A 45,814-nucleotide genomic window follows, 5' to 3' on the forward strand; every position below is an offset into this window, starting at 1 on the left:
CCGCCGGTTGAGCAGCCGACGAGCGGAGCGAGGGGGCGTGTCGAAGCCCTGTTCGCCGGCTTCACCCGCATCCGGCTGCTCAACATCCGGGAGATACGCACCCACCGGCTGCGTCTGTTCACCTCGCTGGCGGTGGTGATCGTCTCGTCGGCGCTGCTCATCGCGGTCCTGGGAACGTTCGGTTCGACCTCGGAGTCGGTGCGCGCGTTCAACAATGCGATCTCCGGTTCGGCCGATCTGGAGGTCGCGGCGATCGCCGACAGCGGCGTCGATCAGTCGTTGGCCGGGCAGATCCGCCGCGACGTCGACGGTGCGAAAGCCGTGGTGCCGATGATCCGCGGGTCGGTCGTCGTCGACGGGTCGGCGATCCCGCTCATCGGCTCGGACCAACGTGTCACCTCCCTGTCGGGGAGTCTGCGATCCGCGGTCCAATCGGAGAGCTCCGGGTCGATCGACTTCGACCGACTGCGCAACGGTGTCTTCGTAGGTCCGGGCCTCGGCCTCGACGTGGGGCAGAAGCTGACGGTCAACGGCATCGACGTCGAAGTGCTGGAGGTCGTCGACAACGAGCAGGCCGCCGGACTCAACAACGGCCGCTTCCTGTTCGCCTACCTCGATCTCGCGCAGCGACTCGTCGGGTTGGAAGGGCGGCTCGATTCGATCCTCATCGTCACCGAACCCGGCGTCGACGTCGGGTCGGTGCGCAAGCAGATCGAGGGGATCGTCGACGGTCGTGCGGTGGTCGTCGACCCGGACTTCCGCGCCAAACAGGCCGAGGTCGCGAGTTCGGTGACGCGTGATGCGACGCTGCTCGTCTCGCTGGTGTCGCTGGTGATCGCGGCGTTCCTGGTCTTCAACACGATGAACATGGCGGTGGCGTCGCGGCGCGGTTCCCTCGCCATGATCCGGGCGTTGGGCGCCAGACGATCCCACCTCGTCGGTGACATGCTGGGCGAGGCCGCGCTGATGGGTCTGGTCGGCGGCGTGATCGGAATCCCGCTCGGAATCCTCGCCGGCCGGGCGGTGATCGCGAGTCTGCCCGACCCACCGCCCGACACGGTGGGCACGGTCATCAACTATCACCTCCCGGGGTACGCGCCGGTGGTCGCGGTGCTCGCGTGTGTGATCGCCTGTGTCGCCGCGACATCGCTGGCCGCGCGGTCGGTGTTTTCGGTGTCGCCGGTGGAGGCGATGGCTCCCGTGGAGGTGTCCGACGCGTCGAAACGCCACGGGCCGGTCGTCGTGATCGCCGGGATTCTCGGGGTGGTGGGGCTGATCGCGTCGTGGGTGATCGTCGCGACGGTGCCCGGCCGCCCCGCGATCCTGGCCGGTGTCGTCTATCTCGTGGGCGCCCTGCTGGTGTGCTTCGCGTTGTCGAACCCGTTGACGTGGCTGGTCGTTCGGGTCGCCCGTTGGTTCCGCGGACCGGGTCAGCTCGCGTCGGTCAACACCGAGCGCGCGCCGCGTCGGGCATGGGCGACACTCATGACCGTGGCCGTCGCGATCGCGGTGGGCATGGGAACGTCGGGCGCGCTGGACAACTTGGTGTCGTCGATGTCGAAATCGCTCGACGGACTGGGCGACCCGGACTTCTACGTGTCGTCGTCCTCGGCGGCGAGCCTGCCGCTCGGTCCGATCCTGCCGCCGTCGATCCGCGGCGAGGCCGCGAAGGTGCCGGGCGTCACCGAGGTCGTCGGCGGTCAGTGGGCCGCGGTCAACATCGGCGAGAGTCGAGCGAATGTGCAGGGCCTGGAACCGGGTTCGCGTGCACCTTTCATGCGAAAGGCGACGCCGGAGTCGGTCGAGCAAGTGCTCGCCGGGAACGGCATCCTGTTGTCGAATGTGCTCGCGCGCGTGCTCGATGTGGGTGTCGGGGACACGGTGACGCTGGCGACGCCGACCGGCCCGCATGACGTCGTCGTCCGGGACACCGTCGACTACGTGTCGGTGGACTCCGGTGTCGCCGCGTTGTCGCAGAAACAGCTGGGGGAGTGGTTCGGACGCGAGGGCGACACCTACCTGCAGGTGATCACCGCACCCGACGCCGACCCCGAGCAGGTGCAGAAGTCGCTCGAAGCGCTGGTCGCGGAGGTTCCGACCACCGGCAACAAACCCATCAGCGTCTACACCGGTGCGGAAGCGCTCGCCGCCACGCAGGCGACCGTCCAGCAGGCGGGTTCGTTCACGGTGGCCATCCAGTGGATCGTCGCCGGCGCCGCGGCCATCGCGCTGCTGAACACCCTGCTGCTGTCGGTGATCGAGCGCCGTCGTGAGTTGGGTGTGCTCCGTGCGATGGGAGCGTCCCGAAAGTTCATCTCGCGCATGGTGCTTGCCGAGGCCGCCGCGGTCGCCGTCGTCGGCGCCCTGGTCGGGGTGATCCTCGGCGCGATGATGCACCTGCTGAGCGACCGAATCCTCAGCGTCACAACATCCTTGACCGTGATCTATTCGCCGCGGCCATCGGCGGCGATGTTCGTCGCGATCGCGGTGGCGTTGTGCCTGGTGGGCGCGTTCCTGCCGGCTGTGCGCGCAGCGCGGATGAACATCAGCGAGTCGATCCTGAACGAGTAGCCGCAGGCGGCCCAATTTTTTCTCGAGGCAGTTTGATCCGGTCGGCGGATCAAACTGCCTCGACTTTTTTCTCAGATGGGGGCGGGCGTCGACCGGTCCTGTCAATAATTCTTGACAACGTGGCGATGTCAACATAACCTGACAACATGCACGACGACCAAAAGACCGAAAAGCCGGACGACGCCCAGGGTGCTGACCTCGCAGGAGATGCCGCGAGCAGCGACCCAGCGAAGGGCCTGGCAGCGGTTCGGGCGCTGCGCACGCTGGCCGACCGACTCGAAGAAGTGCAGGTCGCCAACGCTCGCGCCAATGGCTGGAGCTGGCAATCGATCGCAGAAGTACTGCAGATCAGCCGGCAGGCCGTGCATCAGAAGCACTCACAACGTGAGGTCCGCGAGGGCGGACCCGAAGGAGACAAAGATGTTTGAACGAATCACTCGTGATGACAAGATGCTGCTGGCCTTCGCCACGCAGGAGGCCGCCGACCTCGGACATCGGCAACTGGGCAACGATCATCTGATCCTGGGCATGCTCTGCAACGCCCGGAGCCCGCTGTTCTCGATCCTGGCCGATCAGGGGCTGACCCTCGCCACGGCGCGAGAAGTGGTGCGCAAGTACCACGACGAGCATGCCGACCAGGCCGACGCGGCCGACACCGACGACGAGTCGGCAGCCCGGCGTTACGAGGAGGACCGAGAAGCTCTGCGGGGCATCGGGATCGACCTCGACAAGGTGCGGGAAGCCGTCCGCGGGCGCTTCGGTGAGGACCTGTCCGACGGCTGGGGCGAACGCCCCGGACGTGGGCCGGGCCGACGCGGAGGTCCCGACGGGGGTCGTGGACGCGGCCGAGGACGTCGGCACGGACACGGTCACGGACCGCACCGTGCTCGCGGACCCCGCCCCGATTGCGGGCCGGAAGGTTTCGGCCCGGGATTCGGTCCCGAGGGCCCGGGTGGCTTCGGCCCCGGCGGTTTCGGGCCCGGACCGTTCGGTCCCGGCGGACCCTTCGGCCCCGGTGGCGAGGGCCCCTGGGAGCCGGGTCGTGGTCGTCGGGGTCCGCGCGGACGGGGTAACCGTCCTCGGTTCGCCCCGGACACCCGCGCGGTGTTCGCCCGAGCAGTCGAGATCGCACGCGAACGCGGCGACCGGCGGCTACGCGCCGAGTACCTGCTGCTCGGCATCCTCGACGCCGCCGACGACGCGTCGAAGACCCTGATCGAATCGGCCACCACCGCAGATGAACTCAAGGCCGCCGTCTGGGCGAGCCTGCCCGAGGTCGACGCCGAGGTGTGAACCCACAAATGACGACCCCGCCCCCGGAATCCGATTCCGGGGGCGGGGTTGTCGTCATTTCTAAGAGGTCAGCGTCAACGCGACCGCGGTGACGACCGCCCATGCGAGCATCGCCTTGCCGGTCGTCCCGATCGACGGGATGAGCGCCGGCCCCTGCGCCCCGGTGCGGACCGGCGTGTACGCCTGCCACAGCAGCGGGAAGGTCAACAGCCCGACGAGTGCCCACGGGGTCGCGAAGGCCAGCGCCACGCTCATCACGAGCGGGGTCATGAGCAGGACAGCGAACAGGATTCGGGTGCGGGCGTCGCCGAGTCGAACGGCGAGGGTGATCTTGCCGCTCTCGGTATCGGTGGGGATGTCGCGCAGGTTGTTGACGACCAGCACGCTGCACGAGACGGCGCCCACGCCCACGGCACAGGCGAGGCCGACCAGGTCGATGCGGTCCGACACCACGAACTGGGTACCGAGTACCGCGACCAGTCCGAAGAACACGAACACCGCGACCTCGCCCCAGCCCGCATAACCGTAGGGCCGCTTGCCGCCGGTGTAGAACCAGGCACCCGCGATGCAGACCGCGCCCACCACGACCAGCCACCAGGCGGTGGCGATCGCCAGCACGAGACCGCACACCGCGCCGATGCCGAAGCAGATGAATGCTGCCGCCTTCACCGAACCCGGCGACGCCACGCCCGAGCCGACGAGGCGCAGCGGGCCGACACGGTCATCGTCGGTGCCGCGCACACCGTCGGAGTAGTCGTTCGCGAAGTTCACGCCGATGATGAATGCCATCGCCACGGCCAGCGCGAGCACGGCCTTCCACCACGAGATCCCGCCGTGATGAAGCGCCGCTCCGACGCCGGCCACGACGGGCGCCACGGCGTTGGGGAGAGTCCTCGGGCGTGCGCCCTGAATCCACTGCGATGCGGTTGCCACGGATCGATCCTGCCACGCCGCCGGATAGCGGCCGACCGCCCCTGCAGATGTCGCGCATCGTTGCGCCGTGCGGCACGATCCGCGACATCTACACGCGGACACAATCGGCCGGAACCGCACCTACCTGCGAATACGTCTAATCGAAGTGCGTACCCTACCCAAGCTGCGCGCCCTCGCCCTCGAACACGACGGTGTCATCACCGCCGCCGACGCACGTGAGCACGGACTCGATCGCTCGGCGGTGCGGCGACGAGTGACCGCAGGTGAATGGGTCGCGGTCCGCCCTCGGCTGTATCGGCTGGCGGATCACCCCGTCACCGCCCGCACCACCGCCCGCATCGCAACACTGTCGGTCGGGCCGTCGTCGATCCTGTCGGGACTGGCGGCGGCCTGGTGGCACGGCATCGTCGACGACCCGCCCGAGACGATCACCGTCACCGCTCCCCGCGGACGGCACGGCCCACCGATCAAGGGCGTACGGATACTCAACCGGTCCCTCGACGACGCCGATGTCCTCATCCGAGGGGACCTGCGGGTCACCGGGATTGCGTTGTCCGCGCTCGAAGGAGCTGTCGAACAGGGGGCCGGGGTGATCGACTCGGCGCTGCAACAGCGTCGGATCAGCGTCGAACGACTGGAAGAGGCGTACCGGCGCCGGCACCGCTGTGTCGGCGCGGCGGAGATGGGTCCGATGATCGAGTTGCTGAAGTCGGGTGCACGGTCGGCCGCGGAGCGTCTCGCGGTGACGATCCTTGACGACGCGGCGATCGGTGGCTGGGTCGCCAACCATCCCAGCTGCGGGTACGAGATCGACCTCGCGTTCACCGCGCAGATGGTGGCGGTGGAACTCGACGGCTTCGCCTTCCATCGGGACGCCGACACGTTCCAGAGCGACCGCACCCGACGGAACGCACTGATCGCGGCCGGCTGGACGGTTCTCAACTTCACCTGGACCGACCTGACGGAGAGGGCCGGCTACGTCACGTCGACGATCCGTCAAGCGATCAGCGTCGCCGCCTGAAACCAGATGTCGCGAAACGTGTTGTGGTCCGACACGATCCGCGACATCTACGAAGAGAAGCGTCGACGCAGCTCGCGGCGGTCGGGCTTACCCGGGCCCCGCAGCGGCATTTCGTCGATCTCGAGAACCTCGCGCGGCGCCGCATACCGGCCGAGGCGCTCGGCGACCGAACCTCGAATCCGGTTGGCGTCGAGCTGTTCTCCGCGTCGTGCGACGACGACTGCGACGACCTTCTCGCCGAGCCGGTCGTCGGGAAGTCCGACGACGACACATTCGGCGACCGCCGGGTCCTCGACGACGACCGCCTCGACCACCTGCGGCACGACGGTGAGCCCGCCGGTGGAGATCGCCTCGTCGGCGCGGCCGACGATCGACAGCACACCGTTGGCGTCGAGGTGGCCGAGGTCGTCGGTGCGGAACCAGCCGGCCTCGGCGAAAGCGGGATGATCGGGAAGGTTGCGGTACCCGTGTGCCACAATCGGGCCGCCGAGGACGACGCGTCCCACACCGTCCGGCGACGGCTCGTCGATGCGGATGGAGACGCCGTCGAGCGGGATGCCGTCGTAGACACAACCGCCGGCGGTCTCGCTCATCCCGTAGGTGCGGACGATGGGGAGCCCCTCGTCGACGGCCCGGCGCAACAGGGGAGCAGGGGTCGCCGCACCGCCGACGAGGAGTCCGTCGGCGGCTCGCAACGCGGTGGTCGCGCGCGGGGAGTCGAGGACCTTGATCAGCTGCGTCGGTACGAGTGACGTGTAGCGCCGGGGCCCGTCCAACCGGTCGAGCGCGTCGGCGAACTCGTCGGCGTCGAAGCCGGCGGCCAGATCGAGGACGGTGGGGGTGTGTCCGGATGCGAAGGCCCGCAACAGGACCTGGAGGCCGGCGATGTGATGCGGAGCGAGAGCCAGGAGCCAGTTACCGGGTCCGCCGAGGCGTTCCGCGGTGGCCCGCGCCGATGCGGTCAGCGTCGACGGGGTGTGTTGCGCACCTTTCGGGACGCCGGTCGAACCCGACGTGGAGACCACGAGCGAGACCTCGTCGGCGATCGGCTCACCCACCGACAGCGCCTCGGTCAGAAGTGCTGTCTCACGGGCGTCGTCGGGGGTGGGGACGACCGCGATCGAACCGTCGAGCACGGCGAGCAGCTCGTCGCGTCGGTCCACGACCTCCGGCCGAGTGGGAAGGGACAGAGCACGCAGTGTTCTCAGGACTCGGCCCGATTCGCGTCGTTCGGGTCGGGGCCGTCGAACGGCCAGCCCGACGATTCCAGGTGACGACGCACGCGGGCGATGTCGTCCTCGTGCGGCAGCTCACGGGTGACCTTGGTGATGGCCACGGCCGCGTCGATCTGCGAGATCGGCTCGGGAGGCGGCGGCGACTGGCGGATCAGCCGCGACGACACCTCCTGCACCTCGTCCTCGCTGAGCTGACGGCGCAGGAGGGCGACGAGTGGGATGTAGTCGCCCTGCGGCACGCCGTCGGGATATCCGGTGCGCAGCCATTCGATGATGCGGTAGAGCAACTGTGGGCGGTCCACTCCTCACCCCCTTTCTTTGACGGGACGCAGGTGCGTCCGGCGTGGTGCGGTCACGCTGATGCGTAGCCACTCAGCGTGATTGTAGGTTTCGATACGACGCCGCCGGTCCTTGGTGTCTGCGGGGCGCGAGATCAGGCCCGGCTGGACACCAGTGGCCAGCCGACCGCGGCGAGACGTCCGGCGACCTGGTTGACCTCCTCGGCCGTCGGGGGTTCGCTGGTGACCCGCTTGATGGCGTCGCGGATCTGCTGCTCGGTCACCGGTTCCCGGGGGCCGTACTCCTTGACCAGTTGCATCGCGACGGCGGTGACCTGCTCGTCGGTCAGGACACGCGTGAGAAGCGCCATCAGGGGCGGGAAGTCGGTGCGCGAGACACCTTGGGGGTAGCCCTTGCGAATCCAGTTGATCACGGATTCGAAGAGCGGCGTTTCACTGCTCATGGTTGATCGCGTCTCCGGCTCTTACCTATCTGGAACAGCTGTTTACCCAGGTAGGGGTCACTTGTAACCAAACGGGAAGAGCTTGATGCCGGTGTGGAAGTAGAGGGTCTGTCGGGTGATCCACAGGATCGCGGTGATGATGACCAGTGCGACGACGGCGAAGATCGCGTAGCTCAGCACGCGCATCACCGGGTTGCCCTTGACGACCGAACCGTCGACGATCTCGTCGGCACCCTGCTCGTGCACCCGGAGGCCGACCGCGAACAGTGCGGGGAGACCGGCGCCGAAGATCAGGCCGACGACCAGCACCTTGGCGATCGCTTCGACGATGTCCATCTCAGCTGGGTCCTCTCGTGTGCTCGTGTTGTGGTCGGCTCGTGACGATCAGACGGACCGTGCGGTGTCCGGGGTGGCCCCGGCATCGGTCGGCAGCACCGAACCGGTGGTGTCGTCCCACTCGTCGTTGACGTTGCCGGCGTCGATCTTGTTCTGCTGTGCGCGCCGGTACATGTACGTCGACGCCGCGACGAGGAGGCCGAAGATCGCCACTGCGCCTGCGACGTTGCCGAGTAGGTGGGCGATGTAGAACGACGCCGCGCCGACGAGTCCGGCGGCGGGGAGAGTGGTGAGCCACGCCACGGCCATTCGGCCGGCGACACCCCAGCGAACCTGTGCGCCGCGCTTGCCGACGCCGGAGCCGAGGATCGAACCGGTGGCGACCTGCGTGGTGGACAGCGCCATCCCGGCTGCGCTGGAGGTGAGGATGATCGCCGCGGACGAGGCCTCGGCGGCCATACCCTGCGGAGAGCTGATCTCCACCAGGCCTTTGCCGAGGGTGCGGATGATTCGCCAGCCGCCCAGGTAGGTGCCTACCGCGATGGCGGCGGCACAGCTCGCGACGATCCACAGGGGGAGTCCGTGACTGACGGTCGAGGCGTCGAGATGGCCGGTGACGATCAGGGCCATCGCGATGACGCCCATGGTCTTCTGTGCGTCGCCGGTGCCGTGGGCGAGCGAGACCAGTGAGGCGCTGGCGATCTGGCCGTATCGGAAACCCTGTTCCTTGCGGCTCTCGGCGAGGTGACGGGTGATCGTGAAGACGAGCCAGGTTCCGCAGGCGGCGACGACGCAGGCGATCACCGGGGCGAGGAGCGCGGGCACGATGATCTTGCCGAACACCCCGTGCCAGTTCACGCCGGAGAGTCCGATGGCGGCGATCCCGGAACCGATGAGCCCGCCGAACAAGGCGTGCGAGGAACTCGACGGCAGGCCGAAGAGCCAGGTGAAGAGGTTCCAGAGGATGCCGCCGATGAGTCCGGCGAAGATGATCAGCAATGCGGTCGTCGGGGTGATGCCTGCGACGATCTCGCCGGCGTCGGCGCCGGAGGTCTGCTGGATGTTCAGGACTTCTTTGGTGATGGTGGCGGCGACTTCAACAGAGAGGAATGCGCCGACGAGGTTGAGGATGGCGGAGAGCCCGACCGCGACTTTCGGTTTCAGAGCGCCGGTGGCGATCGACGTTGCCATGGCGTTGCCGGTGTCGTGGAAGCCGTTGGTGAAATCGAAGCCGAGGGCCGTGATCACCAACAGCACCAGGATCAGCATTTCGCCGCTCATGGTTTTCATGATGAGGGCTGGGCTTCGAATTTCCTAAACGTCTCGGCACGGTTTCGTGGGATTTGCTCGTCTCTTCGGCGTGTCGCACACGTTTTCGCAGTTCAGGGCCGGTGTGTCATCCGTCGCTTTCCGGGGCGATCGAACGCTCGGCCAACCATGGTGAAACCGACGGTCGCTGTGGAAGAATCCGACGCCATGACATCGATGAAGCTGGGCATGCCGATCAACTACGCGGGCGACTTCCGCGAGACCATCAACAACCTCGCCGACTTCGAGGCTGCGGGTGTCGAGCGGATCGCGGTGCCGGAGGCCTACAGCTTCGACGCGGTCTCCCAGCTCGGCTTCATCGCCGCGAAGACCGAGAAGATGGAACTGCAGACCGCGATCCTGCCCATGTACTCGCGCACCCCCACCAACCTCGCGATGACCGCCGCCGGTCTGGACTACATCAGCGGCGGCCGTGCGGTGCTCGGCATCGGGGCTTCGGGACCGCAGGTCATCGAGGGCTTCCACGGCGTCAAGTACGACTACCCGTTGGGCCGCGCCCGTGAGCACGCGGAGATCTGCCGTATGGTCTGGCGCCGCGAGAAGCTGAACTACCAGGGCAAGCACTACACCCTCCCGCTCGACGAGGAGCACGGCGGTTCGGGACTCGGCAAGTCGCTGAAGATCATCAACCACCCGGTCCGCGACAACATCCCGCTGCTGCTGGCCGCCATCGGCCCCAAGAACATCGAGCTGGCCGCGGAGATGTTCGACGAGCTGCAGCCGATCCTGTTCCACCCGGAGCAGATCGACGCCGCCTTCGGTGAGTCCCTGGCCGCCGGTAAGGCCAAGCGCGACCCGTCGCTCGGCGAGCTGGGCATCGTGGTGCAGGCGACCGCGCGGGTCTCCGACGACGCCGAGCAGATCAACAACGCCAAAGAACTCGTCCGTCACCACGCCGCGCTGTACATCGGCGGCATGGGTGCCCGCGGCAAGAACTTCTACAACCAGCTCGCCATCCGGTACGGATACGTCGAGGAGGCGAAGCTCATCCAGGACCTCTACCTCGACGGCAAAAAGGTCGAGGCCGCCGCGGCGGTTCCCGAGGACCTCGTGAATGCCATGTCGCTGATCGGTTCCAAGTCGGAGGTCGCCGAGCGCGTCGCCGCGTTCCGTGCGGCGGGCGTCACCTGCATCTTGGCCTCGCCCACCGCGCCGACCCACTCTGAGCGGGTGGCCGAGGTCGAGGCGCTGCGCGACATCTTCAACGGCTGATCGCCTCTTCCCGCGGGGGATCTCAGTCAACCCGGTACGGCGGCCTTTCCGAGGCCGCCGTACCGGTATGCATGGACCGCACCCCGGCGACAGGGGTGACGGGTTGCGCGGGTATCCGCAGAGTCTCCGGTGGGGGTCTCCAATTCTGTTGCGCGCCAGGCTGATACGTCCACACCGTAGGCGCGGTCGTCACAAACCTTGCGTGTGAGCGCGGTGGGCGTCGCATATCGCGATCGGGTGCATCCGCAGATGGTGAATCAGTCGAACGAGCGAGCTTTTTCTGCTCGACGCCGACCTGGTGCGAAAAGAGGGTGCCCCTATTCTCGAGGCGAATGCGAATCGCCGGGGCGGCGCATTCCGCACCGCGCGGTGGAATCGCTCTCGAGTCGGGGGCCCGTTCCGGTTGACCATTGAGACGTCGACCAGGTCGGTGTCCTTCGAGCGGATGACAGGCTTATGCCCGAGTTTCGCATCAGTTCGCGGCGAATCCGAGAAAGTGAATTCGGGGAGGCCGTGAATTCCCTTCCCGTTGCCCACCTGATTGCCGGCGGGGCGATTCGAGGGCATTCACGGGCCGCCCATTCGATAGCCGGTGCCCCCGAGTTGTGGGGCTCCGACCCGTCCCATAGTCTCTTGGTATCCGCGCGGCGCTGAACGGTATTCGCGCAGCACACGCCGGTGTGACAGTCGTCATAAAAGGCGGTCGTACGCTCGGACGATGCCACCGGCGGCAGCGATCGGCGACGATGTCCCGGGGTCAGCGGCTGCTGGAGAAAACGGTGCCGACGGAATCCGATGTGCCGCGTGGATGCGGCCGGTTCTGGCGTACAGGTGACAGCAGTCGGACGTGACGAGGACGGCGCATGGTGAGTGGTGAGGCAGGGCGTTGAATTCCACCGTGTCGAATTCCGGCAAGTCGAATCCGCCGGCGGAGAATCCGATGTCGGCGGGAGTTCATCCCGAAGAATCCGATCACGCCGTTTCTTTCTCGCGCCTTGCCTCCCCTTTCGGGAAATCGGGTCCCGCTGATTTGTTGTCGCGGATTCGTGAGTGCGGAAATTCGGTGGCGGGGACGCACCGTCGGTCGGGGGGATCAGACGGTCGGCACGCCACATGAGCTCGTGGTCCCACGGACCGGGTGAGCGCCTGGCGGGTCGACCATGAGTCACCCGATCCCGCCTCCCGGGACTCCCGCTGCCGGAACCGCTCGACGGTTCCGGCTCAACGCCGCGCAGCGCGCCCTGTGGTTCACGCAGCAGGCAGCGCCCGAGGTGCCGATCAACATCGCGCAATACGTCGAGATCGACGGGCCGATCGACGTCGAACTCTTCCTCCGGGTGACGAGCGAGGTGGTGCGTCGGGCCCAGTTCACGCAGATCCGTTTCGAGGACACCGACGACGGACTGGTGGGCGTCTACGATCCCTCGCTGCATTACTGGGCCGACGTCATCGATCTCCGGGATCGCCCCGACCCACACGCGGCCGCCGAGGCGATCATGCGCGAGGACTGCGCCCGGCCACTGGATCCGCGCGTCGACCGCACCGCGCGCGGCTGCCTGTTCCGGCTCGGGGACGAGAAGTTCTACGTCTACAACCGCGGGCATCACATGCTCTCCGACGGTGTGGGTGGCAAGGACCGCATGGTCGAGGCCCTCGCGGCGTACCACGCCGCGGTCACCGGGAACGCGCTCCCGCCCGCCAAACCGGTGGATCTCGATCTGCCCGCACGTGCCGACGACGAGTATCGCGCGTCGCGACGTTTCGAGACAGACCGTGCCCACTGGCGACAGGCCATGGCCGGGGTGGGAATCCCCGCGTCCCTAGCGCATCGGCGCGGAGAACCCGAAGCCGTCTCGCGGCGAGTCGTCGCACCGGTGGACACCGGCACGATGGACCTTCTCCGGCGCGCGGCCGAAGAGCGTTCGACGATCCTGCCGAACATCATCGTCGCCGCGTTCTCGGCCTACCTGGCCCGGGCCGCCGCAGACGGCGACGAGGTGATCTTCCAGTTCCCGGTCGCCGCCCGAACCACCGCGGCGCTCCGCTCGACCCCGATGCCGGTCGCCAACGTCGTTCCTCTGCGCACCGGCGTGGCGGGAGGGGCGTCGGTCACCGAGGCGCTGACCACCACGCAGACGGCGCTTCTCGGCGCGCTGCGACACCAGCGCTACCGCGGCGAGGACATCTGGGCCGACGTCGCCGCCGACGAGACCAGCGGGCGAGTGCGCCGGACCGCGGCACAGGAACGTTCGGGACCGATGCTCAATCTGATGCTCTTCCAACGGGAATTCCCCTGCGGCGAGGCGCGCGGCACCTTCCACGTCGTCACGGTCGGTCCGGCCGAGGACCTGTCGGTCAACATCTTCCCGGTCGCCGGCGAGCAGCGGGACTCGGTGCTCATGGTCGGGGTCGAGGCCAACCCGAACCGATACGACGACGCCGAGGTCGCCGAGCATCATCGACAGTTCCTCGCGATGCTGCGGACGTTCGCCGACGCGCTGCTACACGCTCCGGACACCCGCATCGACGATCTCCCGCTGGCGAATCCGGTTGCCGTGGTCAACGGCCCGGCCGTGACGTCCCGTCCGGAGACGGTCCCCGAGGCGCTCGCGTCAGCGGTTGCGCGCCATGCACATTCGCCGGTCATCGACGGGTCGCGTGTCCCTGAACTCTCGTTCGGAGCATTGCACCGGCGCGCCCTCGACCTCGCCGCGCGGCTCCGTACCGCCGGTGCGGTTCCCGGCACGACGGTGGCCGTTTCGCTGCCGCCGGGCGCAGACCTGCTCATCGCGTGGTGGGCGGTCGCGGTGAGCGGGGCGGCCATCCTGCTGCTCGACCCGCACACTCCAGGAGACGGCTTCTCGGACCTGATGGAGACCACGCGTCCGGTCCTCGTCATCGCCGGGCCCGAGGGCGCGGCCGCGTCGATTCCCGGTCCGCGTGTTCTGACCCTCGCCGAACTGGACCACCTGGAGGCGTCCGCGGTGCCGGCGCCCCGTCCCGCACCGGGTGACATCGCCTGCCGTCTCGCGATCACCGACAACGGCTCCGGCCCGGGTACACTCGCGGTGCCCCAGCGCGCGTTCGCCGCTCTGCTCGCGAATGGCGTGTTCGACGCTGCGGCAACCGATCTCGAGTACGGCCGTTTGTTCTTCGGTGCGCCCGCGGCGTCCTCGGCGGCCCATCTGGAGATCATCGCCGCGGCCGCGCACGGCCTCCGGCTCGTGGTGCCCGGCCCCGGCACCGCAGCCGTCACGCATGTGATCGCCACACCGGGAGATGTACCCGGACTCGGAGCGCAGGGGCCGATGACCTCGCTCCTGGTCGCCGGCGGGGACATCGCACCGGCGGCGCTGGTCCGTCTCGCCTTCGGTCGCGAGGTGTCCGCGCCGTACTGCCCGCGCGGTGCATTCGGCCCGGTGACGTCGAGCCGCCGGATCGGCCGCGACGCAGCCGTCGATCACCGACTGCCCAGTGGCGCTCCGCGTCCGGCCACCGGGATCGCGATCCTGGACAGGCTGCTACGGCCGGTCCCGGTGGGGGTCGCGGGTGACGTCTACGTCAGCGGGCCGCAGGTGGCGACGTCCATCGCCGGCGACCCGGTCCGTACCGCATCGGCCTTCGTGGCGTGTCCCTGGGAGCCGGGCGTCACCATGCTCCACACCGGGGATCGCGGCCACTTCGACCCGGGCACGGGCATGCTGGTCGTCGACCACCACGCCGAGGACGTCGTCACCCTCGACGGTGTCCGCATCGATCTCGCGGCGCTCGACCGCGCGGCGGGGCAGGTTCCCGGCGTCGGGTACGCGGTGTCGGTGGTGGCCGAGAACGCCCTCGACATCGGCATCGTGTGCGACGCCGCCGATCCGGACCGCTCACGGGTTCGGGCCGCGGTCCGCCGGCGCGTCGACGAGGAGGTGCCGGCCTCGACCCGGCCCCGCCGCGTCGTGATCCTCGACGAGCTGCCCACGGACGCAACCGGAAACCTCGACCGGCGGGCGGCGGCGCGGCGGATCGCCGCGACACCCGAGGTGGAGACCCGCCACCGGGCGCCGGCGACCCCCACCGAGGTGGCGGTTGCCGAAGCGGTGACCGAGATACTCGGGGTCGGGAATCCGTCGATGGACGATGAGCTCGTCCGATTGGGCGCCACCTCACTGGGATTCATGCAACTCGCGACCCACCTCGGGAGCACTCTGCGCGTGGTCGTCGACATGCGCGAGCTGGCGACGGTGACGACGCTCGCCGAACTCGCGTCGGTCATCGAGGCCGCCTCCCCGAGACGGATGACGTCCACCGACGGTGCCATCTCCTATCGCCCGACCCGCGCCCAGCAGGAGATCTGGCTGCTGAACCGGGCGGCCCCACGCGCGACCGTCTATCACCTGCCGGTGCGGCTCACACTCGCCGAGCAGATCACCGCCGACGCGGCCCGGTGGGCGTTGATCGACGCGGCCATCCGGCACGAGGCCTTGCGGACCGTCTACCCGGAGGTCGACGGGGAACCCGTCGCGCAGGTACGCGGCACGGCCGAATCAGCTGCTGCCGCACCGATCACCAGTGCCACCCTGGACACCGCGGGTGTCGATCTCGCGGTGTCCGCTCCGTTCGACCTGCGGACCGAGGTCCCGTGGCGGGCGGTGCTCGACGAGACTCGAGAGGCCGTCGAGCTGGTCCTCGTCGCCCACCACATCGCCGTCGACGAGTGGTCGTTGCACATCGTGCTGGAAGATTTCGCGCACGCGGTGCGCGCACGGGCAGCCGGCGCGGAGCCCGTCTGGGAGACCGAGCCGGTCGCCTTCAGCGCGGTCCTGGACGCGCGAGCCGCGGGTACCTCGACGACAACCGCTGCAGCGGAGGTCTTCTGGACCCGGTACCTGAGAGACGCGCCCGAGCGTATCGCCCTGCCCGAACCCGCGGTGAGCGATCCGGCGGGCCCCGGGCTCACCGCCGGGCCGGCGGTCCACGAGAGTCGACGGATCGACCGGGCGGCCACGGAAGCCGTGTCCGCGCAGGCTCGTGAGTCCGGTACCACCGTCAACACGCTGCTGTGCGTGGCGCTCTCGGCGGTGCTCGCCGAGTACACCGACTCCGACGACGTCGTGATGTCGATGCCGGTGTCGGGCCGCTTCACCAGCGAGGAACTCCGCCCGGTCGGCATGTTCGTCGAGACGGTGCCGGTGCGCGTGACCGGTGTCCGCGAGGCGGCTGTCGCCGACGCACTCACGGTCGCCGGGAGAGACCTCGGCACCGCTGTCTCGCTGGCGGACTCCGGTCCGACCGGGTTGTCGGACGTCATCTTCGCCTACCACGCGTCGGCGCCCGATCTCATCGCGTCGACGGTGTTCGCCGGCGGCGAGACGCTGCGGACCCCCGACGCGCGAACCGCGTTGGAATTCACCGTGATCGACGACGGGAACGGGTTGTCGGTCACCTTGACGGTCGCCGAGCGGCGTGTGGACGTGGTGGCGGCCCGTCGAATCCTCGACCGGTTCGTCGAGGCCGTGGCCGCCCTGGGGTACGCGGCGCCGGAACAGACCGTCGCCGACTGCCTGTCGCCGGGAACGGTCACCGAACCGGGCACTCGCCGGACCGACTGCATCGATCCCATACCGGCGCTGCTGGAGCACGCCGACGCGCATCCCGAGGCGCCGGCGGTCCACGACGGCGACAAGACACTCGACTACCGAACCCTCGTCGACCGGGCCCGCGCACTCGCCACGCGTCTGGAGGCCTCCGGCGTGCGTCCCGGCGACCGCGTGGCCCTGCTCATGGATCGTCGCGCCGACACCGTGGTCGCGATCGTCGCGACCCTCCTGGCCGACGCGGTCTACGTCCCGATCGACCCGGACCTCCCGCCGGCGCGTATCGATCTGATCATGGCAGGGACCGCCCCGGCCGCGATCGTCGACAGCCGGCTCGAGGTGTCGGACGGTCCCGGTCGTCAGCGCGCACAGCCGATCCCGGGTGCCGCCTACGTCATCCACACTTCCGGTTCCACCGGGATGCCGAAGGCCGTGGTGGTGACCCGGCAGAACCTGGCCGCGCTGATGGGGGCGGGACTCGACGTCATCGACGCCTCCCCGCGAGACGTCTGGGCCTGGGTGCACTCGTATGCCTTCGACTTCTCGGTGTGGGAGATCCTCGGCGCGTTCGCCTCTGGCGGCAGCGTCGTCGTGGTGGACCGGCCGACGGTCCGGGACCCGCGGGCACTCGCCGAGACGATCGAACGGTACGGGATCACGATCCTCTCGCAGACCCCGACCGCATTCAGCGGGATCGTCGATCTCACAGGTACTCCCGTGCCACCGGCACTTCCGTCCCTGCGGGCCGTCGTCTTCGGGGGTGAGACCCTCGCGCCGAACACGTTGCGCGCGTGGGCTACCGACCACCGCGGCACCCGACTGGTCAACATGTACGGAATCACCGAGACGACTGTCGTCCTGACGGCGGCCGAGGTCGGCCCGAATGACGAACGCAGCATCGTCGGCACCCCGTTCGACGGCGTCGGGTGGATGGTCCTGGACCGGCGCCTACGACCGGTGCCGACCGGTGCGGCCGGCGAGCTGTACCTCGTCGGAGAACAGGTCGCACTCGGCTACCTCAACGCTCCCGGCCTCACCGCGACGCGGTTCGTCGCCGACCCCTCGGGGAGCGGCCGGCGGATGTACCGCACCGGCGACCGCGTCCGCGAGGTCGCACCCGGCCGCCTGGCCTACCTCGGTCGCAACGACGACCAGGTCCAGATCCGCGGTCACCGGGTCGAACTCGGCGAGATCGTCTCGACCCTGCGTGCCGTTCCCGGCGTGGGCGACGCACGCGTCCTGGTACGACCGGGTCGCCGGGCCGGCGATGAACAGTTGCTGGCCTTCGTGACCGAGGACGGCCTCGCCGACTTCGACGTCCTCGACGACCTCGACGAGGCGACGATCCTGGCCGCCTGCGCCGCCCGTCTACCGGGGCACGCCATGCCGGCCCGCGTCGTGATCGTCGACGGTTGGCCGATGACCCGGACCGGAAAGATCGACCGCGACAAACTCTTCGCGACCATCACCGACACCGCCCCACCGGTCGGACGGGTCCTCGGTCCGGTCGAGGAGACCGTGGCGTCGGCGATCCGCGCGGTCGTCGGAGAAGACGCCGGTCATCTCGGCGCCGACACGAACTTCTTCGCAGCCGGAGGCACCTCGCTCTCGGCGGCACGCCTGGCCGCCACCCTCGCCGGGATGGGTTACCGGGTGGAGGTGGCCGACGTCTTCGAGAATCCGACCGTCGCCGAACTGGCGGCGCGGATCGCCGCTCCGCGAACCCCGCCCCTTCCGTCGCGGGCGCCCCTCCTCGCCGACGACATCGAGATCCCCGCCGATCTGCCGCTCACACCGGAACAGATGGACGTGTGGTTGCGGTGGCGGACCGAGCCCGAGTTCACCGGTTACCTCCTGCCGGTGGCCCTGCCGATCGACGCGCGCCCCGTCGATGTGCGACGCGCCCTGACCGCGATCGTGACCCGACACGATGCTCTGAGCACCGGATTCCCCCTGCGAGACGGGGTTCCGGTGCAACATCGATGGGACGACGCCGACGTCCTCGACCACCTGGAACGGGAACTCGGTATCGGAACCGACCTGACACCGGACGTGACTTCCGTCCTCGCCTCGATGGCCACGCCGATCGACCTCGCCGCCTCGCTTCCGTGGCGAGTCCGGATCGTCGAGATCGGTGGCACCACCTGGCTTCTCGGGGTGATCCACCACATCGCCGCCGACGGGGAATCCTTCGCGATCCTGGCCGGTGAACTCGACACGGCCCTCGCCGGTGCGCCGCTGTCCACGAGCGGAACCGACTATCGGCGGTACTCCATGTGGCGCGCCGAGACGCTCGATGCGAGGCGCGCGGAACTCACCGCGTTCTGGCGGGACGCGTTCACCCGACCGGTCGAGCAGCTGCGCCTACCCGAGATGAACCTGCAGGCGAATTCCGTTGCCCCGGCGGGGGAGACGATCGTGCACCGCGCGCAGGGCCGCCTGGATGCGGCCGTCACCGCATCGCTCGACGCACTGACCGTGGCGCGGTCGACGACCCCGTTCATCGCCACCCACACCGCGCTGGCCGCGGTCCTGGCGAGGCAGTCGGGTGCCGCGGTGGTGACCGTCGGCACCGCGCTGTCCGGCCGCCTCGACCCGGGACTCGTCGCCGTGCCCGGCTTGTTCGCGCGTGCGGTGCCGCTGCACACCCCGATCGACCCGGAACTCTCCTTCGACGACCTGCTGGCCCGGGTGACCTCGGTGGACCTGGGCGCCTTCGCCCACGCCGATCTGCCCCTCACCGAGATCGCCGAGATCGCCGACCCCGGTCGCGCCGGCGCCGGAACCCCGCTGTTCGAGGTGTCCTTCGGCGCGGTGCCGGATGCGATCGTCGAATGGGCGGAAGCCGAGTTCCCGTCCGGTGCGTCCGGTGACGCGGCGTCGGGCGTCCTGGGGACACCGCTGTTCGGCATCGACGTCTCGATGTACCGGCACGACGGGGCACTGCACGTGACGATGTCGTGCACCGAGGCGGTCGCCACCGCGGGCCGCCTGAAAGCGTTGTGCGACCTCGTCGTCGACACCCTGCGACGCGGCGTGTTGGCCCCCGACGAGCCGGTTCTCACCCTGATGAGCCCGGCGGACGAAGAGGCGATCAACCCGGAGTTCGGACCGGAGACCTTCGACGCGCTGTTCACCTCGAACGACGCCGCAACCTCGTCTGATGTTGCGATCGTCGATTCTCGCCACCGCGTACCGGGATTCGGCACCGAGATCTCCGCTCACGACGTAGATCGACTGTCGACCCATCTGGCGCGCGTACTGATCGCACGGGGTGTCGGTGCGGGCGACGTCGTCGTCGAACTGCTCCCGAGGTCGGTGTTCGGGGTGATCGCGACCGCCGCGATCGCCCGCGCGGGTGCGGCTTTCGTCAACATCGACCCCGCCGACCCGGCCGAGCGCCGGAACCTCATCCTCGACCGATGCCGACCGGCGCTGGTGCTCTCTCTCGCCGACACCGGCACGGCTGGCATCGGCACCGGGGGAATCGGCACAGGGGGAATCGGCACAGGGGGAACCGATGTCGAGGTTCTTGCTCTCGACGAGGTGTTCGCCGAACTGCCCGCGGTGGTACCGCCCTTCGACGACGCGGAACGAGTACGGGCGGTGACGCATGACGACGTCGCCTACATCACCTTCACCTCCGGGACGACCGGCGTGCCGAAGGGCGTCTCGGTCACCCATCGTGGTCTCTCCGGGTGGGCCCGCGACACCGCCCGGCGCCTGGACCTGACGTCCGGCGACCGCGTCCTGCACACGTACGCAACCGGTTTCGACGCCCACCTGATGGGTGTTCTGCCGCCGCGGATCGCCGGCGCGACGCTGATCATGTGCCCGCCCGATGTCATCGCGGCCGACGATCTCGCCCACCTCGTCGCAGACGCCGGAGTGACCGTTCTGCTCACCACCCCCTCGGTGCTGGCCACCCTGCGACCCGAGGACCTGCCGCACGTCCGGCACGTCGCCGTGGGCGGCGAACCGCTCGGCGCGGGTCTCGTCCGCGATTGGACGCGCACCGCGACGCTCAGCAACGAGTACGGCCCGACCGAGGCGACCGTCGCAGTCAGCAGTGCGCGCTATACCGGTCCCATCAGAGGTGCGGTGCACATCGGGCGTCCGCTCGACGGTGTGACCATGCACGTGATCGATGCGAGGCTGCGTCCTGTTCCGGACCACACCGTGGGGGAGCTCTATCTCTCCGGGAACTGTCTGGCGCGTGGATATCTCGGTGACCCGCGTACGACCGCGACGGCCTTCGTCGCCGGTCCGCACGGCGAGCGCATGTACCGCACCGGGGATCTGGTCCACCGGCGCGGCGACGCCACCTTCGTGATCCACGGCCGGACCGATGACCAGGTGAAGATCCGCGGTGTGCGCCTCGAACCCGGCGAGATCGATGCGGCTCTGTCCCGGCTGCCCGGCATCGCCACCTCCGTCACCGCGGCCCGCACCACCGCGGCGGGTGAGAAGGTCCTGGTCTCCTGGGTGGTCGGTGAGCCCGGTGTCGAGGTCCGCACCGACGACCTTGCACCACAACTGGCACATGTGCTGCCGCGCACCATGATCCCCGGTGCGTTCGTCGAGGTCGACGACCTGCCGATCGGACGCAACGGCAAGATCGACGTGACCTCCCTGCCCGAACCGGACTTCGGCGCGACCGGAGTCCGTGGTCCGGCGACGACCGGTCGCGCCCCGGCGGGGGAGACGGAACTGCTCATCGCATCGGTGTGGGCGGAGGTGCTCGACCGCCCCGTCGAGAGCTTCGACGCCGATTCGGACTTCTTCGCCGACGGCGGCACCTCCCTGTCGGCGACACAGGTCACCTCGAGGCTCTCCGCGTCCACCGGCGCCGACATCGCGGCGCGTGTGCTGTTCGAGGCGCGGACGATGGCCGAACTCGCCCGCCGCGTCGACGACCTGGTCTCACCGACCTCCGGACCCGTCGCGGCCCCGCTGCCGGCGCCGGCGCGACTTCCCGTTCCCGATCCGTTGCCACTGGCATACCCGCAGCGGCGCATGTGGATTCACCATCACGTCGATCCGACATCCACCGCGTACCACGTTCCCGTGTTGATGCGGATCCGCGGTCGCGTCGACCTCGCCCGACTGCGCAAGGCCGTCGACGAGGTCGTGGGCGCGCACCCCGTGCTCCGCACGGTGTACCCGGATTCGCCGGCCGGGCCGATCCAGCGACGGATCGAACACCGAAGCCCCGTGCTGGCACACCATCTCGTGGAGGTCGGCGACGAGGACGTCGAGATCGCGGTCCGTCGGCAGGTGACGGAGTACCTGCGCACACCGTTCGACCTCGAGAACGAGCCCGGATTCCGCGCGGCCGTCTTTGAGGTGGAGACGTCTGACGACGCCATCGACGACACCGACCTCCACCTCGCGGCGGTCCTCCACCACATCACCATCGACGGCTGGTCCATCCGTGTGCTGCTCGCCGACCTGATGCGGGCCTACGAGGGTGAGCGACTGGCGGTGGCGGCCGACGAGGCGTTCACCTACGCCGACTTCACCCAGTGGCAGATCGCACGCCTCGGTGACGCCGCCGATGGCGACAGCCTTTTCGCGCACCAGATCCGTTACTGGACAGATACTCTCGCCGATGCGCCGGAACCGCTCCGGTTGCCCGGTCATCGCGACCCCGATGCCGCGGGCGTCACCGGTCGTATCGGTGCCTCCGTGCCGGCCCCCGCGATCCACCAGACCGCGAAGGCGCTGTCGGCCACGGTCTTCCAGGTCGCGCACGCAGCTCTCTCGGCGACTCTCGGCCAGCTGACCGGACAGTGGGATGTCCTGGTCGGCGTGCCGGTGCACGGGCGCTCGGCCCCCGAATGGGAGTCGGTCGTGGGCATGTTCGTCAACACGGTCGCGCTGCGCACCCGACTCCGGCCGGACACCCCGGTTCGCGAAGCGGTGGAACAGGTCCGCGACGTCGCACTCGCGGCGCTGGCGCACGGCGACGTCCCCTACGAGGATGTTGTGCAGGCGGTCCGGCCCGCGGCTCGGCACGGCGGCGATCCGCTGATCTCGGTGCTGCTCGTCAGCCAGGAGGTCGTGCCGCAGGCTTCCGGAGTGGTCCCACTGGCAGGCGCGGTGGCCTCGCTGGTCACCGAGGCGACGTCGACCGTCGACGCGAAGTACGACATCGAGGTGGTCCTCGCCGAGAGCGACGACGAACTGCATGTCACGCTGGTGCACTCCGGCCAGATCCCGGACGAGGTGGCTCGGCTGCTGCTCGACGACTACACCACCCTGCTGCGCGGTGTGGGCGACGTCGGGCAGCCGTTCCCGGTCGTGGCCTCGACCGTGGGCGCACCCGAGATCCCCACGCGCGATTCCGGCGAATCCTCCTCGTATGAGCGTGAACCCGCCGATCCGGAGCTCGTCGCGCAGGTCCGCACGATCATGGCCGAGGTGCTCGATGTCCCGGTGGGCGCGATTCCGGAATCCGCCGACTTCTTCGATCTCGGCGGCACCTCGCTGTCGGCCACCAGGGTGACCTCGGCCCTGGGCCGCCACCTCGGTGTCCGGGTGCCGACGCGGGTGCTGTTCGAGCACCCGACACCTGCCGGCCTCGCCGTCGCGGTTCCCGCGCCGGCCGTCGACGCCGTGCAAGACCTCGCCGATTCTCGTGCGGTCGACGATCCGGACGACCGGGTCACGGAGATCCCACTCGCACCGACGCAACGCCGCATGTGGGTGGGCGCGCAGATGTTGGGCCAGGTCCCGATCTACTCGGTTCCCGTCGTCGTCGGTGTCCCGCCCGGGCTCACGACGGCCGAGGTGATCGCCGCACTGGACGCCCTCGTCGACCGGCACACCGCGCTGCGCACGCGCTACCTGGCCACGCCCGACGGTCCGCGGCAGCGAGTCGTCGACGGATGGCGGCCGCCGGTACGGCATCTCGACTCGACCGCGCTCACCGGCACGGCCGTCGCAGACGAGTTCTCCACACCCTTCGATCTCGCCGGCGAACCGCCCGTGCGGGTCTGGCTGTTGACGGAGAACGGCGTCGACACCGCCCCGGTCGCGGTGGTCCTCGTCGCCCACCACATCGCGATGGACGGCGAATCCGCAGCCATCGTCGAACGGGAACTCGCCGCGCTCCTGGCCGGCGAGTCCCTGGACCGGGAATCGGTCGGCTTCGACGTTCTCGCGCGCCGGATGGTCGCCGAGGAGCAGAGCTCACGCGCCGAACTGCACGACTACTGGCGGCAGGCCCTCGATGGTTACAGCGGTGAACTCGACCTCGCCGACCACCGTCCGCCCGGCCGCGATCTCCGTACCTCGGCGATCGAGTTCCCGATCGACGAGGCTGTCGCCCGGTCCATCTCGACGGCCGCGCGACGCGCGCAGGCCAGCGACTTCCATCTCCTGCACGCCGCGACCGCACTGGCCCTCGCGGCGCAGACCGGCGTCGACGACATCGCCGTCGCGACCCCGGCCTCCATGCGCCGCGACGCGGACAGTGCGGGCACGGTCGGCATGCTGATCTCGACGGTGGTCCTGCGTACGCGGCTGACCGCCGGGATGACAGTCGGCGGCCTCATCGAGACCGTCCGCGACACGGACCTCGCCGCTCTCGACCACGCGGCCATCGCCTTCGACGACGTCGTCGCACTCGTCGATCCGCCGCGTATCCCCGGACGCCACCCGCTCGTCCAGGTCGCCTTCTCGGTGGTCGACTCCACCGGCGGAGCGCCGTATCCCGTCACCGCCGACGCACCGCGTACCGCGATGGGTTCGCACAGCGAGTTCGACGTGCACATCGTCGCGGTCCGGTCTGAGGGCAACTGGCGGTTGCAACTCCATCACGCGCAGGATCTGTTCGACGAGAGCGTGATCCGCGGACTGGGTGAGCGGCTGGTCGCGGCCGTCGCCGCGGTGACCGACGACCCCGCACGTCGGATCGCCGCCGTCGAACCCCTCACCGCGGCCGAACGCGAATTCCTCACCGGCCGTGCACATGCCGCCGCGCCGACCGGGACCGAACCACTGCTCGCCGATCTGTTCACCGGGACGGTGGCCACGCACGGCGACCGTCCGGCGATCACCGACGGCACGCGATCCCTCACCTACCGCGAACTCGACGCCTGGGTGTCGGAGACGGCGCGTGCCCTTCGTGATCTCGGCCTCGACGCGGGCGACGCGGCTGCGGTGGTCGTCCCGCGCTCCATCGAGTCGGTGGTCGCCATCTGGGCGGTGAGCCGCATCGGCGGGGTGTGCGTCCCCGTCGACGTCACCTACCCGGCGGCGCGTATCGAGCACGTCGTCGCCGGAGCACGGGCGACGGCCATCGGCCCGGAGGACATCCCCATGCAACCGGCGGAACCCGTTGCCTCGGAACCGGTCGCGCGTGTCTCACCGGACTCCCTGGCGTATGTCATCACGACCTCGGGCACCACCGGCACTCCCAACATCGTCGGCGTCACCCATCGCGGCGTGCATCGTGTCGCCGGGCTCGGCGACGTGGAATCCGGCGACCGGGTGGGAATGGCGATCAGCCCCGGCTTCGACGCGACGTTCCACGACATGCTGCTGCCGCTGGCCTCGGGGGCCACGCTCGTCGTCGTGCCGCCCGAGGTCGTCGGGGGACGTGAACTCGCCGACTTCCTCGACCGCGCCCGGGTCAGCGTGTTCACCGCGACCCCGTCGGTGATGCGGACCATGCAGCCGGAATCCATCACCTCGTTGCGGCTGGTCTACATCGGCGGCGAGGCGCTGCCGGCCGACCTCGCGTCGGCATGGTCCGATCAGGCGCAGGTCCGCAACATCTACGGCCCCACCGAGACGACGGTGACGGTGTCCACCAGCGCCTACCGTCCGGGCGAGCCCGTGCGGCTGGGGCATCCGCGGCCCGGGATCGGGACCGAGGTTCTCGACACCCGACTGCGGCATGTGCCGCCCGGCGTGGTGGGCGAACTCTACGTCAGCGGAACCGGCGTCGCCCGTGGCTATCTCGGCGACCGGTCACTGACCGCCGCGACCTTCGTGGCCGGGAGCGACGGGCGTCGACGCTACCGGACGGGCGACCTCGTGCGATGGGATCGCGAGACCGGCGAACTGATCTACGTGGGCCGCGCGGACCGCCAGATGAAGATCCGCGGCCAACGCGTCGAACCCGCCGAGATCGACGCCGTCCTCCTGCGCGCCGGGGCCGATCGGTCGGTGACCGTGCTGCGGCCCGGTCCGGCTGGACCGGCACTCGTCTCCTACGTGGTCTCACCGGTGCCCGTGGACCGCCTGACCGACGTCTGCCGCGCCCTGCTGCCGCGACACATGGTGCCCGCCCGAATCGTCGAACTGGCCGAACTGCCGCTGAGTGGCGCGGGCAAGATCGACCAGCGACGCCTCCCCGAGCCGACCTGGTCGGAATCGACCCGCGAACCCGAGACGCGTACGGAAACAACTGTCCGCGACGCATTCCGTACGGTCCTCGGCGAACACGGCGTCGGCATGGACGACGACTTCTTCGCCCTGGGCGGCAACTCCCTGGCCCTGGTACAGCTGCGCGACGAACTCACCCGACGCACCTCCGTCACCGTGGACGTCGCAGACCTCTTCACCCATCGCACGCCGGCCGAGGTGGCCCGCGTCGTCGACGCCACGTCCGCCGGGGCGGGCACCGGTGTCGACCACCGCGTCGTACCGCTCTCGCGCACGGGTGGCACCGGACCCGGCGCTCCGGAGCCCGGGGCCCCGAAGATCTGGTGCGTGCACACCGCCACCGGGATCGTCGAACCGTTCCGGGCGTTCGGCGCGTCGCTGAATTCGACTGTCGCATACGGTCTTCAGCTGCCCGAACTCGTCGTCGCCGACCGTGACCTGCCCGCAAGCCTCCCCGAGATCGCGGCCCTGCACGTCGCGGCGGTTCGCCGCCGCCAGCCGTCCGGCCCGTACCGCCTCGTCGGCTGGTCGCTCGGTGGTGTCATCGCGCACGAGATGAGCCGACAACTCATCGCGGCCGGCGAGCAGGTCGACGTGCTGATGGTGCTCGACTCGCGGCCGCCCGGCGACCTGCACGAGGGGGCCGCCGCGGAACTGCTCGGCGCGGATCATCCGCTCCGAGCCGCGGCCGAGCGACACGACCCGCAGGCGTTACGGCGGTTCGAGGATCGTTCCCGGGTCCTCGCCGCCGCGGTGCGGTCCTATGAGTTGGGCCCGGTGCCCGTGGGTAAGGTCATCTACGTTGCCGCCGAGGACAATCCGGACATCGAGAGCTGGGCACGGGCCGTCCGGCCCGATGCCGGAACACAGACTCCGGCGGTCGAAGTGATCCCTGCCGGAGTGGCACACGCGCAATTGGGCGACCCCGACGTGATGCGTCGGCTGGCCAGGAGAATCGAGGAGGAATGGTGACCGGATCCGACCCGGACGCGGGATCGACGGGACTGTCGATCCTGTTCGTCTGCACCGGCAACATCTGCCGCTCGCCGATCGGCGAACGCGTGCTGACCGGGCTGGCCGACCGCATGCGGACCGACGGGACCGATCTCGCCGTCACCTCGAGCAGTGCCGGCACCGGCGCGCTCAACGGTCAGCCGATCCACCCGCACTCCGCCGCGGTTCTCGCCGAACACGGCTACGACGCAGCGGGTTTCGAGTCCCGATACCTGCGTCCGCCCATGCTGACGCAGGCCGACATCGTGTTGTGCATGAGTCGCGAGCACCGTGCGGCCGCCCAACAGATGGCGCCTGCTCGCTGGAAGCGCGTGTTCACCCTCACCGAGTTCGTCTCCCTCGCGGAGACCGGTACCCCGGCGGAGAACGGCACCCTCGCCGCGATCATGGGCGGGCGGGGACGCATCGATCCCAACTCGTCGCTCCTCGACATCGTCGACCCGATGGGTCGTCCGCGTGAGGACTTCGACCGCGTGTTCGGCGAGATCGAGCCGAAGGTCGAGACCGTGGCCGGGTGGCTGGCGGCACAACACCTCACCGAGACGACAGGGGAGACCCGATGATCCGCCGCATCGCCGGAAACCGGGTGGTCCAGATTTTCGCCCTGATCGTGGTGCTCGTCGCCGCGGTCGTCGCCTGGCTCGCGTACTCGGCACTGAAGGTGAAGGGCGATCTCGAGTCGGTCCGATCCGACGCCTCGCAGGCCCGGACCCTGATGCTCGACGGCGATCAGGCCGGCGCCTCGCAGGCCGCCGCTGCGGCCGCCGACAGCGCTCGGGCCGCCTCCGACCGGTCCCACGGCATCGTATGGTCGGCGGTGGCCGCGATCCCGGGGATCGGATCGCCGTTGAAGTCGGTGCAGCAGATGAGCGACGCCGTCGAGGCGCTGTCCGCCGACGTGCTCCTCCCGGCCGCGGACCTCGCCGGCGTACTGAACCCGGATCAGCTCCGGACCGGGAACACGGTGAATCTCAAGCTGTTACGTGAGGCGCAGCCCGACCTCGCCAAGGTAGCCGAACGCTCCACCGAGGTGGCCGACGAGGTCGCGTCGATCAACCCGAGTTGGCTCGGCGTCGTCGCCGATGCGAGAACCCAGCTCGCCGAGCAGGTGGACGCGGCCGAGTCCACCTTGGTCGCCACCGACATCGCCGCCCAGCTCATCCCGCCGATGCTGGGCTCCTCGGGGCCGCGCAACTACTTCATGGCCTTCCAGACACCATCGGAGTCCCGCGGTACCGGCGGACTCGTCGGCGGTTTCGGGTTGCTCAACGCGACCGGCGGACGGGTGACGGTTCCCGAACTGGGTGCCAACTCGGAGTTCCGCGACCCGGCGACACCGAAGATCAACCTGGGCCCCGAGTACGACGCGATCTACTCGTATTACAAGCCCTACACCGACTTCCGGAACGGAAACCTCAGCGCACACTTCCCCGATGCGGCGAAGATCTGGCTGGCCAACTGGCGGGCCCAGACCGGCCAGAAGCTCGACGGCGCCATCGCCCTCGACCCGATCGCACTGAAGTACATCCTCGAGGTCGTCGGACCGGTGACGTTGCCCGGCGGGGAGAGGATCACCGCCGACAACGTCGTACCCATCACGCTGTCGACCTCGTACCAGCGGTTCGCCGACGACAACGAGGCCCGAAAGGCGTACCTGCAGTCCATCTCCCAGGCGGTGGTCAAGAAACTGATCGCCTCGGGTGGGAGCACCCGCGATCTGCTCGAGGCGCTCGGACGCGGCGTCCACGAGCGTCGGATCATGGTCTACAGCACGACACCGGACGAACAGGAGACCCTTGAGACCACGAAGCTCGGGCATCAGATCTCCGACACCGACTCGCCGTATCTGCAGGTGGCGATCGGCAATGCGTCGGGCAGCAAGCTCGACTACTACCTGCGTCGCGAGATCGACTACACCTCAGGCGATTGCAGCGGCGACACCCGCGAGAGCACGATCACGGTCACGCTGACCAACACCCTCGACGAGACCACCGGGCTCACCGACTACGTCGCCGGCGGCCTCGGCACCGAACTGGCAGTGGACAAGGGCACGAACCTCGCCAACGTGGAGTTCCTCGCCACCAAGGGGGCGGTCCTCAAGCAGATGACCCTCGGCGACGCCGGCGCCTTCTACGTCGAACAGACCCTGCACGGGCGGCCGTACTACTCGACCCGGGTCGGTATCGCACCGGGACAGAGCGCCACGATCACGCTGAAGATCGACGAGCCGACCGCGGCGGCGGGCGAGGCCGAGGTCCCGGTGCAGCCGCTGGTCGACGACCCGGCCGTCACCGTCGACGTGCCCGCGTGCGGGCCGCGGGAGTGACCGTGCCCGCGTGCGGGCCGCGTCAGTAGTAGTACGGGAAGTCGTCCCAGCGCGGATCGCGCTTCTCCAGGAACGCATCCCGGCCCTCGACGGCCTCGTCGGTCATGTACGCCAGGCGGGTCGCCTCACCGGCGAACACCTGCTGACCCATGAGGCCGTCGTCGGTGAGGTTGAAGGCGAACTTCAGCATGCGCTGCGCGGTGGGCGATTTACCGTTGATCTTGCGGGCCCACTCGATGGCGGTGTTCTCGAGCTCGGCGTGCGGGGCGACGCGGTTGACCGCGCCCATGCGGTGCATGGTCTCCGCGTCGTAGGCCTCGCCGAGGAAGAAGATCTCGCGGGCGAACTTCTGGCCGACCTGCTTGGCGAGGTAGGCGCTGCCGTAGCCGGCGTCGAAGGAGCCCACGTCGGCGTCGGTCTGCTTGAACCGGGCGTGCTCGGCGGAGGCCAGGGTCAGGTCGCACACCACGTGCAGTGAGTGGCCGCCGCCGGCCGCCCATCCGTTGACCACCGCGATGACCACCTTGGGCATGGTGCGGATGAGTCGCTGGACCTCGAGGATGTGGAGTCGTCCGCCCTCGGCCTTGACCCGGGCCTCGTCGACGGAGTCGGCGCCCGCGGCCACGACGTCGGTGTCGTGGCTGGTCGCGTACTGGTACCCGGAACGGCCGCGGATGCGCTGGTCGCCGCCACTGCAGAAGGCCCACCCGCCGTCCTTGGGGCTCGGGCCGTTGCCGGTCAGGAGGATCGTGCCGACATCGGGGGAGCGGCGGGCGTGGTCGAGCACCCGGTAGAGCTCGTCGACGGTGTGCGGGCGGAAAGCGTTGCGGACCTCCGGCCGGTCGAAGGCCACCCGCACGATCCCGTTCTCGCGACCCTCACCCGCGTGACGGTGGTAGGTGATGTCGGTGAGATCGGTGAACCCGGGCACCGGGGTCCACTGGGCCGGATCGAACGGCTGGTCGGCGGTCTTGGTGTCGTCGGTCGCGCTCATGCGCTCAGAGTAGTGATCGCAGACGGCCGGGTTCACGGCGGTCTGACGGGTGCGCGGGCATCCGAAGTGGATCAAAGGTCCTGATGAGTTCGCTTTCCGCGCGAACCGTATACGATGCGGGGTTTTAAGCAGATTCCCAGTTCGCAGTGCTTACATGTACCCATGGACACCTGGGGGTGGATTGTCGTCGGAGTAGCGGGCTGGTGCGTACTCGCCGCGGTGGTCGCGGTGATCGTGGGGCGGGCGGTACGGCTTCGAGACGAGAAGGAGCGCGGGCCGCGTGGTGTCCCCGACTTCGTCCCCGGTACGTCACAGGGGTTCGTGCGCCACGGTGTGTGCGTCGACCTCGACTCGCACCGTCGTTCCGACCGGCACCGTCCGGGTGGCGAGGGGGAGCACCAGTCCGGCTCGTGAATCGGTCTTCTTATACGGTTGACCGGTGAGTGAAGCGAACGACCGTGCTGTAGAGATCGTCGAGGAAGACCCGCACGAGGGTGGTTTCCGGCCCCATGCGGCCATCACCACCGAGCGCGGTGGCCCGCGGTACGGCGAGTTCAGCGAACAGGTCCGTCTGCTGATGGACAATGCGCGCTACGCCTGCCCCGACGACGAGCTCGTCGACGAACTCATCGAGCACCTCACCGCCGTCAACGAGCGACTCGCCAAGGTTCGCATCGACGAATGGCATTCGCCTGCCGGCACCCGCGTCGACCTGCCGTCCCGCGGCAACATCACCCTCCCGCCCTACGAGGTCGTCGAGGCCTCCGAGGACGGAGTCGTCGCCGAACTGGTCTTCCGCGACTTCCATCTCGGCGGTAACGCCGCTGCGCACGGCGGGCATGTCGCTGTTGCCTTCGACGACCTCGGTGGTTACGCCTCGGCCGTGGCGATCCAGCACGTCAGCCGCACCGCCTACCTGAACGTGCAGTACCGCTCGATCACCCCCCTGAACACGAAGCTGCGCGTGCGCGCCTGGGCGGACAGGATCGAGGGCCGCAAGGTCTTCATCAAGGGCACCATGCATGACGGTGATCGGTTGTGCGCCGAGATGGACGCGCTGTTCATCAAGCTCAAGCCCGGCCAGGCCTAGCCAGGTCTTGCACCGGCCCGTCAGCCGGGGAGCCGACGGCTGCGCACCGTCGGCGACGCCGACCGCGACACACGCAGTGCGATGGTGACGGCCTCGTCGTCGGCGACCGGACACAGCTCATGCATCTCACGACGCAGACCGACGAGAACGTCCCCGTGGTTGCTCGACAGCGAGCGAGCCGTCGCGTCGTCGAGGGCGTAGAGGAACGCGGGGGTCATGGGGTGAACTGCGTAGCCGAGTTGTTCGGCAGCCGCCCACAGTTGCTCGACGACGAGGCCGGCCCGTAGGTAGTCCGACGATGTCCGTCCCCGCTGGACCAGGAGCAGGATTCCCGACGCTGAGGTGACCCGTGCCGCCGCGTCGGCGCCCAGTGCGGCACCACCGCCCCACTCGTCGAGCAGCGACATCACGTCGGCGCGGCGGAGCACGTCGAGCATCCCGGCCATGGCCGGCGGCAGGTCGAGGGAGGCGATGGCGATCCCGGCGCCGTCCGTGGGGTCGGCGGTGAGTTCGGCGAACATCTCGCGGTGCAGCTCCGGGGTCAGGAAGCGCACCCGGTCGGAGCGATCGGCGATCGATGCGAAGGCCGTGATCCGCGCGCGGTCGGCGAGCGGTACGAGCCGGGTGACGTCGGTGTCGGCCACGTCGGCGAGACGGATCAGGTCGGCGTCGTCCAACGGTGAACCGTCTCCGGGTCCACGCCGGGTGCTCCGGGCCAGCAGAGAGCGGAGTTCGCGCTCGTGCTCGGGGGCGTGCACGCCCGCACCGAGGCCCTTGAGCCGCACCCGTCCGAGGATCGTCCGATCGTCCGCGACGACCTCGATGTCGTCGAGTACGCCGCGACTCGCCGCGGCGACCCGGGCGTTGTGCAGGGCGGCACCCACCGCAACCGCGGAGGCCCGGTGCTCGATGTCGAGCGTCGACGTGCGGCACCGGTCCAGGGCGATGGTCACGGAGTCGTCGTCGGCGATGATCTGCCACGGCTGCTGGTTGCCCGCCGACGGGGCCCGGCTCGCTGCGTACGTGATCAATTCGAGGTCGGACATCTCCTCGACCGGGAGCTCGCGGTCTGCCGACCCGTCGGCCGTGCCGACGTTGCCGAGAACACGGTCGACGGGATCGGTGAGGCCGTCGAGCCAGGTGTCGCGATCGAAGCGCACGCGACCCGACGGCAGCGGCCTGCCCTGGACGAGGCGGCGGACCGCGGCGGCGACCGTCGCGCCACCGAGGAGGACGTCGCCGGCCAGCTGGGGCCAGGCGGTGACCGAGTGACCGAGCTCGATCGCCGACGCGGCCATCGGTGCGGTCACCCTCGTCGGCTCGAGCACCTTGACGGCCAGCGGCGTCAGACGCGCGCGGTCCAGCCCCACGAGCTCCTCGACGTGGAGGTCGCCCGCGAGGCCGTGGAACAACGGACGATCCGGCTCGAGGTCGAAGCGCTCCACGTCCAGGGTCCCGCCGTCACTGGTCTCCATCAGCACCGGGATGCCCAGCTGCCGGCAACGGTGCCGGACCAGCACCTTCACGTCGAAGGAATCGCATTCCTCGACGACGAGATCGAGCCCGTCGAGGAATGCGTCGATGTTCGCCGCGGTGATGCCGTTCGAGAAGACCGAAGTCGTCAGATAGGGATCTATTTCGGAAAGCCGACGAGAAGCGACCACGGCTTTGTTGGTGTCTATATCCAGCAATGTTGCCGGAATTCGATTCATATTGGTGAGTTCGAGGTCGTCGAAATCGGCCAGGCGTAATTCGCCGGCCAATCCCTCGAGCGTCAGGGTGAGGGCGATGGCGTGACCCACGCTCAATCCCACGACACCGATGCGTAGTTTCGCCGCGGCATCGAGATCCGCGGCGGTCAGCTTATGTCGGTTGCGGTCCAGGCGAAGACGACGAAAAGACAGTGGACCGGGGATTTTCACCAGGGACTTTCGCCAGGGAAAGTATGCGAAACGGGGTTCTTCGGCCAGGAGTGCCGGGTCGACCGGTGGCAGGATCTCATCGAGTGCGCGGGTGGTCTGCACCGTCAGGTCGGTCACGTCGATCGAGTCGTCGTCGAACAGGGAATCGGGGACTTCGGACTCGGAGTACAGGACGGCGGTGGTGGCCGGCACGGAGGGCATACCTCATCGTGGCCTACTCGACCGGGCGTCGCCAACCGGGTCGACAGGTGCCGAATCCGGAAGGAAACGGCGCTCGTGAGCCTGCACAAAAACGCTCTTGTGGCAACATTACACGCGGGGTCAGGGGAGATCTTGCAATGAATTCCTCCATTTCGGAAGGCGAAATCCTGCGATGAAAACGATGAGAACCGCCGGTGAGGTGGTGCGAACGGGGGTTCTGCGTGGCACCGCCGAGGAAGCAGGGTCGGAGTACACGGTCGTCGCGGCCGCGCCCGGCCGCGAGGGCGCATTGTGGGATCGGTATCTGAACGGGGCCGCCGCCGCGTACGAACGGCACGGCTGTGCGGCCGCTCTCGACTACGACGAGGTCGCCTCGGGTGCGGGAACAGCCCTGTTCTTCGCGGTCCTCGACGACACCGACCAGGTCCGGGGTGGCCTGCGCGTCCAGCCGAGGTTCGGTGCGGCGGCCCAGTCGCATGCGCTGGTCGAGTGGGCCGGCCAGCCTGGTCAGGTGCAGCTGGTGAACGCGATCGAGTCGCGCCTCGCCGGTGGGATCGTCGAGGTCAAGACCGCTTGGGTGGATGAGCGTTCCCCGATCGCGAGATCGGTGGCCGGGCAGCTCTCGCGGCTGGGGCTGGTGATCATGGAGATGTCGGGGACCGACCACATGATGGCGACCGCGGCCGACCACGTGCTGCGGCGCTGGCAGTCCGGCGGCGGGCGCGTCGACGAATCCGTGCCGCCGACCCCGTTTCCCGACGAGCGGTACCGCACGCGCCTCATGTGGTGGGATCGTGCCCGCATCCGCGAACACACCACTCTCGAGACGTGGCGACAGATGCGAATGGAAGCCGATATCCTGCAGACATCGGGCGCGGCTCAGCTCCTGCCCGGACGCGTCTCCATCTCGACGAAGTCCGCGGGACGCTGGTAGAAGACCTCGTACAGGCTCGCCGACGGAGGTGATGCCGGGGGGTCCTCCGCGGCGTGGGCGCTCAGCGTGCCGTCGTTCCACACGATCGGGTCGATCGTGTCGATGACCGTGGTGTCGCGGCCGCTCTCCTTGGCCCGGTAGACGCATTCGTCGGCGCGGCCGAGCAGGTTGCCGATGACGTCGTCGGTCGAGTGGGCACTGCCGTCCCGCGAGGACACCAGCGGTGCGCAGACGCCCCCGACACTGACCGTCACCGGCGCGGTCGCGGCCACGGCGGCACGCAGACGCTCGGCACAGCGATAGAGCTCTTCCTGGTCACGGACGACGTGGAAGAGGAGGAACTCCTCGCCGCCGTAACGGCAGACCTCGGATCCGACCGGTGCGTGTTCGCGGATGGCGGCCGCGGCCGAGAGCAGCACGCCGTCGCCGGCGAGGTGCCCGTACTCGTCGTTGATCCGCTTGAAGTGGTCGACGTCGAGCAGCAGGATGCCGATCCATCCGGTCGAGGATCGCGCGGCCGACAGCAACTGGGACGCCCGGATGAGGAAGCCGCGACGGTTGAGCAGGCCGGTCAGCGGGTCGATCCCGCACAGGCGGGTCTGCTGGTCGAGAACGGCCTCCATCGATTTCCGGAGAGCCACGACGAGGAAGACCGGCACGACGATGACGCCGAACATCGCGCCGAAACCGATCAGGAAGGTGGGCACGGAGTTCGCGAGGATGGCCAGGACCAGCGCGGCGCAGGCGCTGGCGACCGCCAGGTGGGACAGGATGAGCCGCGGCGAGGCGGTGATCGCGCCGATCGCCGGGATGACCGCCACGATGGTCAGCACCAGGGCTGCGGTGAGGGGATCGGCGAGGATCAACGACGTGCCGCCGATGCCCGCGATACCGAATCCGCCGAGGGCCGCGAACTCCGGGTCGGTCAGCCGGCGACGGAGAGCGGTGAAGGCGAAGATCAGGGCGATGAACGACCAGATGGCCATCAGCACGATCATCTTGCCGGGCTTGATCGTGTGGGGAGCGAGCAGCGCGATGAGAGGCAGCGGCAGAACGCCACCGGTGCTGATCAGCGTTGCCATGGAGCGCGCGTCGTAGCGCCGCATCACATTCCTGATCAAGGCCATACGCCGGGACCGCTTTCCGTTGCTATGACCGCGCATGCGGTCACGGATACTCCGAACATGGGATTTACGAATACAAAATCGTAACCGGAACGAACGAGTCCTGAGTGGCGTCGCACCCAGGACTTGCCGCCACCTTAGCAGTCGTTTTGTAGCCTTTCTAATTGTTTGCCGAGATCTGCAGAAAGGGTGAGCGTCGGCGAACAGCGCGGTCGGATACCGAGACCCGGAATTCTACGGCCGGGCTGTCGGGCGTGCGCGCCGACGTGATTTCGACACCAGCAAGCCGTCGAATTCCTCCGCCCGAATTCGCGGTACTTCGAGCGCGACGCGGCGCGGGTCGGCGCTCGAACCGAGCGGTCTGCGAGTAGAGTCTCGCGCACGGCGGGACGCGGCGATCGGGCCGCGGCCGGGGGGATCGGACGAGATAGATGATGGAGCGTTGAACCGCGACGCAACGGTGATCGCGGTGTCGGTCGACCCCTATCACCGCGCAGTCGTCGCCTACGGGCACCAGTCCGCCGTATCGATCGCCGAGTTGTTCGTCGAACGGGTCCTGATGCCGATCAGTCCGCGCGCCCGGTTCGAGCGCCGGTCGGACCTGCAGTGGCTGATCTCCCTCTCCGCGGACGACGGCGGCCACGATGCCCTCATCGACGCGGCCCGGCGCAAACTCGGTGCGCACACCGTCAGCGACGGCGACCGCAGCGCCTTCCTCGACGTGTGCATGGGCGTCGCCGTGAGTGCGGATCTCTGCGCCGTCTCCGACGAGACCGATCTGGTGCGGCACGCCGACGCCGCTCTGTGCGTCGCCCTCACCCGGCGGGTGCACGTCGAGTTCGCGCACCCCAGCATGGTGCGGCAGATCAGCGCGGAGGTCGACCTCGCGGCCTGGCTCACCCGTTCGGTGGAACGTGACTTCTCGGTCTTCTACCAACCGATCGTCACGATGGCGGACCGGCGGGTGGTCGGTTACGAGTCGCTGCTCCGGTGGCACACCGAATCCGGTGTTCTCTCGCCCGATGCGTTTCTCGCAGTGGCTGAGGGCATCTCACTGCTCGCGCCGATCGGACGGCATGCCATTGGGGAGGCCATCCGGGATCTGGCCGGCGACATCTCCGAGATGGCGGGGGAGGAGGCCTTCGTCTCGCTCAACCTCTCGGGGCAGCAGCTCTCCGACGAGGGCCTCGTCCGCTACATCGACGGTCTGATCCGCGACCATCGGGTCGACCCGTCGCGGGTGTGGATCGAGGTCCGGGAGGATCAGGTGATCCGGCTCGAGACGACGGCGGCCCGGACGGTCAACGGCCTGCACGACCTCGGGTGCACGATCTGCGTCGACGACCTCGGTGCCGGTTTCTCGGCGCTCCGCTACGTCCGCGATCTGCCCGTCGACGTCCTGAAGGTCGACCGCACACTGATCGCCCAGCTGGTCCACAGCCATTCCGATCGCGCTGTGGTGCGGGCGATCTCGGAGATGGCGGCGGCCACCGGGCTACGGATGGTGGCCGAGGGCATCGAGAGCGACGATGTGCTGGAAGTGCTCACGGAGTTCGGCTTCGACTACGCGCAGGGATTCTTCTTCGGCCGGCCCGAACCGCTGGCCTCCTGGACGGGACCGTAGCCCGTCGAGGCGGTGACATCGTGGGCCGAGGCCACCGACGGGTCGATGACACCTCCGAGCCCAGGACGCCGGCGGGCCGGCGCGCCGTCCCTGGCGCACCGGACCGCCGGTGTGGTCCCCGATGATGTTCGGGGAGAGGGTTTCTCGGACTACGAGGCAGTCCCGGTCTCGATTGCCTGCTGATGGTTGATGCTCTCCACCTCGATACGGCGCGGCTTGGCCTTCTCGGCCACCGGGATGGTCACGGTGAGCACGCCGTTGTCGTAGCGGGCGGAGATGCCGGCACTGTCGATGGAGTCTCCGAGGGTGAGCTGGCGACGGTAGGTTCCGGAGAACCGTTCGCTGGCCAGCCACTCGACGCCCTCGTCGGACGGGGCAGATCGTTGGGCGGACAACGTGAGTACGCCGTTGTCGACGCTCACGTCGATCGAGCCCGGGTCGGCGCCCGGTAGGTCGGCGACGAGCATGTAGTGGTCGTCGACCTTGTAGAGGTCCAAGGGCATGAACTTGGGAGTACGCGCGGTTCCGGCAACCGAACCGGTCAGCATGCCCCGGGCCCAGGCATCCATGTCGGAAAACGGATCGAAACGCAGCACAGCAGTTCACCTCCTGTCTCACAAGGCTGCCCGCCACTCGTCCGGCGAGCAGCTCAACGCTGTACTGACATCGAAGATAGCACCGGATTCCGCACTCGTCTAGCACTCTCGGGTGGAGAGTGCTAGACGAGTTCCCGGGCGGTGTCCGCCGCCTCGGCTCAGCCGAGTTCGGTTGCGTCGATGGTGAATCCGGCGTCGCGGAGGCGATCGATCAGGGCGTCGCCCATGGCCGCGGCGGTCGTCAGGACGCCCGTCCGGGCCGGTAGGTGGTCGCGGTCGAGTGCGAGTGCCAGGGCGCTCTCAGCGAGCATCACCGCGGTCGCCTTGTAACCGGGGTCGCCCTGCGCACGCATCTGTGCGCGGTAGCGTCGGCCGGTGGTCGTCCGGGTGAACGTCTCGACCACGAAATATCCACTGTTGCGGGACTTCTCGCTGGGGCCGTCGCCCGGCTTCGGAAGGACGCGGTCGAGGAGGCGGCGGGTGGGGCCGAAGCTCATCGCGCCCATGAAGGCACCGGTGCCCACGGCCACCGCGCCGGCGGCGAGGGTCGACAGGGCCGGGACCCCGCCCACGTTCATCGTCTCCGCGTAGTGGAAGTTCGATCCGTAGGCGTTGTCCAGCAGTGCATTCGACCGCCGGACGATCCGGGTGTTGTGTGCGGCCATGAAGAACGGGGCGAGCGTGCCGCGCAGCGACGGGTCGACCTTCTTGGCGTTGATGATCGACAGGTCGCTCGGTTCGTCGGACAGGCTGACCCGGGGGACCTCACCGGGGCCGCCCGAGAGGGCCTGCGGGTTGAGCATCAAGCGCCGGGCCTGAGAGTTCTTGGCCTCGTCGGCGATGACCCGCATCGAGTCGATGGTGCCGCCGGACAGGCCGCCGCGCATCGACTTCACCACGAGGGTTGTGTCGGTCATCTCGCCGGCACCGTCCTCCGCGACCTTCTTGTAGAGCGCGTAGGTCGTGATGTCGGAGGGGACGGAGTCGAAGCCGCAGGAGTGGACGATGCGCGCACCCGACGCGACCGCGGTGTCGTGTGCCTTGTCGATGGAGTAGCGGACAAAGGGGACCTCGCCGGTGAGGTCGACGTAGTCGGTCCCGGCGGTGGCCGCCGCGACGACGAGCGCCTCGCCGTACTTGAGGTAGGGGCCGACCGTGGTGCAGACGACCTGGGTGCGGGCGACCATCGCGTCGAGCGCTGCGGGCGAGTTGGAGTCGGCCACGATCAGCGGCCAGTCCCGGGCGCGGAGGGGGAGTCGTTCGCGGACCTGGGTCAGCTTGGACTCGTTGCGGCCGGCGAGCGCCACCTTGGTGCCGATCGGGGCGTGGTCGGCGAGGTACCGCGCGGTGATCTCGCCGACGAAGCCGGTGGCGCCGTAGACGACGACGTCGAACTCGCGGCCGTGCGACCCGCCTGCGGACTGGTTGTCGTTGCTGTTTGTCTCGGTGTTCGATTCCCCGCTCATCTCTCCGACCTTACGTGGGACGCGGGTCACATGTGACCGGAGAGTCAGTTACCTCCCGCGGCCGCTGCGCCGGGAGGCGGCACGCGCGGCGAACGGTGCCACGAACAGCATGAGGAGCACCCGCAGGATCTGCGCTGCGACGACGAAGGCCACGTTGCCGCCTGCGCCGGTGGCCGCCGCGAGGACGGCGTAGATGCCGCCCGGGGTGGTCGCGAGGTAGCAGTCGAACATCGACTCACCGGTCCAGGCCGACAGCGCGACACCGAGCAGCGCGCATCCGACTCCGATGGCCAGGATCAGGGCCAGCGCATGCGGCAGGACGCGGCCGATCGCCCGGAGACGGTCCATGGTGAACCCGAGTCCGGCCTGCCACCCGATCAGCGCATAGGCGACGGTGAGCAGGATCGGGGACACCGCGGCGTCGCCGGCGACACCGGTGAGTTCGGCTGCCGTCGAGATCGCGAGGGGGCCGAGCAACCCGGCGGCCGGGAGGCGTAGCAAACGTCCCACGGGGATGCCGACACCCAGGCACACGACGAGCAGTAACAGGCCCCACGCCTGGTCGGTCCACGACGCCGGGACCACCTCGACCGCGCTCTCGCCGGCCCCGAAGACGAGGGAGGCGACGAGCGGGATCGTGACGGTGACGAGAGCGACGCGCAGGTACTGGATGACCGCGACCATCCGTTCGTCGCCGCCGAATTCACGGGTGAGGGCGACCAGCCCGGAGGCGCCGCCGGCCACGAGGGCCAGCGAGCCGGTCAGCGGGTCGACGTCTCGGTGCAGTCCGAGGAGAGCCCCGCAGACGACCGAGATCGCCAGGGTCGCGACGCCGATCACCAGGACCGGGAGCCACGACGATCCCAGTCCGCTGATCGTCTCCGGGTCGGCCATCGTCCCGATGAAGACGCCGAGCACGCCCTGGGACGAGACGAACGCCCAGCGCGGCACGATCGGGGCGTCGGGGTCGTCGTCGGAATTGCGTTGCCGGGGTGCACGGCCGGCGATCGCGAGTAGACCGGCGACGACGAGACCGGCGAACAGGGCGGCGGCGTCGACGTCGAAGAACTCGAGGATCAGCGTCGCGGCCGCGGTCAAGAGGGCCAGCAGTGTCCAGCGACGCATTGTGCCCACAGTAGGGCAGCACCTCGCGGGGCGCCGCGGGTGGGCGAGGCGGGCGCGCCGGGGTCAGGCCGGCTGTGCGGTGCCCAGGCTCAGTGCCCCATGGGGTTTCGGCACGCCCGGTTGATAGAAGGAGTCGACGGTGCCGAGGGCGAAGCCGGCCGCGGTCAGTTCGGCACGGACGTCCCGGGTGAGGTGGCACCCACCGGCGACGCGTTTCTGGATCGGCTCGAGCCGACGCTGCCACGTGCGCGTCTTCTCGTCGGGGGCGAGACCGTGTTCGAGGAAGGCCAGGGTGCCGCCCGGTCGGAGCACGCGCCGGATCTCGGCGAGGGCCGCGCCCAGGTCGGGGATGGTGCACAGGGTGAACGTCGACAGTGCGGCGTCGAATGACTCGTCGTCGAAGGGGAGTCTCTGGCCGTCGAGGCCGGAGCGTTCGATCGGCACCGTCGAGCCGGCGACCCGGTCGGCGGCCATCGACCAGCCGACGTCGGAGGGTTCGACCGCGGCGACCTCGGTGATCGTGCCGGGGTAGACGCCGACGTTGAGGCCCGAGCCGAACCCGACCTCGAGCACCCGACCGCTCAGCGGGGCGCAGGCGCGTTGCCGCAGCGGGGTCAGGGCGGACATGCCGCAGGTCATCTCGACCAGGTGCGGGACGATGCGGTCACCATAGAAACCCACGTGACCAGCGTAACGCCGCTCCCCGGCGCATCGCCGGGAGTTCGAGTCCCTACGCTTGAGGAATGAATCGACCGGTTCCGAATCCCTCGACGCTGCAGGCGCGGGTCATCGTCGACGAGATGATCCGGGGTGGCGTGCGGGAAGCCGTGCTCTGCCCGGGGTCCCGGAACGCGCCGCTGGCCTTCGCCCTGCACGCCGCCGACGCGGCGGGTCGGCTGCGGCTGCACGTCCGCATCGACGAGCGGTCCGCGGGTTATCTTGCGCTGGGTCTCGCGGTGTCGTCGAAGGTTCCGGTGCCGATCGTCATGACCAGCGGCACGGCCGTGGCGAACATGGGTCCGGCGGTCTTCGAGGCCAACTACGCCCGCGTCCCGCTGGTCGTGATCAGCGCCAACCGGCCGTATGAGCTGCTGGGATCGGGCGCCAACCAGACCGTCGAACAGTTCGGTCTCTTCGGCACCCAGGTGCGTGCCGCGATCAGCCTCGGCCTCGCCGAGCGCGACCTCGACACCAACAGCCAGTGGCGGTCGGCCGTCGGTCGTGTGCTCGCCGCCGCGCGCGGTGCCCGTACTGGCAACGCCGGTCCGGTCCAGTTCGACATCCCGCTGCGGGAACCGCTAGTGCCCGACCCGGACGAGGTCGGGGACGACGACCTGGGTTCGTTCTCCGGACGTCCCGGCGGGCTGCCGTGGACGCAGGCACCCGTCGGCAAACTCGACGTCCCCCTACCCATCGACCTCTCGTTGGACACGGTCGTGGTGTCGGGACACGGCTCGGGTGAGCATCCCGCACTCGTCGACGTGCCGACCGTCGCCGAACCGACCGCGCCGCATCCGGCGACCCCGCTGCACCCGCTCGCCCTTGACTCGGTACGTCCCAAGCAGGCGATCATCTGCGGCCGTCCGACGCTGCACCGCGGGGTCTCGCGGCTGCTCGCCGACCCTGAGGTCCGGGTCTACGCGCTGACCACCGGTCCGCGCTGGCCGGACGTCTCGGGCAACGTCTTCGCGACCGGCACCCGCATCGAGGTGGTCGGCGAACCCCGCGAGGACTGGATCAAGGAGTGCGCCGCCGTCCAGGAACGGGTGGCCGGGGCGGTCGAGGCCGAGCTCGACGAACCCGGTCCGACCACCGGACTGCACGTCGCGCGCGCTGTCAGCGCCGCCATGGCTCCGGGTGACCAGCTCGTCGTCGGGGCGTCGAACCCGATCCGCGACATCGCCCTCGCCGGACGGGTCGCCGAAGGCGTGCGCGTCCTGTCCAACCGCGGCGTCGCCGGCATCGACGGGACCAACTCGACGGCGATCGGGGCCGCGCTGGCCCTCGACCAGGAACGTCCCGGTGCCCGCACGATCGCGCTGATGGGTGACCTGACCTTCATCCACGACGCCACCGGCCTGGTCATCGGGCCCGGGGAGCCGCGGCCCGATTCGCTGCGGATCGTCGTGGCCAACGACGACGGCGGCGGGATCTTCGGACTGCTCGAACAGGGCGACCCGCGCTACAACGCCGGGCAGTACGCCGGCGCCTACGAGCGCGTCTTCGGAACCCCGCACCGCACCGACATCGCGTCGATGTGCGCGGGCTTCCACCTCCCGCACCGGCGCGTCGGCGTCGACGAACTGCGCGCCGTCCTCGCCGAGGAACCGGCGGCCGGCGGCATCGAGGTGATCGAGGTCGCCACCGATCGGGATCGGCTGCGATCGGTGCACGCGGCGATCGCGGCGCGCCTGAGAGCGTCGGCGGACTAGACCGCGCGACGGCGGTCCCGTACCCGGCCGGTTACCCTGAACGCCATGAATCCGGTGATCCAGCGACGCGTTCAGCTCGGGCTGCTCGTCGTCGGGATCACCATCACCGCGATGGCGTTCTCGCTCGTCGCCGGTTGCTTCAAGAACGACTCCGCCATCGAGGCCAGCAAGGCCACCGTGATGGCCGAGGTGGTATCGGTGGACGCGCTGCACGCCGCGGTCGACTTCCAGACGCCCGACGGCTCGTTCCACAGTCCGCGCTTCGGTCTGCTCTATCCCACCGAGCTCAGCGAGGGCCAGCGGATCAGCGTCGAATATGCCGCCTACAACCCGGATCTCGCGCGCCCCACCGGGCGCACCGCGATGCTCTCGATCATCCCGGGCCTGTCCGTCGCCGTCGTCGGCTGGGCGGTCGTCGGCCTGCTGATGGTCGGGGTCGCGGAGTTCAGCCGACGCCGGAACCGCCGGACCGCGGAGGCCGCCGGTTCCGCGGGCGAGGCCACCGACGAGGAGTCCGTCAGCCCGCGATGACCGTCGTGGTCCCACCGGAGACCACGAGGGCCTCGTCGTCGCGCAGGAAATGCAGCGGACGGTCGGCGAACTCCTGACGCGTCCGATCGATCCGTCCGCGTCCGCCGACGGTTCCCTCGGCATGAGGGACGACCGTGACGTCGATGAGTTCGAGGCCGACGGTCGAGGTCAGGGGTGCCGCCTCGCTCGGGTCGTCGAGTAGCGCGAGTGGCGCGATGTCGGGACCGGTCACGCACGCCCCGGCACTGACCCCGATGTAGGGCAGGCCGTGACGGACCGCGTCGACGAGAGGGCGGTCGGCGCCGGCGTGACGGAGTGCACCGAGAAGGTGGAAGACGTTGCCGCCGGACACGAACACCGCGTCGATCTCGCTCAGCGCGCGGGTGAACGTGGCCGCCGAGACGAGTTCCGGATCGACGTCGACGACCTCGAATCCCTGATCGCGCAGGCTGCCGCGATCGAGGTCGAGCCAGGCCTGGTCGTCGTAGATCGACGACGCCGTCGGGATGAAGCCGATGCGGGCACCGGCGCCGACCCGGGGGACGAGGAAGTCGCGTACCGGCGTGAGCCAGCGGCTCAGCAACAGAAGGTCCATGTCGGGCACACGTCCACTGTGCACCGGCGGTGCGGGTCGCCGGGAATTCACCAGGCGTTGCGCGTCGTGTCACGCGCTGCGCCGCTGCCGGTCAGATCGACCGCGCAGGGTCGGGGTATGCGCGTTGCGATCGTCGCCGAGAGCTTCCTCCCGCAGATGAACGGGGTCGTCAACTCCGTCCTGCGGGTCGTCGATCATCTGGAGTCCACCGGCCACGAGGTGGTCGTCGTCGCCCCGGACACGCCGCGGGGATCTGCGTCGGCACCACGGACGGTCGGTCGGCGTACGCCGGTGCATCTGGTGCCGGCGGTGCGGGTTCCGCGGGTGACGTCCCTACCGGTCGGTGTGCCGATGCCGCTGCTGTACCGGGTGCTGCGCGACTTCGCGCCCGACGTCGTGCACCTGGCCTCACCGTTCGTGGTGGGAGCCGCGGGTGCCGCGGCGGCGCGGGCGCTGGGTGTGCCGACGGTCGCGGTCTTCCAGACCGACGTCGCCGGGTTCGCCTCGGCCTACCGGCTGGGCGCGGTCGAGAAGGCGGCCTGGCGCTACACCCGGAAGCTGCACGCGATGTGCGATCTGACCCTGGCCCCGTCGACCGAGACGATGAACGCTCTCGCCGCGCGCGGGGTGCCGCGGTTGCGGCGATGGGGCCGGGGCGTCGACCTCGACCTGTTCTCACCCGATCGGCGGAATGATGCGCTGCGTACCGAGTGGTTGCGCGGTCACGAGGACGCGCTGGTGTGCGGGTTCGTGGGTCGGCTGGCGCCGGAGAAGCATGTCGAGCGGCTGGCGGGACTGTCCGGGACTCCGCGGGCCCGGCTGGTGATCGTCGGCGACGGTCCCGAACGTGCCCGACTCGAACGGGCGCTGCCGGACGCGGTGTTCACCGGCGAACTCCGGGGAGCGGCGCTGGCGCGTGCGTACGCCTCCTTCGACGTCTTCGCGCATCCCGGCGAACACGAGACGTTCTGTCAGACGATCCAGGAGGCGATGGCCAGCGGCTTGCCGGTCATCGCTCCCGACGCCGGTGGGCCACGCGACCTGGTGACACCGTTCCGCACCGGCTACCTGCTCGAGGTCGCGCGCTTCGACAAGGCCCTGCCCGCAATCGTCGACTCGCTGCACGACGACGCGGTTCGGGCCGCCTTCGCCCGGGCGGCCGTCCAGGCGGTGCGAACACGGACGTGGCCTGCGGTGTGTGCCGAACTCGTCGGGCACTACCGGTCGGTGACGGGCTCCGGTGTCGCGGCCGCGTTCGACCGGCCAGCCTGAGCCCGAGAATCGCTGGTTGCGCGCCAGGCGGTAGGTTGACTCCCATGGCATCGACGGGCGCGAACCCACCTCAACGAGCAAGTCTGGAGAAGGATCCGGCCGAGGTCGCGGCCATGTTCGACGGCGTCGCCCGCCGCTACGACATCACCAACACCGTGCTGTCCTTCGGGCAGGATCGTGGGTGGCGCAAGAAGACCCGCAAGGCGCTCGATCTGCGCCCGGGTGACATCGTCCTCGACCTCGCCGCGGGAACCGCGGTGTCGACCGTCGAGCTCGCGTCGTCGGGCGCCCACTGCGTCGCCGCCGACTTCTCGCTCGGCATGCTGAAGGCCGGCGCCCACCGCGACGTGCCCAAGGTCGCGGCCGACGCGCTGTCGCTCCCATTCGCCGACAACTCCTTCGACGCGGCCACCATCTCCTTCGGCCTGCGCAACGTCAACGACGTCCCCAAGGCCCTCGCCGAGCTGCGTCGGGTCCTGAAACCGGGTGGGCGCCTGGTGATCTGCGAGTTCTCCACGCCGACGCTCAAGCCGTTCCGCACCGTGTACATGGAGTACCTGATGAAGGCGCTGCCCGCGGTCGCGACCAAGGTCTCCAGCAGCCCGGCCGCGTATGTCTATCTCGCGGAATCGATCCGGGCCTGGCCCGACCAGTTCGCCCTCGGCGACCTCATCCGCGAAGCCGGTTTCGACCAGGTGCGCTGGCAGAACATGACCGGCGGGATCGCTGCGATCCACTCCGCCCGCGCCTGAGTCCGATCACTCGCTGAGGTGCGAGCGGTCCGCCCACCGCTCCTGAGGTGCGCGCGGCCCGCCCACTGCTCCCTGAGGTGCGAGCGGAGCGAGCCACGAAGGGCCGGCGACCTCGTCTCACCAGGCCTTCGTGGGTCGTCGACTTCGATACGCTCCTTCGTCG

Annotated in this window: 30 protein-coding genes; 16 read left to right on the forward strand and 14 right to left on the reverse strand. The window is 69.3% G+C overall.

What is annotated here, in order from left to right; translation table 11 throughout:
* Positions 1–48: 48 nt before the first annotated feature.
* The 3 genes from OK17_RS22575 to OK17_RS22585 all read left to right on the forward strand — a co-directional run bounded on the left by OK17_RS22575 (position 49) and on the right by OK17_RS22585 (position 3,864).
* Positions 49–2,571 carry an ABC transporter permease gene (locus OK17_RS22575; protein ID WP_461418856.1) on the forward strand — a complete coding sequence of 841 codons (2,523 nt, stop codon included), beginning with the start codon at positions 49–51 and terminating at the stop codon, positions 2,569–2,571.
* Positions 2,572–2,717: 146 nt separating this feature from the next.
* Positions 2,718–2,999 carry a helix-turn-helix domain-containing protein gene (locus tag OK17_RS22580; protein ID WP_461418826.1) on the forward strand — a complete coding sequence of 94 codons (282 nt, stop codon included), beginning with the start codon at positions 2,718–2,720 and terminating at the stop codon, positions 2,997–2,999.
* Entirely contained in the window at positions 2,992–3,864 is an 873-nt protein-coding gene (locus OK17_RS22585; protein WP_461418827.1) for a Clp protease N-terminal domain-containing protein, read from the forward strand. Before OK17_RS22580 ends, OK17_RS22585 begins: the two co-directional genes overlap by 8 nt.
* 60 nt (positions 3,865–3,924) lie before the next feature.
* Here the strand turns inward: OK17_RS22585 and OK17_RS22590 are convergent, their stop codons facing one another.
* Positions 3,925–4,797 carry a 1,4-dihydroxy-2-naphthoate polyprenyltransferase gene (locus tag OK17_RS22590; RefSeq protein WP_461418828.1) on the reverse strand — a complete coding sequence of 291 codons (873 nt, stop codon included), beginning with the start codon at positions 4,795–4,797 and terminating at the stop codon, positions 3,925–3,927.
* 145 nt (positions 4,798–4,942) lie between these two features.
* Between OK17_RS22590 and OK17_RS22595 the strand changes: the two genes are divergently transcribed.
* The gene (locus OK17_RS22595; RefSeq protein WP_461418829.1) at positions 4,943–5,818 is read left to right on the forward strand and encodes a type IV toxin-antitoxin system AbiEi family antitoxin domain-containing protein; all 876 of its coding nucleotides are present in this window, start codon (positions 4,943–4,945) and stop codon (positions 5,816–5,818) included.
* Between the two features lie 47 nt (positions 5,819–5,865).
* On the opposite strand, the gene menE is transcribed toward OK17_RS22595, so the two are convergent.
* The 5 genes from menE to OK17_RS22620 form a co-directional block, all read right to left on the reverse strand.
* The gene (gene menE / locus OK17_RS22600; RefSeq protein ID WP_461418830.1) at positions 5,866–6,981 is read right to left on the reverse strand and encodes an o-succinylbenzoate--CoA ligase; all 1,116 of its coding nucleotides are present in this window, start codon (positions 6,979–6,981) and stop codon (positions 5,866–5,868) included.
* Between the two features lie 41 nt (positions 6,982–7,022).
* Entirely contained in the window at positions 7,023–7,355 is a 333-nt protein-coding gene (locus OK17_RS22605) for a DUF3349 domain-containing protein (protein ID WP_461418831.1), read from the reverse strand.
* Between the two features lie 131 nt (positions 7,356–7,486).
* Positions 7,487–7,795 carry a DUF3349 domain-containing protein gene (locus OK17_RS22610; RefSeq protein ID WP_461418832.1) on the reverse strand — a complete coding sequence of 103 codons (309 nt, stop codon included), beginning with the start codon at positions 7,793–7,795 and terminating at the stop codon, positions 7,487–7,489.
* 57 nt (positions 7,796–7,852) lie between these two features.
* On the reverse strand, positions 7,853–8,131 hold the full coding sequence (locus OK17_RS22615) for a hypothetical protein (RefSeq protein WP_461418833.1): 279 nt from the start codon (positions 8,129–8,131) through the stop codon (positions 7,853–7,855).
* 48 nt (positions 8,132–8,179) lie between these two features.
* The gene (locus OK17_RS22620) at positions 8,180–9,412 is read right to left on the reverse strand and encodes an inorganic phosphate transporter (RefSeq protein WP_461418834.1); all 1,233 of its coding nucleotides are present in this window, start codon (positions 9,410–9,412) and stop codon (positions 8,180–8,182) included.
* A gap of 195 nt (positions 9,413–9,607) precedes the next feature.
* Here OK17_RS22620 and OK17_RS22625 point away from each other — a divergent pair, with 195 nt between their 5' ends.
* From OK17_RS22625 to OK17_RS22640, 4 genes are all read left to right on the forward strand, one after another.
* Positions 9,608–10,672 (forward strand): LLM class F420-dependent oxidoreductase, encoded by a 1,065-nt coding sequence (locus OK17_RS22625; protein WP_461418835.1) that lies wholly within the window; start codon positions 9,608–9,610, stop codon positions 10,670–10,672.
* 1,160 nt (positions 10,673–11,832) lie between these two features.
* On the forward strand, positions 11,833–26,625 hold the full coding sequence (locus OK17_RS22630) for an amino acid adenylation domain-containing protein (protein ID WP_461418836.1): 14,793 nt from the start codon (positions 11,833–11,835) through the stop codon (positions 26,623–26,625).
* Positions 26,619–27,230, forward strand: coding sequence for a low molecular weight protein-tyrosine-phosphatase (locus OK17_RS22635; RefSeq protein ID WP_461418837.1), 612 nt, complete (start codon positions 26,619–26,621; stop codon positions 27,228–27,230). Before OK17_RS22630 ends, OK17_RS22635 begins: the two co-directional genes overlap by 7 nt.
* Positions 27,227–28,993: a DUF4012 domain-containing protein gene (locus tag OK17_RS22640; RefSeq protein WP_461418838.1), complete on the forward strand. Its 1,767-nt coding sequence runs from the start codon at positions 27,227–27,229 to the stop codon at positions 28,991–28,993. Before OK17_RS22635 ends, OK17_RS22640 begins: the two co-directional genes overlap by 4 nt.
* 22 nt (positions 28,994–29,015) lie before the next feature.
* Here OK17_RS22640 and OK17_RS22645 read toward each other — a convergent pair whose 3' ends face one another.
* A complete protein-coding gene (locus OK17_RS22645; RefSeq protein WP_040535167.1) occupies positions 29,016–29,987 on the reverse strand; it encodes a 1,4-dihydroxy-2-naphthoyl-CoA synthase in 972 nt (323 codons plus the stop codon).
* 162 nt (positions 29,988–30,149) lie between these two features.
* Between OK17_RS22645 and OK17_RS22650 the strand changes: the two genes are divergently transcribed.
* Together OK17_RS22650 and OK17_RS22655 are read left to right on the forward strand one after the other, a co-directional pair.
* Positions 30,150–30,401: a hypothetical protein gene (locus OK17_RS22650; protein ID WP_461418839.1), complete on the forward strand. Its 252-nt coding sequence runs from the start codon at positions 30,150–30,152 to the stop codon at positions 30,399–30,401.
* A gap of 25 nt (positions 30,402–30,426) precedes the next feature.
* The gene (locus OK17_RS22655) at positions 30,427–31,077 is read left to right on the forward strand and encodes a PaaI family thioesterase (protein ID WP_232718602.1); all 651 of its coding nucleotides are present in this window, start codon (positions 30,427–30,429) and stop codon (positions 31,075–31,077) included.
* A 20-nt stretch (positions 31,078–31,097) separates the two neighbouring features.
* Here the strand turns inward: OK17_RS22655 and OK17_RS22660 are convergent, their stop codons facing one another.
* Entirely contained in the window at positions 31,098–33,200 is a 2,103-nt protein-coding gene (locus OK17_RS22660; protein ID WP_461418840.1) for an Rv1355c family protein, read from the reverse strand.
* 172 nt (positions 33,201–33,372) lie between these two features.
* Between OK17_RS22660 and OK17_RS22665 the strand changes: the two genes are divergently transcribed.
* Complete coding sequence (locus OK17_RS22665) at positions 33,373–34,134, forward strand: hypothetical protein (protein WP_461418841.1); 762 nt, start codon at positions 33,373–33,375, stop codon at positions 34,132–34,134.
* On the opposite strand, the gene OK17_RS22670 is transcribed toward OK17_RS22665, so the two are convergent.
* Positions 34,080–35,261, reverse strand: coding sequence for a GGDEF domain-containing protein (locus tag OK17_RS22670; protein ID WP_461418842.1), 1,182 nt, complete (start codon positions 35,259–35,261; stop codon positions 34,080–34,082). The genes OK17_RS22665 and OK17_RS22670 overlap by 55 nt on opposite strands.
* Before the next feature lie 439 nt (positions 35,262–35,700).
* On the opposite strand from OK17_RS22670, the gene OK17_RS22675 reads away from it, so the two are divergent.
* On the forward strand, positions 35,701–36,882 hold the full coding sequence (locus OK17_RS22675) for an EAL domain-containing protein (protein ID WP_461418843.1): 1,182 nt from the start codon (positions 35,701–35,703) through the stop codon (positions 36,880–36,882).
* A 149-nt stretch (positions 36,883–37,031) separates the two neighbouring features.
* On the opposite strand, the gene OK17_RS22680 is transcribed toward OK17_RS22675, so the two are convergent.
* From OK17_RS22680 to OK17_RS22695, 4 genes are all read right to left on the reverse strand, one after another.
* Complete coding sequence (locus OK17_RS22680; RefSeq protein WP_154884227.1) at positions 37,032–37,478, reverse strand: Hsp20/alpha crystallin family protein; 447 nt, start codon at positions 37,476–37,478, stop codon at positions 37,032–37,034.
* Positions 37,479–37,636: 158 nt separating this feature from the next.
* Positions 37,637–38,944 carry a saccharopine dehydrogenase family protein gene (locus OK17_RS22685; RefSeq protein WP_461418844.1) on the reverse strand — a complete coding sequence of 436 codons (1,308 nt, stop codon included), beginning with the start codon at positions 38,942–38,944 and terminating at the stop codon, positions 37,637–37,639.
* 48 nt (positions 38,945–38,992) lie between these two features.
* Entirely contained in the window at positions 38,993–40,069 is a 1,077-nt protein-coding gene (locus OK17_RS22690; RefSeq protein WP_461418845.1) for an AbrB family transcriptional regulator, read from the reverse strand.
* 63 nt (positions 40,070–40,132) lie between these two features.
* The gene (locus OK17_RS22695; RefSeq protein ID WP_461418846.1) at positions 40,133–40,750 is read right to left on the reverse strand and encodes a class I SAM-dependent methyltransferase; all 618 of its coding nucleotides are present in this window, start codon (positions 40,748–40,750) and stop codon (positions 40,133–40,135) included.
* A 62-nt stretch (positions 40,751–40,812) separates the two neighbouring features.
* Between OK17_RS22695 and menD the strand changes: the two genes are divergently transcribed.
* Positions 40,813–42,501 carry a 2-succinyl-5-enolpyruvyl-6-hydroxy-3-cyclohexene-1-carboxylic-acid synthase gene (gene menD / locus OK17_RS22700; protein ID WP_461418847.1) on the forward strand — a complete coding sequence of 563 codons (1,689 nt, stop codon included), beginning with the start codon at positions 40,813–40,815 and terminating at the stop codon, positions 42,499–42,501.
* A gap of 45 nt (positions 42,502–42,546) precedes the next feature.
* Positions 42,547–43,032 (forward strand): hypothetical protein, encoded by a 486-nt coding sequence (locus OK17_RS22705; protein WP_461418848.1) that lies wholly within the window; start codon positions 42,547–42,549, stop codon positions 43,030–43,032.
* Here the strand turns inward: OK17_RS22705 and OK17_RS22710 are convergent.
* Positions 43,019–43,636, reverse strand: coding sequence for a Type 1 glutamine amidotransferase-like domain-containing protein (locus tag OK17_RS22710; protein WP_461418849.1), 618 nt, complete (start codon positions 43,634–43,636; stop codon positions 43,019–43,021). The genes OK17_RS22705 and OK17_RS22710 overlap by 14 nt on opposite strands.
* A gap of 108 nt (positions 43,637–43,744) precedes the next feature.
* On the opposite strand from OK17_RS22710, the gene OK17_RS22715 reads away from it, so the two are divergent.
* Positions 43,745–44,899 (forward strand): glycosyltransferase family 4 protein, encoded by a 1,155-nt coding sequence (locus OK17_RS22715; RefSeq protein ID WP_461418850.1) that lies wholly within the window; start codon positions 43,745–43,747, stop codon positions 44,897–44,899.
* 44 nt (positions 44,900–44,943) lie between these two features.
* Positions 44,944–45,651, forward strand: coding sequence for a demethylmenaquinone methyltransferase (locus OK17_RS22720; protein WP_461418851.1), 708 nt, complete (start codon positions 44,944–44,946; stop codon positions 45,649–45,651).
* Positions 45,652–45,814 lie beyond the last annotated feature (163 nt).

The sequence above is a fragment of the Gordonia sp. GN26 genome (assembly GCF_054823965.1).

Bases quoted from the DNA above. Each gene is read 5' to 3' on its own strand.
- OK17_RS22580 (WP_461418826.1), top strand. From the start codon at position 2,718: ATGCACGACGACCAAAAGACCGAAAAGCCGGACGACGCCCAGGGTGCT.
- OK17_RS22585 (WP_461418827.1), top strand. From the start codon at position 2,992: ATGTTTGAACGAATCACTCGTGATGACAAGATGCTGCTGGCCTTCGCC.
- OK17_RS22610 (WP_461418832.1), bottom strand. From the start codon at position 7,795: ATGAGCAGTGAAACGCCGCTCTTCGAATCCGTGATCAACTGGATTCGC.
- OK17_RS22615 (WP_461418833.1), bottom strand. From the start codon at position 8,131: ATGGACATCGTCGAAGCGATCGCCAAGGTGCTGGTCGTCGGCCTGATC.
- OK17_RS22620 (WP_461418834.1), bottom strand. From the start codon at position 9,412: ATGAGCGGCGAAATGCTGATCCTGGTGCTGTTGGTGATCACGGCCCTC.
- OK17_RS22625 (WP_461418835.1), top strand. From the start codon at position 9,608: ATGACATCGATGAAGCTGGGCATGCCGATCAACTACGCGGGCGACTTC.
- OK17_RS22630 (WP_461418836.1), top strand. From the start codon at position 11,833: ATGAGTCACCCGATCCCGCCTCCCGGGACTCCCGCTGCCGGAACCGCT.
- OK17_RS22635 (WP_461418837.1), top strand. From the start codon at position 26,619: ATGGTGACCGGATCCGACCCGGACGCGGGATCGACGGGACTGTCGATC.
- OK17_RS22640 (WP_461418838.1), top strand. From the start codon at position 27,227: ATGATCCGCCGCATCGCCGGAAACCGGGTGGTCCAGATTTTCGCCCTG.
- OK17_RS22645 (WP_040535167.1), bottom strand. From the start codon at position 29,987: ATGAGCGCGACCGACGACACCAAGACCGCCGACCAGCCGTTCGATCCG.
- OK17_RS22650 (WP_461418839.1), top strand. From the start codon at position 30,150: ATGGACACCTGGGGGTGGATTGTCGTCGGAGTAGCGGGCTGGTGCGTA.
- OK17_RS22660 (WP_461418840.1), bottom strand. From the start codon at position 33,200: ATGCCCTCCGTGCCGGCCACCACCGCCGTCCTGTACTCCGAGTCCGAA.
- OK17_RS22665 (WP_461418841.1), top strand. From the start codon at position 33,373: ATGAAAACGATGAGAACCGCCGGTGAGGTGGTGCGAACGGGGGTTCTG.
- OK17_RS22670 (WP_461418842.1), bottom strand. From the start codon at position 35,261: ATGGCCTTGATCAGGAATGTGATGCGGCGCTACGACGCGCGCTCCATG.
- OK17_RS22685 (WP_461418844.1), bottom strand. From the start codon at position 38,944: ATGAGCGGGGAATCGAACACCGAGACAAACAGCAACGACAACCAGTCC.
- OK17_RS22690 (WP_461418845.1), bottom strand. From the start codon at position 40,069: ATGCGTCGCTGGACACTGCTGGCCCTCTTGACCGCGGCCGCGACGCTG.
- menD (WP_461418847.1), top strand. From the start codon at position 40,813: ATGAATCGACCGGTTCCGAATCCCTCGACGCTGCAGGCGCGGGTCATC.
- OK17_RS22705 (WP_461418848.1), top strand. From the start codon at position 42,547: ATGAATCCGGTGATCCAGCGACGCGTTCAGCTCGGGCTGCTCGTCGTC.
- OK17_RS22715 (WP_461418850.1), top strand. From the start codon at position 43,745: ATGCGCGTTGCGATCGTCGCCGAGAGCTTCCTCCCGCAGATGAACGGG.
- OK17_RS22720 (WP_461418851.1), top strand. From the start codon at position 44,944: ATGGCATCGACGGGCGCGAACCCACCTCAACGAGCAAGTCTGGAGAAG.